General features: G+C 68.8%; 53 protein-coding genes, 1 pseudogene and 1 riboswitch (2 of these 55 only partly in view). Of the genes and pseudogenes, 18 read left to right on the top strand and 36 right to left on the bottom strand.

The features are described from left to right. The 3 genes from IE075_RS00740 to IE075_RS00730 all read right to left on the bottom strand — a co-directional run. A protein-coding gene (locus IE075_RS00740; protein WP_189452369.1) for a polyketide cyclase crosses the window boundary here: on the bottom strand, positions 1-416 show its 5' portion. It extends 721 nt beyond the left edge of the window; only the first 416 of its 1137 coding nucleotides appear in the window; its start codon is at positions 414-416; its stop codon lies beyond the left edge, outside the window. A gap of 444 nt (positions 417-860) precedes the next feature. Continuing rightward, positions 861-1529, bottom strand: coding sequence for a response regulator (locus IE075_RS00735; protein WP_189452368.1), 669 nt, complete (start codon positions 1527-1529; stop codon positions 861-863). After that, positions 1526-2719, bottom strand: coding sequence for a sensor histidine kinase (locus IE075_RS00730; protein ID WP_189452366.1), 1194 nt, complete (start codon positions 2717-2719; stop codon positions 1526-1528). The genes IE075_RS00735 and IE075_RS00730 overlap by 4 nt, the downstream gene beginning before the upstream one ends. Before the next feature lie 137 nt (positions 2720-2856). Between IE075_RS00730 and IE075_RS00725 the strand changes: the two genes are divergently transcribed. From IE075_RS00725 to IE075_RS00695, 7 genes are all read left to right on the top strand, one after another. Continuing rightward, positions 2857-3468: a GNAT family N-acetyltransferase gene (locus IE075_RS00725; RefSeq protein WP_189452364.1), complete on the top strand. Its 612-nt coding sequence runs from the start codon at positions 2857-2859 to the stop codon at positions 3466-3468. After that, on the top strand, positions 3465-4250 hold the full coding sequence (gene minC, locus IE075_RS00720; RefSeq protein ID WP_189452362.1) for a septum site-determining protein MinC: 786 nt from the start codon (positions 3465-3467) through the stop codon (positions 4248-4250). Before IE075_RS00725 ends, minC begins: the two co-directional genes overlap by 4 nt. A 53-nt stretch (positions 4251-4303) precedes the next feature. Further along, on the top strand, positions 4304-5113 hold the full coding sequence (minD, locus tag IE075_RS00715; protein ID WP_189452360.1) for a septum site-determining protein MinD: 810 nt from the start codon (positions 4304-4306) through the stop codon (positions 5111-5113). Positions 5114-5116: 3 nt separating this feature from the next. Beyond that, positions 5117-5368 carry a cell division topological specificity factor MinE gene (gene minE / locus IE075_RS00710; protein ID WP_189452359.1) on the top strand — a complete coding sequence of 84 codons (252 nt, stop codon included), beginning with the start codon at positions 5117-5119 and terminating at the stop codon, positions 5366-5368. 89 nt (positions 5369-5457) lie between these two features. Beyond that, complete coding sequence (locus IE075_RS00705) at positions 5458-5955, top strand: hypothetical protein (protein ID WP_189452357.1); 498 nt, start codon at positions 5458-5460, stop codon at positions 5953-5955. A 95-nt stretch (positions 5956-6050) separates the two neighbouring features. After that, positions 6051-8090, top strand: a complete 2040-nt coding sequence (locus IE075_RS00700; protein ID WP_189452355.1) for a M2 family metallopeptidase — start codon at positions 6051-6053, stop codon at positions 8088-8090. Positions 8091-8562: 472 nt separating this feature from the next. After that, complete coding sequence (locus tag IE075_RS00695; RefSeq protein ID WP_229792245.1) at positions 8563-9849, top strand: trypsin-like serine peptidase; 1287 nt, start codon at positions 8563-8565, stop codon at positions 9847-9849. 40 nt (positions 9850-9889) lie between these two features. Here IE075_RS00695 and IE075_RS00690 read toward each other — a convergent pair whose 3' ends face one another. After that, the gene (locus tag IE075_RS00690) at positions 9890-11146 is read right to left on the bottom strand and encodes a multidrug effflux MFS transporter (RefSeq protein WP_189452351.1); all 1257 of its coding nucleotides are present in this window, start codon (positions 11144-11146) and stop codon (positions 9890-9892) included. A 294-nt stretch (positions 11147-11440) separates the two neighbouring features. Then, positions 11441-11557: riboswitch (glycine riboswitch) on the top strand. Positions 11558-11743: 186 nt separating this feature from the next. Between IE075_RS00690 and gcvP the strand changes: the two genes are divergently transcribed. Next, positions 11744-14647, top strand: a complete 2904-nt coding sequence (gene gcvP, locus IE075_RS00685) for an aminomethyl-transferring glycine dehydrogenase (RefSeq protein ID WP_189452349.1) — start codon at positions 11744-11746, stop codon at positions 14645-14647. Positions 14648-14743: 96 nt separating this feature from the next. On the opposite strand, the gene IE075_RS00680 is transcribed toward gcvP, so the two are convergent. Beyond that, positions 14744-18661, bottom strand: a complete 3918-nt coding sequence (locus tag IE075_RS00680; RefSeq protein WP_189452347.1) for a beta strand repeat-containing protein — start codon at positions 18659-18661, stop codon at positions 14744-14746. Between the two features lie 10 nt (positions 18662-18671). Then, positions 18672-20435, bottom strand: a complete 1764-nt coding sequence (locus IE075_RS00675) for a ShlB/FhaC/HecB family hemolysin secretion/activation protein (RefSeq protein WP_189452345.1) — start codon at positions 20433-20435, stop codon at positions 18672-18674. Positions 20436-20717: 282 nt separating this feature from the next. On the opposite strand from IE075_RS00675, the gene IE075_RS00670 reads away from it, so the two are divergent. Next, the gene (locus IE075_RS00670) at positions 20718-21269 is read left to right on the top strand and encodes an NADPH-dependent FMN reductase (protein ID WP_189452343.1); all 552 of its coding nucleotides are present in this window, start codon (positions 20718-20720) and stop codon (positions 21267-21269) included. 12 nt (positions 21270-21281) lie between these two features. Here IE075_RS00670 and IE075_RS00665 read toward each other — a convergent pair whose 3' ends face one another. The 5 genes from IE075_RS00665 to IE075_RS00645 form a co-directional block, all read right to left on the bottom strand. Continuing rightward, positions 21282-22484, bottom strand: coding sequence for a PAS domain-containing sensor histidine kinase (locus IE075_RS00665; protein ID WP_189452341.1), 1203 nt, complete (start codon positions 22482-22484; stop codon positions 21282-21284). 110 nt (positions 22485-22594) lie between these two features. Further along, the gene (locus IE075_RS00660; protein ID WP_189452339.1) at positions 22595-23482 is read right to left on the bottom strand and encodes an SDR family oxidoreductase; all 888 of its coding nucleotides are present in this window, start codon (positions 23480-23482) and stop codon (positions 22595-22597) included. A gap of 82 nt (positions 23483-23564) precedes the next feature. Further along, positions 23565-24572 (bottom strand): AI-2E family transporter, encoded by a 1008-nt coding sequence (locus IE075_RS00655; RefSeq protein ID WP_189452337.1) that lies wholly within the window; start codon positions 24570-24572, stop codon positions 23565-23567. A 21-nt stretch (positions 24573-24593) separates the two neighbouring features. Beyond that, entirely contained in the window at positions 24594-24782 is a 189-nt protein-coding gene (locus tag IE075_RS00650; RefSeq protein WP_189452335.1) for a hypothetical protein, read from the bottom strand. A gap of 187 nt (positions 24783-24969) precedes the next feature. Continuing rightward, on the bottom strand, positions 24970-25833 hold the full coding sequence (locus IE075_RS00645; protein ID WP_189452333.1) for an HAD family hydrolase: 864 nt from the start codon (positions 25831-25833) through the stop codon (positions 24970-24972). Positions 25834-26397: 564 nt separating this feature from the next. Between IE075_RS00645 and IE075_RS00640 the strand changes: the two are divergent. From IE075_RS00640 to IE075_RS00635, 3 genes and pseudogenes are all read left to right on the top strand, one after another. Beyond that, positions 26398-28098 (top strand): annotated as a pseudogene (locus IE075_RS00640) (S8 family peptidase); the annotation flags it as partial. Further along, the gene (locus IE075_RS15525) at positions 28078-28458 is read left to right on the top strand and encodes a proprotein convertase P-domain-containing protein (protein WP_229792355.1); all 381 of its coding nucleotides are present in this window, start codon (positions 28078-28080) and stop codon (positions 28456-28458) included. The pseudogene IE075_RS00640 and the gene IE075_RS15525, both read left to right, overlap by 21 nt. Positions 28459-28629: 171 nt before the next feature. After that, positions 28630-29553 carry a hypothetical protein gene (locus IE075_RS00635; RefSeq protein ID WP_189452329.1) on the top strand — a complete coding sequence of 308 codons (924 nt, stop codon included), beginning with the start codon at positions 28630-28632 and terminating at the stop codon, positions 29551-29553. Between the two features lie 137 nt (positions 29554-29690). Here IE075_RS00635 and IE075_RS00630 read toward each other — a convergent pair whose 3' ends face one another. Both IE075_RS00630 and IE075_RS00625 read right to left on the bottom strand, forming a co-directional pair. After that, positions 29691-30518 (bottom strand): anti-sigma factor family protein, encoded by an 828-nt coding sequence (locus IE075_RS00630; RefSeq protein ID WP_189452327.1) that lies wholly within the window; start codon positions 30516-30518, stop codon positions 29691-29693. Beyond that, positions 30515-31006, bottom strand: coding sequence for an RNA polymerase sigma factor (locus tag IE075_RS00625; protein WP_229792244.1), 492 nt, complete (start codon positions 31004-31006; stop codon positions 30515-30517). Before IE075_RS00625 ends, IE075_RS00630 begins: the two co-directional genes overlap by 4 nt. Positions 31007-31128: 122 nt before the next feature. On the opposite strand from IE075_RS00625, the gene IE075_RS00620 reads away from it, so the two are divergent. From IE075_RS00620 to IE075_RS00610, 3 genes are all read left to right on the top strand, one after another. Beyond that, positions 31129-32409, top strand: a complete 1281-nt coding sequence (locus IE075_RS00620) for a S8 family serine peptidase (protein WP_229792243.1) — start codon at positions 31129-31131, stop codon at positions 32407-32409. A 116-nt stretch (positions 32410-32525) separates the two neighbouring features. Beyond that, positions 32526-33383 (top strand): hypothetical protein, encoded by an 858-nt coding sequence (locus IE075_RS00615; RefSeq protein WP_189452320.1) that lies wholly within the window; start codon positions 32526-32528, stop codon positions 33381-33383. A 96-nt stretch (positions 33384-33479) separates the two neighbouring features. Beyond that, positions 33480-34292, top strand: coding sequence for a transporter (locus IE075_RS00610; RefSeq protein ID WP_189452318.1), 813 nt, complete (start codon positions 33480-33482; stop codon positions 34290-34292). A 155-nt stretch (positions 34293-34447) separates the two neighbouring features. On the opposite strand, the gene IE075_RS00605 is transcribed toward IE075_RS00610, so the two are convergent. From IE075_RS00605 to rlmE, 11 genes are all read right to left on the bottom strand, one after another. After that, entirely contained in the window at positions 34448-35740 is a 1293-nt protein-coding gene (locus IE075_RS00605) for an adenylosuccinate synthase (RefSeq protein ID WP_189452316.1), read from the bottom strand. Between the two features lie 203 nt (positions 35741-35943). Next, a complete protein-coding gene (locus IE075_RS00600) occupies positions 35944-36129 on the bottom strand; it encodes a DUF2065 domain-containing protein (protein WP_189452314.1) in 186 nt (61 codons plus the stop codon). Beyond that, positions 36129-36992 carry a protease modulator HflC gene (gene hflC / locus IE075_RS00595; RefSeq protein WP_189452312.1) on the bottom strand — a complete coding sequence of 288 codons (864 nt, stop codon included), beginning with the start codon at positions 36990-36992 and terminating at the stop codon, positions 36129-36131. Before hflC ends, IE075_RS00600 begins: the two co-directional genes overlap by 1 nt. Next, complete coding sequence (gene hflK, locus IE075_RS00590; RefSeq protein ID WP_189452310.1) at positions 36989-38104, bottom strand: FtsH protease activity modulator HflK; 1116 nt, start codon at positions 38102-38104, stop codon at positions 36989-36991. Before hflK ends, hflC begins: the two co-directional genes overlap by 4 nt. A gap of 132 nt (positions 38105-38236) precedes the next feature. Continuing rightward, positions 38237-39604 carry a ribosome rescue GTPase HflX gene (gene hflX, locus IE075_RS00585; protein ID WP_189452308.1) on the bottom strand — a complete coding sequence of 456 codons (1368 nt, stop codon included), beginning with the start codon at positions 39602-39604 and terminating at the stop codon, positions 38237-38239. A 91-nt stretch (positions 39605-39695) separates the two neighbouring features. Further along, a complete protein-coding gene (gene hfq, locus IE075_RS00580; protein ID WP_189452305.1) occupies positions 39696-39983 on the bottom strand; it encodes an RNA chaperone Hfq in 288 nt (95 codons plus the stop codon). Between the two features lie 159 nt (positions 39984-40142). Further along, positions 40143-41102, bottom strand: coding sequence for a tRNA (adenosine(37)-N6)-dimethylallyltransferase MiaA (gene miaA, locus IE075_RS00575; protein WP_189452303.1), 960 nt, complete (start codon positions 41100-41102; stop codon positions 40143-40145). 13 nt (positions 41103-41115) lie between these two features. Then, positions 41116-42609, bottom strand: a complete 1494-nt coding sequence (putP, locus tag IE075_RS00570; protein ID WP_189452301.1) for a sodium/proline symporter PutP — start codon at positions 42607-42609, stop codon at positions 41116-41118. A 404-nt stretch (positions 42610-43013) separates the two neighbouring features. After that, on the bottom strand, positions 43014-43910 hold the full coding sequence (folP, locus tag IE075_RS00565) for a dihydropteroate synthase (RefSeq protein ID WP_189452299.1): 897 nt from the start codon (positions 43908-43910) through the stop codon (positions 43014-43016). A gap of 223 nt (positions 43911-44133) precedes the next feature. Then, positions 44134-46026 carry an ATP-dependent zinc metalloprotease FtsH gene (gene ftsH, locus IE075_RS00560; RefSeq protein ID WP_189452297.1) on the bottom strand — a complete coding sequence of 631 codons (1893 nt, stop codon included), beginning with the start codon at positions 46024-46026 and terminating at the stop codon, positions 44134-44136. Between the two features lie 82 nt (positions 46027-46108). Continuing rightward, a complete protein-coding gene (gene rlmE, locus IE075_RS00555; RefSeq protein WP_189452295.1) occupies positions 46109-46738 on the bottom strand; it encodes a 23S rRNA (uridine(2552)-2'-O)-methyltransferase RlmE in 630 nt (209 codons plus the stop codon). A 77-nt stretch (positions 46739-46815) separates the two neighbouring features. Between rlmE and yhbY the strand changes: the two genes are divergently transcribed. Both yhbY and IE075_RS00545 read left to right on the top strand, forming a co-directional pair. Next, positions 46816-47184 carry a ribosome assembly RNA-binding protein YhbY gene (gene yhbY, locus IE075_RS00550; protein WP_189452292.1) on the top strand — a complete coding sequence of 123 codons (369 nt, stop codon included), beginning with the start codon at positions 46816-46818 and terminating at the stop codon, positions 47182-47184. 4 nt (positions 47185-47188) lie between these two features. Beyond that, positions 47189-47569, top strand: a complete 381-nt coding sequence (locus tag IE075_RS00545) for an Mth938-like domain-containing protein (protein ID WP_189452290.1) — start codon at positions 47189-47191, stop codon at positions 47567-47569. Between the two features lie 114 nt (positions 47570-47683). On the opposite strand, the gene IE075_RS00540 is transcribed toward IE075_RS00545, so the two are convergent. From IE075_RS00540 to surE, 4 genes are read right to left on the bottom strand one after another with little or no spacing between them, the layout of a single operon-like run. Then, entirely contained in the window at positions 47684-48475 is a 792-nt protein-coding gene (locus tag IE075_RS00540) for a peptidoglycan DD-metalloendopeptidase family protein (RefSeq protein WP_189452289.1), read from the bottom strand. Between the two features lie 42 nt (positions 48476-48517). Next, complete coding sequence (locus IE075_RS00535; RefSeq protein ID WP_189452287.1) at positions 48518-49180, bottom strand: exopolysaccharide biosynthesis protein; 663 nt, start codon at positions 49178-49180, stop codon at positions 48518-48520. 4 nt (positions 49181-49184) lie between these two features. Continuing rightward, complete coding sequence (locus IE075_RS00530) at positions 49185-49862, bottom strand: protein-L-isoaspartate(D-aspartate) O-methyltransferase (protein WP_189452285.1); 678 nt, start codon at positions 49860-49862, stop codon at positions 49185-49187. Further along, positions 49859-50647, bottom strand: a complete 789-nt coding sequence (gene surE, locus IE075_RS00525; RefSeq protein ID WP_189452283.1) for a 5'/3'-nucleotidase SurE — start codon at positions 50645-50647, stop codon at positions 49859-49861. The genes IE075_RS00530 and surE overlap by 4 nt, the downstream gene beginning before the upstream one ends. A 146-nt stretch (positions 50648-50793) precedes the next feature. On the opposite strand from surE, the gene IE075_RS00520 reads away from it, so the two are divergent. Continuing rightward, entirely contained in the window at positions 50794-51372 is a 579-nt protein-coding gene (locus IE075_RS00520) for a Smr/MutS family protein (RefSeq protein ID WP_189452281.1), read from the top strand. A 9-nt stretch (positions 51373-51381) separates the two neighbouring features. On the opposite strand, the gene IE075_RS00515 is transcribed toward IE075_RS00520, so the two are convergent. The 8 genes from IE075_RS00515 to pyrG all read right to left on the bottom strand — a co-directional run. Further along, positions 51382-51603, bottom strand: coding sequence for a hypothetical protein (locus IE075_RS00515; RefSeq protein WP_189452279.1), 222 nt, complete (start codon positions 51601-51603; stop codon positions 51382-51384). Positions 51604-51740: 137 nt separating this feature from the next. Next, the gene (gene truD, locus IE075_RS00510; protein ID WP_425489325.1) at positions 51741-52784 is read right to left on the bottom strand and encodes a tRNA pseudouridine(13) synthase TruD; all 1044 of its coding nucleotides are present in this window, start codon (positions 52782-52784) and stop codon (positions 51741-51743) included. A 2-nt stretch (positions 52785-52786) separates the two neighbouring features. Continuing rightward, entirely contained in the window at positions 52787-53266 is a 480-nt protein-coding gene (gene ispF / locus IE075_RS00505; protein WP_189452274.1) for a 2-C-methyl-D-erythritol 2,4-cyclodiphosphate synthase, read from the bottom strand. Further along, on the bottom strand, positions 53263-53994 hold the full coding sequence (ispD, locus tag IE075_RS00500) for a 2-C-methyl-D-erythritol 4-phosphate cytidylyltransferase (protein WP_425489324.1): 732 nt from the start codon (positions 53992-53994) through the stop codon (positions 53263-53265). The genes ispF and ispD overlap by 4 nt, the downstream gene beginning before the upstream one ends. After that, a complete protein-coding gene (gene ftsB / locus IE075_RS00495) occupies positions 53994-54350 on the bottom strand; it encodes a cell division protein FtsB (RefSeq protein WP_189452271.1) in 357 nt (118 codons plus the stop codon). The genes ispD and ftsB overlap by 1 nt, the downstream gene beginning before the upstream one ends. A 4-nt stretch (positions 54351-54354) precedes the next feature. Beyond that, entirely contained in the window at positions 54355-55641 is a 1287-nt protein-coding gene (gene eno, locus IE075_RS00490; RefSeq protein WP_189452269.1) for a phosphopyruvate hydratase, read from the bottom strand. A gap of 34 nt (positions 55642-55675) precedes the next feature. Then, on the bottom strand, positions 55676-56509 hold the full coding sequence (gene kdsA, locus IE075_RS00485; RefSeq protein ID WP_189452268.1) for a 3-deoxy-8-phosphooctulonate synthase: 834 nt from the start codon (positions 56507-56509) through the stop codon (positions 55676-55678). A 76-nt stretch (positions 56510-56585) separates the two neighbouring features. Beyond that, a protein-coding gene (pyrG, locus tag IE075_RS00480) for a CTP synthase (protein WP_189452266.1) crosses the window boundary here: on the bottom strand, positions 56586-56752 show its 3' end. It continues 1504 nt past the right edge of the window; the window shows 167 of its 1671 coding nt (coding positions 1505-1671); its start codon lies off the right edge, out of view; its stop codon occupies positions 56586-56588.

Below are 56752 nucleotides of genomic sequence, written 5' to 3'. Positions count from 1 at the left end.
GTGATTTCGACGTTGCGGCCGTTGCGGCCGGTCGGCTCGAGGATGAACTTGGTGCGCTTGTTCTCGCCGCGCTCCGGGTTCTCGATCGCGTAGGTCACGCTCTTGCGCGGTTCCGTCTCGACGATTTCCCAGCTGCCTTCACCGAGACCGTCTTCCTTAGACACGTAGTCCAGGCGCGCGCCCTTGCCGGACTCCGGACCCGACAGCTTGATCTGCATCGCGGGGTCGCGCAGGACAAGCGGGTTCCACTCGTCGAACCGGCCGAGGCTGTTGAGCGTGTCGTACACGATCGTCAGCTTGCGGTTGGTCTCCACGGAGTGGGAGATGTGACGGCTCGACGGCAGCACCAGGCCCACGGCGAGGAACAGCACGGCGACGATCGCCACCGAGATCAAAATTTCGAGCAGACGGGTCATTCTTGGGTTCTCCAGGGCCGGCTCTTGGGGCCGGAGGCGCAGACCGGCAATCCTAACAAGGTTGAGCTGCAGCGCGCAGCCGCGGATTGTGCGAAGTCAGTCCGGGAGCGTATCCCGACCCGACTCCGACCCGCATCGACGGGCATGCCCTGCCGCGCCGCAGGACTGCCTGTCGATTGGATCTCGATTGAAGCGACAAGCCTCGAGCGAGATATCACGCTTGGGCGTGTGCGCGGCGTCGCGATCGGAACGACAGCGAAGATCGCGTGTGCCTGCACCTGCCGAACGATGATCGAGCGTGACGCCTAAGCCCGACGCGCGCTCCTCCAACACACGTCGCGCGCGGCGGAATTGGGCCACGCGCAAGCCCGACTCGCCGCGCCATCGCCATCGCCATCGCCATCGCCATCGCCATCGACGGTCGACGGTCGACGGTCGACGCGATCAGACGAGCTGCAGCTCGAAGGCCTTGAGCACCGCGCGCGTGCGATCGCGCACACCAAGCTTGCTGAGGATATTCGAGACGTGGTTCTTGATCGTGCCTTCCGCGACGCCGAGCGAGTTCGCGATTTCCTTGTTCGAGAATCCGCCGGCCATCAGGCGAAGGATCTCCGTCTCGCGCTCGGTCAACGGATCCGGGCGATCGAGGCTCACGAAGTCGTTGCGCATGTGCTCCAGGCCGGACAGAAGCCGCTGCGTCATCGCCGGCTGCACGAGCGAGCCGCCGGCCGCGACGGTCTGGATCGCGCCGACGAGCTGGTCGAGCGAGACGTCCTTGAGCAGGTAACCCTTCGCACCGGCCTTGAGCCCGGCGAGCACGAGCTGGTCGTCGTCGAACGTGGTGAGGATGATCGTAGGCGGCAACGTGCCGAGGCGCGCGAGCGCCTGCAGCGCCTCCAGGCCCGACATCACGGGCATGCGCATGTCCATCAGCACGACGTCGGGGCGGACCTGCGGAATCATCTCGACGGCCTGGCGGCCGTCCCCGGCTTCGGCGATCACCTCGATGCCTTCGGCGAGCGAAAGCAGCGAACGCACGCCCTGTCGAACGAGGGTCTGGTCGTCGACGAGCAGCACCCGGATCGGCGCCCTCGAAGCAGGATGGTCGGTCATGCGGTCACTCCTTCGCAGGCGGCGGTGGCGGCCGAAACGGGCAAGGTCAGCGTCAGGCTGAACCCCGCGTCGGGCCGTGTGTCGATCTGGAGCGCGCCGCCATGCTGGGCGAGTCGCTCGCGCATACCGCGCAAGCCGTTGCCCGCGACGAGCTGGTCGGCGCCACGGCCGTCGTCGCGCGCGCTGACCACGATGCAATCGCGCACCCGTTCGGCGTGGATCCAGAGGTGGTGCGCCCCGGAATGGCGCACCGTGTTGGTGATGATTTCTTGCGTGCACCGCAGCAGCACGTGCGCGCGCTCCGGGTCGTCCAGCGTGAGTGGCGCTTCGATCTCCATACGGATGTCGAGCGAGGGCACGTTCTCGGCCAGCGGGCGCAGCGCAGCGGCCAGGTCGATCGCGCCGCCCTCGCGCAGGTGGCTCACCGCCTCGCGCACGTCGGTGAGCAGCAGCCGCGCGAGCGTGTGCGCCTGCTGGACGTGATCCTTGACGCGCCCTTCCGCAAGGTGGCCGGCGACTTCAAGATTCAGACTCAGCGCCGTCAGATGGTGGCCCAGCAAGTCGTGCAACTCGCGCGAGATCCGCGTGCGCTCGTTGACGCGCACGCTTTCGCCAAGCAATGCACGCGTTGCGCGCAACTCGGCGTTGAGCCGCCGCTGCTCGTCACGCGCCTGTGCCTGCTGACGGGCGACGAGGCTGGTCAGGAACACGAACAGCGAGAAGCCCGCGTAGAGCACGGACTGCATCATCGCCTCGGGCAGCGTGAAGTCGAACCCGCGCACGAACACCGGCACCATCGCGAACTGGCTCCCCGCCAGCCAGGCGATCCCGAGCGGCAACGGGAGCAGCCACGGGAGCAGGCAGGCCGCCAGCATGAGCAGCACACTCCCGAGGCCGTTCTCGGCGTAGTAGCTCACCGAGATCGCCGCGACGGTCAGCACGAGCAGCAGCGCGTAATCGCCAACCGTGCGGCGCCTGACATCGAGGCCGCGCGTCAACCAGGCGTAACTGATGCCGAACGCGGCATACGCCGCCCACCCCTGCCACGGACGCGGCCGGAGCCCAGCGGCCGCCTCGTCGACCCCGGCCAGCGGCAGCATCCACAGGTACAGCAGCGGCACGCCGACGACGGCCCACGTGAACAGGCCCGAGTAGCGCAGCAGTTGGATATGGTTCAGGCGTGCCAGCATCGCCGCATCCTACCGGCGCGGCGCGCAAGCGGAGCCGTCCGAAAGTCATGCTTGCGGTCGCGGTCGCTCCAACGGGGGTCGCGTGCGATAATCGACGCCGGCCGCGGCCGTCCCGGGCGCGCAGCAGGGAGCATGGGATGTCGATAGTCGTCCGCGATGTGCGTGAGCACGAGCTGGATTCCGTACTCGCCCTCAACAACGCCGCCGGACCCGCCATCCTGCCGCTCGACCTGACGCGCCTGCGCGCGTTCTACGAGTCTGCCGAGTACTTCCGCGTCGCCGAGCGCGACGGCAACCTGACCGGCTTCCTGATCGGCGTGGGCCATGCCTCGCAGCACGACAGCAGCAACTTCAGCTGGTTCCGCGAGCGGTACTCGAACTTCTTCTACATCGACCGCATCGTGGTCGCGAGCCGCCGCCGGGGTGGCGGTGTCGGCCGGGCGTTCTACGCCGATGCCCAGAGCTACGCCGAGCTGCGCTACTCGCAGATGGCGTGCGAGGTGTTCCTGGATGGTGCAAACGATCCCGTCCTGCTGTTCCACGGCACGTTCGGTTTCCACGAGGTCGGGCAGAACGTGATGCCCGAGACCGGCACGCGAGCGGCGATGCTCATGAAGGACCTGGAAAGCTACGCGTGGATCAACGAGACCTACGGGGATGCGTTGCCGCGACTGCCGTGGGTGCGGCGTCCGCGGACCGTGGCTGGATCGGCGTCCTACCTCGAGAAACAGACGGGAACCGCACCATGAATGTCGTCGGGATGGATTTCGAGCCGGCGGGCGAGCTCAAGATCGGCCAGGTCGGCATCGCGAACCTGCGCATTCGAACGCTCGACGTGGCCCGCCTCGTCGAGGAGATGCGCAGCCGGGTGCAGCGTGCGCCGAACCTGTTCGACCGCGCCGCGGTCGTGATCGACTTCGGAGGCTTGGCGCACACGCCTGACGCCGCAACCGCCCGCAGCCTCATCGACGGCCTGCGCGCCGCCGGCGTGCTGCCCGTCGCCCTCGCCTACGGCACGAGCGAGATCGAGCAGCTCTCGATCCAGCTCGGCCTGCCGTTGCTCGCGAAGTTCCGGGCGCAGTACGAACGTGTCGACGGCGCGCCGCAGGCGGCCCCCGCACCGGCGCCCACTCCGGCTCGCCGCGAGCTCGAACCGGCCCGCCCGGCTGCACCGACGCCCGCACCGGCCGCGCCGCAGTCGCAGCCCGGCCTGATTCAGGTGGCTCCGGTGCGGTCGGGCCAGCAGATTTACGCCGACCACCGCGACCTCACGGTGCTCACGACCGTCGGCGCCGGCGCCGAGGTCATCGCCGACGGATCGGTCCACATTTACGGTGCGCTGCGCGGCCGCGCGCTCGCCGGCGCGCAGGGCAACGCGCAGGCGCGTATCTTCTGCCGCGAGTTCCATGCCGAACTCGTCGCCGTCGCGGGCCACTACAAGGTGCTCGAAGACATCCCCCGTGACCTGATCGGCAAGCCCGTCCAGGTCTGGCTCGACGACGACCAGTTGCGGATCGCGGCGCTGGACTGAAGTCCCGGTCGCGCGATCCATCCCCCAGTAGCAAACTTCAGGAGAATTCCACTTTGGCCGAGATTATCGTTGTCACGTCCGGCAAGGGCGGCGTCGGCAAGACGACCACCAGCGCCAGCCTCGCCTGCGGACTCGCCCGCCGCGGCCACAAGGTGGCGGTCATCGACTTCGACGTCGGCCTGCGCAACCTGGACCTGATCATGGGCTGCGAGCGGCGCGTCGTGTACGACTTCGTCAACGTCGTCAACGGCGAAGCCACGCTCAAGCAGTCCCTGATCAAGGACAAGCGCTTCGACAATCTCTACGTGCTCGCCGCGTCCCAGACGCGTGACAAGGACGCGCTGACGAAGGAAGGCGTGCAGAAGGTGCTCGACGATCTTGCGCACGACGGCTTCGATTACATCGTCTGTGACTCGCCGGCCGGCATCGAGAAGGGCGCGTTCCTCGCGATGTACTTCGCCGACCAGGCCGTCGTTGTCGTGAACCCGGAGGTCTCCTCGGTACGCGACTCGGACCGCATCCTCGGCCTGCTCGCGAGCAAGACGCGCCGCGCCGAGAACGGCGAGCGCATCAAGGAATTCCTGCTGCTCACCCGCTACAGCCCGAAGCGCGTCGAAACCGGCGAGATGCTCAGCATCGGCGACGTCGAGGAGATCCTGGGCCTCAAGACGATCGGCGTGATTCCCGAGTCCCCGGACGTGCTCAATGCGTCGAACAAGGGTGAGCCGGTGATCCTCGAATCGCAGTCCGATGCCGCGCAGGCTTACGACGATGCCGTCGCCCGCCTGCTCGGCGACACGCGGCCGATGCGCTTTACCACGGCGGAAAAGAAGGGCTTCTTCAGCAAGCTCTTCGGAGGTTGATCGATGGGGATGTTCGATTTCCTGACGGCGAAGAAGCAGACGGCGAACCTCGCGAAGGACCGTCTGCGCATCATCGTCGCGCACGAGCGGGCAGGCCGCGGGGGACCGGAGTACCTTCCGATGCTCCAGCGCGAGCTGCTCGAGGTGATCCGCAAGTACGTCAACGTCGACGCCGAGTCGGTCAAGGTCGACCTCATCGGCGACGGTGACAACAAGGTGCTCGACATCTCCGTGGCGCTCCCCGAGCGCACCTGAGCGCGCGCAGCGAACGGCAGGAGCGAAGCGGGAAATCCCGCGATCGCGCCGCGCCGCTCGTTGTTGCTGCCCACCGCGATCCGTTAACCATGCAGACCCTCGCCGACATCGCATTCCACGATGCCGCCGCTTTGCTTGCGCGCTATGGCCTGAGTCTGCACCTCGTCCCGGACGGGGCGACGATCCCCGGCAGTTACTGGGGCGACAGCGAGGCCGGAATCATCGCCTCGAGCGTGTACGTGCGGTGCGACACGCCTGTGCACTCGATGCTGCACGAGGCCTGCCACCTCATCGTGTTGCCGCCCGAGCGGCGTGCCGCGGTGCACACCGATGCGACCGACTCGGTGGAGGAAGAGGATGCCGTCTGCGTCCTGCAGATCCTGCTCGCAGGTGAGCTGCCCGGCGTCGGCCGCGACCGCGCACTTGCGGACATGGACGCGTGGGGCTACAGCTTCCGCCTCGGGTCGGCCCGGGCGTATTTCGAGCGCGACGCCGAAACGTCGTGGGCTTGGCTCGAACGCCACGGCCTCGCCGACGCCACGTCGCGCATGCCGACCCTGCCGGCCTTCCCCGCTGCCGCAGCCTGACGCCTCACGCCCGCCGCGCCTTGCGCGGTCGTGCTTCGGACTCTAGCCTTCGGGCGCGGGCGCGATCGCGCCCGGACGCCTCCTGGAGATCCGCCATGACCCCCACCCGCGCGCTGCTCGCGCTCAGCATCACTGCCCTGCTCGGCCTGACCGCATGCACGCGGCAACCCAGCCCGGACGACTCGCGGCCCGGCGCACCGGTCGCAACGGCGCCGGACGGCGAGACCGCCGATGAGTTCATCGCGCGCGTCAACCGCGAATACAAGGCGATGTACCCGGAACTCACGTCGGCCCAGTGGCTGTCGTCGACGTACATTAGCGAGGACAGCCAGCGCCTGGCGGCGAAGGCAAACGAGCGCTACCTCGGCCAGCTCAACCGCTGGATCGAGCAGGCCAAGCGCTACGAAGGCCAGCAGATGTCGCCCGAGACCGCGCGCGCGATCCGCCTGCTCAAGCTCTCCACCGCGATGCCGCCGCCGAAGGACCCGGCCAAGCTCACTGAACTCACCGAGATCGCGACGCGCATGGAAGGCATGTACGGCGCGGGTGAGGTCTGCACCGGTGAAGGCGCGGCGCGCACCTGCAAGCAGCTCGGCGACCTCGAAGACGTGCTGCGCAGCAGCCGCGACTACAACGAGCAGCTCGGCGCCTGGCGCGGCTGGCACACCATTTCGCCGCCGATGCGTCAGGATTACACGCGCTTCGTCGAGCTCGTGAACGACGGTGCGCAGAACCTCGGCTTTGCCGACGCCGGCGAAATGTGGCGTTCGGGCTACGACATGAGCCCGGCGGAAATCGCGGCCGAGACCGACCGCCTGTGGGGTCAGGTCAAGCCGCTGTACGAGCAGCTGCACTGCTACACCCGCACGCGCCTGCAGGCCGAGTACGGCGCCGACAAGGGCGCCGCGGCCGGCGGCATGCTGCCGGCGCACCTGCTCGGCAACATATGGCAGCAGGACTGGGGCAACATCTGGGACATCCTCGCGCCCTACCCGAACGCGGGCAGCCTGGACATCACCACCGCGCTGGACGCGCAGTATCAGCAGGCCTACGCGAAGCAGATCGCGCAGGCCGGCGCCGCGGTGGCCACGCCGGCGGTGCTCGTCGAAGCCGAGCAGGCCGCGAAGCTCGCGAACGCAAAGCAGATGACCGAGCGCGCACAGGACTTCTACGTCTCGCTCGGCATGCCGAAGCTGCCCGAGAGCTACTGGACGAAGACCCAGTTCATCAAGCCGCGCGACCGCGACGTGGTCTGCCACGCGAGCGCGTGGGACATGAACATGGAAGGCGACGTGCGCACGAAGATGTGCATCAAGCCGAACGAGGAAGATTTCACGACGATCTACCACGAGCTCGGCCACGTCTATTACTACCTGGCGTACAACGACAAGCCGCCGATCTTCCAGCAGGGCGCGCACGACGGCTTCCACGAAGCGATCGGCGACACGATCGTACTCGCGATGACGCCGCAGTACCTGCAGTCGATCGGGCTCGTCGGCGAGCAGCAGCAGAGCAACGAGGCGCTCATCAACGCGCAGATGCGCATGGCGCTCGCCAAGGTCTCGTTCATGCCGTTCGGTCTGATGATCGACCGCTGGCGCTGGGGTGTGTTCGACGGCTCGATCACGCCGGCGAACTACAACAAGGCATGGTGGGACCTGAAGGCGAAGTACCAGGGCGTCGCGCCGGTCGATGCGCGCGGCGAGCAGTTCTTCGACGCGGGCGCGAAGTACCACGTGCCGGGCAACACCCCGTACACGCGCTACTTCCTCTCGCACGTGCTGCAGTTCCAGTTCTACAAGGCGCTGTGCGACGCGTCGGGCTTCAAGGGCCCACTCTACGAATGCAGCTTCTACGGCAACAAGGAAGCCGGCCAGAAGTTCCAGGCGATGCTGAGCAAGGGCGCAAGCCAACCGTGGCAGCAGACGCTCAAGGAGCTGACGGGCGGCGAGAAGATGGACGCGTCGGCCGTACTCGAGTACTTCGCGCCGCTGCAAACGTGGCTCACGGAGCAGAACGAGGGCCGCACCTGCGGCTGGCAGGCAAGCGCGACGCCGGCGGCGTCGAGCGTGCCGGCGCCGGCGCCAGCGCCGGCGGCGGCCCCACCAGCCCGCTCCAAACCGGCGGCCGGCTGAGGCGAGAGGCTTAACGAACGAGGCCGGCGAAAGCCGGCCTTTTTCATGTCTGGGCGCCGCGCCCAGGACCGTACCGACAAACATCGCCGGAGCGCCCATAATCGCGGCCACGCGGAAGGGGAACCGCTGAAACGTCCAGCCCTTGGGAGGGGGCCCGGCCATGCGTCTGTTCATATCGTGCGTTACGGCCACACTGGCCCTGCTTGCGAGCGGCGTTTTGCTGCCATCCGGGGCCGTCGCTGGCGAACACGCCGTCGGGGAGTACAGCCGGACGCCGCCAACGTCGTCGCAGCGCTGGCGGATCGCGCAGTTTCCCGCTTCGCGGCTCACACGCCTGCCTTACCCCGAGGTGCCAGTGCAGGAGTTGCTGCACCTGCAAAAGCGCAACAACAGCCGCAGGGCGAAAGTTCCGCAGGTCGGGATCGCACGCGAAGCATCTCGCGCGAGCCCGCAGTCGCGTTTGCCGACCCTGGTGTGGCTCCCCGTGCGGAGCGGCGGCGCCGTGGCCCGGGTGGAGGTCTCCTCGCGTGATGCGCTCGCGCTTCGCGTGGGTCTGCGCGTCGAGGCGCTCGACAATCGCGTCGAACTGCGTTTTGCCGGCTCGGACGCGCCGTCTCACATCGTTGCCGTGATACGCGGCGATGAAGCCAAGCAACTGCGCGCCGCTGACGGCCTGTTCTGGTCACCCAGTACCGACGGCGAAGCCCAGCTGATCGAGGTGTTCCGCCCCGCCGGAGTCCCGGCAAGCGCGGCTCGCCTGCAGGCGCCCAGCCTTTCTCACCTGATCGCCAACAGCCGCAACGATTTCAAGATTATCGAGAAGATCGGCGAGTCCGGCAGCTGCAATGTCGACACCAGCTGCCGTGTGACCGAACTCGGCCCGCATTTCGTGGATGCGAAGAATGCAGTCGCGCATATGCAGTTCGTCCAGAACGGTGCGACGTACATCTGCACGGGCACGCTGCTCGCGGACACGGCAGGCGCCACCCAGGTGCCGTATTTCTATAGTGCCAACCATTGCTTTTCGGCGAGCGACGGGGCGCCCTCGCCGACTCTGATGCAGGGCGTTGCGAACACGCTGAACACGTTCTGGAGCTACGAGGCCACAGCATGCCGGAGCGGGGTGTCGACGCCACGCACGCAAATTGCCGGCGGTGCAACGTATCTGTACTCGGACGCCGATACTGACGCGATGCTGCTGCGCCTGAACAGCCCGGCGCCAGCGGGCACATTCTTCGCAGGCTGGACAGCGGCGCCCCTGGCCCCTTCCAGCCCCGTGACCGCGATCCACCATCCGCGTGGCGACGCGAAGAAGGTATCGACGGGCCAGCACGTGCTCACCGAGACCCATCTGCACCGGGTTGGTTGGCTCAGCGGTACCACCGAGGGCGGCAGCAGTGGCTCGGCGCTGTTCACCGCGGGTCGCCGTGGCTACGAGTTGCGGGGCGGGCTCTACGGCGGATCGGCCGCGTGCCCGAACTCCGGGTCGCTCGACAACCTTGCGAACCGCGACGTGTACTCGCGGTTCGATCTCGTCTTCCCACGAATTCGTGACTACCTGGCCTCGGAACCGGTTGCACTCAACGGATCAGCGCCGCTGATGCCGCCCGACAACGCGACGAGCGTGGCATCTCAGGGATCCTCAGTCTCGCCAGCGACGCTGCCCGCGGGCGACCGCGCGGTCCCGCCGCTCGACAGCCCGCGCCCATCACGCCGCACGGGTTCCCGCTTCGACGGGATGCGCTCGCCGACGCCCTGACGCCCGCCCCTGAGGTCGGCGGTCGTGGACGCGCTGGCGACTAGACGATATCGCTCGGCATCCGCGTCGCCGTGCGCTCTGCATCGAGCGCACGCTTGCGCACGTTCGACTCCCAGCGCCAGAAAACCCATCCCAGCGCGACGAATGCGATGGCGCCAAGCGCGAGCGTGCGTGCACTGCCGCTGAGCCAAGGGGAAAGCACTCCGGCCACAGCGGCGTTGAGCACCAGGCTCGTGAATGCCTGCAGCGACGAGGCCGCGCCGCGCTGGCGCGGGTACATGTCCAGGATCGAAAGCGTGATGATCGGAAACACGAGCGCGATGCCGAACGCGTTGAGGCTCATCGGCAGCACCGCCCAGGGCAACTGCGGTGCATCGACCGCGAACGAGTAGCCGACGTTGACCACGTTAGCGACCGCGCAGCACGCAAAGCCAATCCCGACCAGCCGCTCTCCGGTGATGCGCCCCGCGGCGCGACCGGAGACGAACGCGCCGAGGACCATGCCGCCGATCGTCGGAACGAAGAACCACGCGAATTGGCGCTCGTTGAGCCCGAGCAGGTCGAGCACGAACGCAGGCGCCGACGCGATGTACAGGAACAACGCGCTGAAATTGAACGCACTTGCGGCCGCCAGGCGCTGGAAGCGCGCGTTGCGGAAGATCGCCGCGTAATCGCGCACGAGGCCCGCAGGGTGCAGCGAGCGCCGCTGCTCGCGGGGGTGGGTCTCCGGCAACCAGCGAAAGGTTGCGACAACGAGCACGACGCCGAACGCGACGAGGAACCAGAAGATCGCCGGCCAGCGGCTCCATCCCAGGATCCAGCCGCCGATGATCGGGGCGATCGCAGGCGCGATGCCGAAGATCATCGACACCTGGCTCATGAGCCGTTGCGCGTCGTCGCCCTGCAACAAGTCGCGAATCACCGCGCGGCCGACGATGAGCCCGACGCCCGACGACAGGCCCTGCAGCGCGCGGAACGCGAGCAGCGTCGGCAGGTCTTGCGAAAGCGCGCAACCCACGGAGGCCAGCGTAAAGATCATCAGCCCGCCGAGGATCACCCGCCTCCGGCCAATCGCGTCCGACAGCGGCCCATGCACGACGCTCGTGAGCGCGTAGGCGATGAGGTAGACGCTGATCGTCTGCTGCATCGCGACCTTGTCGGCGCCGAGCTGTGCACCGATCTGCGGGAACGCCGGAAAGATCGTGTCGATCGAAAACGGCCCGAACATCGCGAGGCCGCCGAGCAGCAGTGCCAGGCGGCGGATCGAGATTGCGGGCGGTGGAGCGGTCTCGGACATCGAACGGCGGCGATGCGGCGGGCCAGAGTAGCGGGTCGCCCCACGGGCGGACGTCTTCGCCCTGCACTGCTGCGTTCCGTCGCGACGCCCCGCGGAAGGCGCGGCCGGGCTTGCCCGTCGGCGTGTCCGCGTGCCGAAGCGCCGGGCCAAGCCACGTGTGAACTCGACCGCGCCGCCCCCGGCGGCGGGCCCAGCGGCGCGTCTATAATCACCGGGCACACGGTGGGAGAAGCGGGCACCGCCCGCTGCCGACGGCGCAACCGCCCGTAATCGCTCAGGCCCCACGACCGCCGCGTGCATGACTCTGGAGAGACCGGTTGAATCCGGCGCCGAAGGGGCAAAAGCGCGTTCGCCGCCTCATCGGCGCGCACGTGTCTTCAAACTCTCAGGCAAAAGGACAGAGGGGCGAGCAGGGGTTTCGAGTGGCGCAAGCCACGAGCCTGCGAGCGCCGGTCGGCCGCGAGGCCGGTCGGCTGGATCGAGCCGGGAACTCTTGTGGCGCATGCCGCAAGCCGGCGAGCGCCCGGCAGCCGCAAGGCTGACGGGCTGGACCGCCCCTTTGCGTGCCGACGCACGCAGCCTTTGGATGCCTCTGCCATGAACCAGAGTTCGACCCCGATCCCCGCCGGCACGTCGCTGCGCGCGCTTGAACACCACGGCGCGTTCATCGAGCGCCACATCGGCCCGAACGACGCCGAGATCGCACACATGCTGTCGGTCGTCGGTCAACCGTCGCTCGATGCGCTGACGGACGCGATCGTGCCGGCATCGATCAAGTCCCCCACTCCGCTCGCACTGCCGGAGCCGGTGACTGAAGAAGAGGCACTCGCGAAGATCCGCGCGCTCGCCGGGCGCAACCGGGTGTTCCGCAGCTACATCGGCCAGGGCTACTACGGCACGCATACGCCGAAGGTCATCCTGCGCAACATCCTCGAGAACCCTGCGTGGTACACGGCGTACACGCCGTACCAGGCCGAGATCTCGCAGGGCCGCATGGAAGCGCTCATCAACTTCCAGACCATGTGCGCCGACCTCACCGGCATGGAGATCTCCAATGCCTCGCTGCTGGACGAGGGCACCGCGGCGGCCGAGGCGATGACGCTCGCCAAGCGCATGAGCAAGTCGAAGTCGAACGTGTTTTTCGTCTCGCGCGGCGTGCACCCGCAGACGCTTGAGGTGCTGCGCACGCGCGCGGTCGGCGTCGAGATCGAACTGCAGGTGGGCGATGACGCCGACGCGGCGAACGCCGATTGTTTCGGCGTGCTGCTGCAGTACCCGAACACGTTCGGCCAGGTCCACGATTACGCGGCGCTCGCCGATGCGGTGCATGCACGCGGCGGCCTCGTCGCTGTCGCGACCGACCTGCTCGCGCTGACGCTGATCGCCGCGCCCGGCGAATGGGGCGCAGACATCGTCGTCGGTAACACCCAGCGCTTCGGCGTGCCGTTCGGTTTCGGCGGCCCGCACGCGGCGTTCCTTGCGTGCCGCGACGCGTACAAGCGCTCGATGCCGGGCCGCCTGATCGGCGTGTCGATCGACGCCGAGGGCAAGCCGGCTTACCGCCTCACGCTGCAGACGCGCGAGCAGCACATTCGCCGTGAGAAGGCAACGTCGAACATCTGCACTGCGCAGGTGCTGCTTGCCGTGATGGCGAGCATGTACGCGGTCTACCACGGCGCCGAAGGCCTCACCCGCATTGCGCGCCGCACGCACCGCCTCGCCGCGATTCTCGCAGCGTCACTGCGTCAGGCGGGTCTGACTGTGGGTCCGGACTTCTTCGACACCTTGCACGTCGTCGATGTCGACACGGCCGCGATCCACGCGAAGGCGCGCGAGGCCGGCATCAACCTGCGCGAGATCGACGGTCGCAGCCTTGGCATCAGCCTCGACGAGACCACGACGCGTCAGGACGTGGTCGACCTCGCCGCGCTGTTCGGCGCGCAGATCACCGACATCGACGCACTCGATTCGAGCGTGGCCGATTCGCTGCCCCCGGGTCTGCTGCGCACGAGCGGGTTCCTGCAGCATCCGGTGTTCAACACGCACCACAGCGAGCACGAGCTGCTGCGCTACATGCGCTCGCTGTCGGACAAGGACCTCGCGCTTGACCGCACGATGATTCCCCTCGGCAGCTGCACCATGAAGCTCAACGCGACCGCCGAGATGATCCCGGTCACGTGGCCGGAGTTCGCGAACATCCACCCGCTCGCCCCGGCCGAACAGACCGGCGGCTACCACCAGCTGATCGCGGAGCTCGAGGCGATGCTGGTCGAGTGCACCGGCTACGACGCGGTGAGCCTGCAGCCGAACTCCGGCGCGCAGGGCGAGTTCGCGGGCCTGCTCGCGATCCAGGCCTACCACGCCTCGCGCGGCGAAGCGCACCGCGATGTGTGCCTGATCCCCGAATCCGCGCACGGCACGAATCCGGCCTCGGCGCAGATGTGCGGCATGCAGGTCGTGGTGACCAAGTGCGACGCGAACGGCAACGTCGACGTCGAGGACATGCGCGCAAAGGCGGAGAAGTATTCCGACCGGCTCGCCGCGTTGATGATCACCTACCCGTCCACGCACGGCGTGTTCGAGGAGGACATCGTCGAGATCTGCGAGATCGTCCACACGCACGGCGGCCAGGTGTACACCGACGGCGCAAACATGAACGCGCTCGTCGGTGTCGCCAAGCCCGGCAAGTGGGGTTCGGACGTGTCGCACCTCAACCTGCATAAGACGTTCTGCATCCCGCACGGCGGTGGCGGCCCGGGCGTGGGCCCGTGCGCGGTCAAGGAGCACCTCGCGCCGTTCCTGCCGCGCGCGTTCGGCAGCGATGCGCCGGTGGGCATGGTGTCGGCGGCGACGTTCGGCTCGGCGTCGATCCTGCCGATCAGCTGGATGTACGTGACGATGATGGGCGCCGAAGGCCTGCGCCGTGCGACGCAGGTCGCACTGCTCAACGCGAACTACGTCGCCAAGCGTCTCGAAGCGCACTACCCGACGCTGTACACCGGCCGCAACGACCTGGTCGCGCACGAGTGCATCCTCGACCTGCGCCCGATCAAGGACGCGACCGGCATCAGCGCCGAGGACGTGGCGAAGCGCCTGATCGACTTCGGCTTCCACGCGCCCACGCTGAGCTTCCCGGTCGCGGGAACGCTGATGGTCGAGCCGACGGAAAGCGAGTCGCTGCACGAGCTCGACCGCTTCATCGACGCGATGATCCAGATCCGCGACGAGATCCGCGCGGTCGAGGAAGGCCGGATGGACCGCGAGGACAATCCGCTCAAGCACGCGCCGCACACGGCGAATGCGGCGATGGCGGCGGAGTGGACGCACGGCTATTCGCGCGAGCTCGCGGTGTTCCCGCTGCCGACGCTGCGCCAGCAGAAGTACTGGCCACCGGTCGCACGCGTGGACAACGTCTACGGCGACAAGAACGTGTTCTGCAGCTGCGTGCCGATCAGCGAGTTCGAAGAGATCGAGGCGTTCAGCGAACCGAACGTGATGTAAGGCGGCCGCCGTCTCGACGGCGCGTCCACGCAAAAGAAAAGGCCCCGCGATGCGGGGCCTTTTTGTTGCGGCGTCCTTGCCGCTGCCTCACTCCCCTCAGTTCGGCTGTGCGCTCGGGCAACCGGCGCGCTCGGCGTTCGCGCCTTCGCAGTCTTCGCGCTCGTCGACCACCTGCAGCGCTCCGGCCTGCGACAACGAAGCCGGCGTGCGGTCGTCGATGCGATCGAGCAGGTCGATCGTCTCGCTTGCGAACGACGACGTGGCGATCGCACCCGACGGCGGCAGCGGCGGCTCCGGCATCACGGCTTCCGGCGTGATCGTCAGCGTCGAGCCGACGAACGTGAGCACGTAGTTCGTCGACGCGTTGAGCGTGCCCTGCTGGATCGCGTACTGGCCCGCGGTCTCACCCGGTGCACGGGTCAGCGAGCCGGTCAGCGAATCACCCGCAACGAGCGAGCCGTTCGTGAGCGTGTACGTGAGCGCCGGGTCGGGGTTGCCGACCTGCTTGGTCTTCGGATCCGCCGTCACGGTGATCGCACGCGCAAAGATGTCCGCGAGTGCCTGGCCGCTCAGCGTGACCGTGTAGTTGCCGGCCGCGGCGCCGGTCAGCGACAGACCGTTGACGTTGACCTGCTTCTGCACGCCGGTGTTGGGATCGACGAACGTGAAGGTCGCGGTCGCGCCGACGTCGTCACCGGCCAGCACGCCGTTGAGCGTGAAGCGGCCCGTCGTCGCCGTGGTGCCGTCATAGGTCTTGTCGTCCGCGTCCGGCGTTGCCGTGATGCCGAGCGGCGTCACCGTAACGGTGCCGGCGCCCGCGACGTCGACGCCGTAGCCGCTGTTGGTCGCCAGCGAGTTCGGGTCGACCGTGATGCCGTACGGGCCGCCGTTGACCGACGCGCGCGGTGCGAAGCCGTCCGACGTGACCCGCGGGGTGCCGTTGAACACGGTGGCCTGCGAGTCGCCGAGGAACGCACCGGCGACGCCGGGCTGGTAGCCGGTGATCGTGAAGCCGACGCCCGGGTTCGCGGTGAGGTCGGTGCCGTAGACCTTGGTGACGCTGTCGGTCGTCAGCGTGAGCCGCGGCTGGAACGCGAACACATAGCGGTTTGCGTTGACGGCGCTCGGGGCGAGCGTCGCGCGGGTGGCATTCCAGATCGCGGTGTTGTTGCTGTTGAGGTTGTCGAACACGTTGCCGGCCGGGGCCTGCGAGTAGATCACCCAGCGGTTCGAGGCGACGACCGCGTCCGAACCCGATGCGTTGATGAAGTTCGCATCCGTCGACAGATCGACGCCTGCACCGCGGACCTGGCCGCCCGCGGCGATGTCGAGGTTGCCGCCGGTGACGGCGATCGAGGCATCGCCTGCGTTGGCGTTGACAACGCCCGAGATGGAAAGCGCACGGGCGTTGCTGAGCGTCAGGCTCGACGCCGTGAACGCGCCCAGCTCGACGATCTGATTCGCACCGGCGAGCGTGGCACCCGCGCCGGCGGTGCCGGTGAGCAGGTTCGTCGTGAGCGGGCCGGTGACATTGAGCGCGGCGGTCGTGTCGAGCGCAGTCGTGGTCGCATTAGCCGTGCCGAGCGCGATTCCGCCGGCACCGCCGGTCAGCGCGAGGCCTGCGTTTGCACCGGCAAAGGAAGCGACATTGACGGTCGCGCCCGCGCCGGCGAACGTGCCGCTGTGGTTGGCAGTCACCGCGCCCAAGGTGAGCGTCCCGTTTGCCGCCGCGACGGACGCCGTGCCGGCCACACCCGCGCCGACCGTCAGGTCGTCCAGGTCGATCGTGTTCGTCGCGTTGATGGCGTTGGCATTGAGCGTGGTGGCACCGTTGACCGTCAGGTCGGACAGTGCGTTCGTCGCGCCGACGTTGCCATTGAAAGCTGCGCCGTTGGCGTTGACGACGAGTGCGCCGGTACCCGCGGCCGAACCGTCGATCGTGCCGTTGAACGTCGCGGTGCCGCCGGTTGCCGTGAACGTCGTGGCGCCGGTTGCGAGCGTGGTGGCACCGTCAACAACGATGTTGCCGGCGCCCGTCGTTACGGGACCGGTGTTCACGACCACGTTGGCGCCCGCGAGGCGGATGTCGCCCGTGCCGGTGCTGACGGGGACTGCAGCCACGGTCATCCCGTTCGCGGCCTGGAGGTCGACGTTGCCGCTGCCCGTCGTCGCACCCGCGATGGTCGGATTGAACGCGTCGGGTGTGAGCGTCGTCAGCGTGAAGCTGCCGGCATTGCGGACGAGGATCCCGCCGGCGCCGGTGTTCCGAAACGCGGCCGTTGCGAACTGGTTGCCCTGCGATAGCGAGATGCCGTTCGCCGCGCTCGCGTACAGGCTGCCGCTGGTGCTGAGCGTGGTGTTGATGATGCCGGCGGTCTGGTTGATCGCGCCGGTGGACCGCAGCGAGACGTACTCGTTGACCGAACCGGCGCGCGCGCCCGAGGTCACGTTGCCACCGATGTTGATGTCGCCGCCGCCGGTCGTGATCAGCTGGACGTCACCGTTCGTCGAGGTCAGCGATCCCGTGACGTCGAGGTTGCCGTTCTGCGCTTCGATCCACAGGCGGCCCGGGCTGCTGAGGTTGCCGGTCGTGAAGCCGCCCGCCGTGTCGGTGATGACGAACGTGTTCTCGCTGCCCTGGGTGAAGTTAGGCGTGAACACGCCTGCGCCCGCGAAGTCCGATGCGCGGATGCGGTACCCGTCGCCCACCGACGCCGCGGTGTTGACCGTCAGCACGCCGGTTTCGGCATAGAGCGACATGTCGTTGCCGGACATCGTCGTGGTCTGCAGAAAATCTGCGGCGCCGGAGAAGTCGGTATCCACTGCGTTGTTGCTGGCGCCCGAAGTCAGCACGCCGTTTACGGTGATGCCCTGCGAGCGGATGACCAGGTCGTCCTGCGCCGTGGCCGCGCCGACCGTGACGGAACTGCTCGAGCCGATCGCAACGTCGCGGCCCTGCAGCACGTTTGCGGAGTAATCGACGGCGCCGGCGGAGCGGATGTCGAGGTCCTGCGTCGTGCTGCCCACGTTGCCGTTGATCCGCACGCTCGCGGCGCCGGCAGTGGCCGTGCCGGTCTGCTGGGTGCGGCCGCCGGCGGCGAGCACGTTGCGGTTCGTGCTGCCGCCCGCGTTGGCACCCGCGAACAGCACGATGTCGCCCGAGTTGAACGCAACGGCGTTCGCGCCGCCGCTGTTGTCGAGCAGCACGTTACCGGCGCCGTCCATCATGCCCGCCGCCGCGATCACGGTCTTCGTGCCGCTGAACGCGCTCGCGCCGCCGACGGTCACCGCAGTCGCACTGCCGCTGCCCTGGGTGATCGTGAGGGTGGTGAAGGCATCGAGGTTGGCATCGAAGGTGACCGAGACACCGCGAGCACCGACGAGCGCGGTCTGGCCCGTGGTGCCGGCGTTGGCGGTGCCGCCGAAGTTGATCGCATCGGCGATCAGTGCAATCGCGCCGGGGCCGCTGCTCGCATTGAGGCTGGCGCCGTTCGCGACCGTAATGGCGCCGTTGGCGCCGCCAAACGTGAACGTGTTGGTGGCGTCCGCAAGGAACGCCGCGCCGTTCAGTGTTTCATCCTGACCGTTGAGCGTCGTCGCGGTCGACAACAGCAACCCACCGACGTTGAACACGCCGCTGCCGCTGACCGCAATGCCGGCCGGGTTGATCAGCCAGAAGTTGCCGCCTGCAGTCACCGTGCCGTCGATCGCGGAAACCGGGCCGCCCACGACGCGGTTCACCAGGATGTAGTTGTTACCGACCCCGGCGTCGCTGGTCACATTGAAGAACGTGGCGGCGGGCACGTCGAACGTGCCCCACTCCGCGTACGCGCGTGGACCGGTCACGTTCACCGTCATCGTGGTGCCGTCGGACGTCGGGGCGGTGACATTCGTCGCATCGACGAAACCGGTCGGCAGGCTCTGCGCAGACACCTGCGGCGCTGCGAGCGCCGCGGCGATGCCAATCGAAAGTGCACGAAGCGCGAGGCCGCGGGAAGAAGTCTTGTGGGTCATGTGCGTGTCCTCAGCGGATCGAGAAGGCGTGGGAGAACGTGAGCAGCAGGCTGTTGCCCGGCTCGGGTGCGCCCGGGAACGGCTCGCTCTGTGGCGCGGCCCAGATCAGTGCGAATTCGCTGCTGCGGGTGCGCAGGCGGGTGCCGATGCCGGCCGACCACGGCTCGGCGTCGTAGCCGGCCCGGTCTTCCGAGAACAGCCGCGCACCGTCGGCAAAGCCGAATACGCCCAGCTGCGCGGCGCCGCCAAGCGAGAACTCGACGCCGAGCTCGGTGCGCAACGCGATCGCGCGGTCGCCGGACGCGGCGCCCGGGTCGAAGCCGCGGCCGATCGTGTAGTTGCCGAACTGGAACTCTTCGTACGCCGGCAACGAGTCGTCGGTCCACTGCGCTGCTGCGTTGACGGCGGCATACGGGGCAACCGTCTGGCTTGCACCAAAGCGCGTCCGCGCGCCGGCGCCGAGGCGTACCGAAGTGAAGTCCATCTGCGCATCAGGGCGCGAGAGCAGCGCATCGCCGGTCTCGCTGGCACCCAGCGCTTCGAGGCCCTGGCGGAACTCGATGCTCGCGTGCGTTGCAAATCCGCGGCTCGCGCCGTGCATCCAACGGCCTTCGGCGCCAATCGAGAGCACGCGGAGGCTTTCTTCGAACAGCGGGATGACTGGGCCGCCAATCGAGTTCAGGAAGCCCAGCGCGTTGTCCTGCTCGACCGCCTCGAGCCGCACGGCCGCGTCCACCATTGCGTTGCGCTGGCGAACGACGGGGTAGCGGGCGCCGACGCGCGCGACCAGCGACTCGCCGTCGAGCTCGAGCGCTTCAAGTGCGCCGCCCGGCTCGGTGCGGGCGTAGGCAACGTCGCCGGTCAGCACCAGGCCCGACGGGCCGACGCGGATCTCTTCCATCAGCTGAGCCACCTGCTGCTCGCCGCCCGTGCTCGAGTACAGCACCAGGCTGGTGCGGTCGCCCCACGGGGTGAAGCCGTTCGCATCGATCCGCGCGGACACGCCGTTGCTGCCCAGCACTTCCGAACCGAGGTTCTGCGCGCCGAGCGTGATGTCGACCTTGCGGCGCGGCGCGAACGTCGCGGTCGCGGCGAGGCCGTCGGCGCTGCCGTCGTTCGCGCGCTGCATCGAAAAGCCCACGTCGGCACCGGGAATTTCGCGCACGAGCATGAAGGCGCGCTCGACGTCGGACCAGCGCGTGGCGCCTTCGGTCTTCAGGTTATCGAGGTAGGACTGCGCCAGTGCGGCGGACGGGCCCATCGCTTCGGCATTGACGAGCTTCACGTCGGCGATGCGGCCCTCGTTGACGCGCAGCGTGAGCACGCCGTCGGTGATGCGCTGTTCGGGCAGTTCGACGCGCGCGAGCGCCTCGCCGTTGGCCGCGTAAACCTGTGCCACGCGGTCACGGGCGTCGCACAGCAGCTGCGTGTCGCCGGTGCGGCCGACGAGGTCGGCGACGGCGGCATCGAGCTCCGCTTGCGGGACCAGCGTGGCGCCGGTGACCTGGATGCTCGAGAGCGTCACTTGGCCCTGGCCCGCGAACGGGCAGGCGCCCGGGGTGGCGAGCGTCTGGGTGTCGATCGTGCGCGCCTGAAGGGCCGGTGCGCGGGTCGCAGGCTCGATGTCCTGGGGGGTGTGGCCTGCGAGCTGCGCCGGCGGGGCCTGCGCGGTGGGCGGCGTCTGCGCGAACGCCGGGAGCGCTGCAAAGCACGCAAGCGTCAGCAGCGAGCGGCAGAAGGTCGGAACGTGGCGCGGCTTGGATGTCGGGGTCATGGGCTTCCCTGTAGAAGGCACGCAGCCGACGACGGCAATCGGCCGTCGCCGACACGTCAATGCGTGCCAAGCGGTGGTCTTGTTGTGTTCGAACGCGGATGAGTCAAAGCTCCGGCCGCGGCAGGACACGTCCCCTCCCCCGCGGCGGGCGTGACGCAGCCTCGACCATTGGCGCGCGACACCGTGTGAAGACCGGGGCGCAGCGCGCACCTGGCAAGGGCGGGTACGGCCGGTTCACGCCCGGCGGGCCACCCTGCAGGCCCCGTCCCGTGGAGGTCCGCCATGCCTGAGCACGTCATTGCCGTGGTCGTCGGCAGCCTGCGACGCGAGTCGTTCAACCGCCGTCTGGCCGATGCCCTGCCCGCCCTGTTTCCCGAAGGTTTCGAGCTGCGCCAGGTGCGCATCGACGACCTGCCGCTCTACAACCAGGACGACGATGCGAACCCGCCCGAGTCCGCGCTGCGCCTCAAACGCGAGATCCGCGAGGCGAGCGGCGTGATCTTCGCGACGCCGGAATACAACCGCTCGATCTCGGGGGTGCTGAAGAACGCGCTCGACCACGCCTCGCGCCCGTATGGCGACAGTGCATGGGCCGGCAAGCCCGCCGGCATCGTCGGCGTTTCCGTCGGGCAATCCGGCACCGCGTGCGCGCAGCAGCACTTGCGCCCGATCCTCGGCTACCTCGACATGCCCACACTCGGCCAGCCGGAGGTCTACATCCAGGTCAAGGACGACACCTTCGACGCGGACGGCAGCCTCGGCGAGTCCACACGCACGTTCATGCAGGGATGGGTGAACCGGTACGTGGACTGGGTGCAGCGACACGCGGGCTGAGCCCGTCGATGCCTAAGGCGCGAGTGTCGGCCTGGCTGCCGACGCCGCGTTCGCCAGCACGGCGGCGTCGTCGTATACGCCGCCCGGCTCGCATCGGGGCAGGCGCACCGTAAAGATCGCGCCCTGTCCGACGCCTTCGCTCTGCGCGAGTACGCTCCCGCCGTAAAGCGAGACCAGCTCGCGCACCACCGCGAGGCCCACACCGGAGCCCGGCATCTCGCGCACGTCGGACGCGCGCGTGAACAGGTCGAAGATGCGCGAGAGCGCTTCGGGCGCGATGCCGGCCCCACGGTCTTCAATGCGCACCACTGCGTCCTGCGCCTCGGTCGATAAGCGCACCCACACGGGCTCCCCGTCGGGCGTGTACTTGAGCGCGTTGCCGAGAAGGTTGACCAGAATCTGCTGAAGATGAGCGGGGTCGATGTCGACCACGACCGGCGCCGCTTGCATCAGGCAGGACACGCGGGCGCGGCGCCCCTCTGAAGGCTCGACGGCCTCGAGCGCGGCCGCGATCGCGTCCTGCACCACGACCGGCTCCCGCTCGACGCGCTGGGCGACCTGGCTGCCCTCCGCAGTGGCCATCAGCCCGTCAATCAGGCGCACCAGTTGCCCAATCTGCCGCTGCACGCGCTCGGCGGCCGCCGACGCGCGCGGGTCCTCGTCACCCGCAAGCCGCCGCAGCACTTCCGTGGCACTGGCGATCACGGACAAAGGGTTGCGCAGCTCATGCACGTTCTTGGCGATGCGCTCGACGGCCGCATCGCGCTCGTCGGCCAGCGCGTCACGCTCGTTGCGCAGTGCAACCGTGTGCTCGCGCAGGTCAGTGCGGTTGCGCAGGATCTTGTGATACGCGCACGCAGTGCCGTCGGCCGCGCGGATCGCCGTGGTGACGCCCGTGGCCCAGAACGCAGACCCATCGGAGCGCCGCATCCAACGGTCGTTCTCGCAGTGCCCGCGCGTGCGGGCCGTCTCCAATTCCAGCGCGACCGTGCCGCGCTCGATGTCGTCGTCGCGGAACAGCAGCGCCAGCGGCTGTCCCACCAGCGCAGCGGGCTCGAGATGAAACAGCTGCGCAGCCGTGTCGTTGACCCAGCGGATCATGCCGTCCGCGTCGAGCAGCACGTGCGCGTGCATCGTGTCCTGCACGACGCCGGCGTGCAGCAACTGCGCAACGTCGGCGGCGTCATGCGGATCATCGATCGACTGGGACGACACGGCTATCGGATCTCACGCACAGCGGGTCGTCGAGTCTGCGCCTGCCACGTCAACGCACCGTCTAAGCACGAGCATCCAACGCGGCGCGTCAGGCGGACGCCTGCCATCGCTCAGCCTCCGCGGCCGTGTACCTCGCCGCCCTCGCCGGGCCGGTACAGCGTGCCACGGCGGTCGCCTGCGGGCTCGTCGCGCTGCTGCCGGTCCGCCTGCATCTTGGCCATGCGATCGCCGACCGAGGGCATGAGCTTGCTGACCGTCGTGTCGATTTTCGCCATCGCGCCGACCGTAATGTCACGACCGCCTTCTTCCGCCGCCTTTAGGATCGCCTCGGCGACGTCCTCGGGTTCGATCATCGGCGTCGGCAGCTTCGGTGCCTCGGCCATGTAGTTCGCTGCATGCTCGGGGTAAGGCGTATCGACAGCGGTCGGCTGGATGAGAACGACCTCGACCGGCGCCTTGTCGAGAAGCTCGACCTCGATGCGCAGAGCATCGGTGAACCCCTTCACCGCGTGCTTGCTTGCCGAGTACATGCCTTGATACGGAATCACTGCATCGGAGACTTCGCTGCCCACGTTGATGAGCGCGCCGCCCTGCCGCTTGAGATAAGGCAACGCGGTGAGCGCGCCGTTCACCGTGCCCCAGAAGTTCGTTTCGAACAGCCGGCGGCTGTCCTCGTTGGACACTTCGTCGAGCCGTCCATAGACGGACACGCCCGCATCGTTGACCCAGGTGTCGATGCGGCCGAAACGCTCGATCGCCATGCGCGCGGCGTCCTCGAGTGCGCCGCGATCAGCGACGTCGGCGATCGCGATGATCGCGTCGCCTCCGGAGTCGCGAATGCGCCGCTGCACATCGCCAAGTGTGTCGGCGCTGCGTGCGACGAGCACCACCTTTGCGCCGCGCTTCGCTGCGCCCAGCACCGTTGCAAGCCCGATGCCGCTGCTCGCACCGGTGACGACGATGACCTGCTCCTCGATGGGCTTGAGATCGTGGCTCATGCGGCTGCACTCCGGACGGGCCGACGACGCTAACCCCGTCGCCGTTACCGCGATGCAAACCGGAGCGTGTCTCGCCGCGAGCTTACGGCGTGGGCAGCGGAGGCTGCTTGTCGAGCCAGTAGCGGTGCACGAGCACCTTGAGCACGACGACCAGCGGCACACCGAACAGCACGCCGGGCAGGCCGAATACCGCGCCCGACACCACAATCGCGAGCAGCCCGATCACGGGCGGAAGGTCGACGGCCCACCGCTGCGCGAGCGGCTGGATCACCATCGCCTCCACCTGCTGCACGGCGGTGTAGACCGCGATTGCGTAGAGCGCCGTCACCGGGCTGGCGAGGTAGGCAAGCACCACCCCGGGGACCGCGCCGAGCAGCGGACCGATCACCGGAACGAAGTCGAGCAGTCCGACCAGTATTCCGAGTGCAAGCGCATGCGGCACGCCGACGAGCCACAGCCCCAGCGCCGTCAGCGCACCGACGAACGTCATCGCGACGAGCTGCCCGAGCAACCACGAACGCAGCGACGAGCCGCACGCACGCAGCGTCGCCTGCGTGTGCATGCGGTGCGGCGGCGGAATCAGTGCGAGCGTGGCGCGCATGTACGGACGCGGGCTGATGCCGAGGTACACGGCGATGAACATGACGATCGCGAGGTCGGCCAGCACGTCGAGCAGCAGCGTCGCGGTGTCGACGACCCACGTCATGCTCAGCGTGTCGCCGACGCTGCTTCCTACCGTGGACAGGATCGCGCGGCCGATCTGACTGGCCGCCAGGCGGTCCCGGATCTGCTGCACCGTGCCGGGCAACGACGAGCGGAACTCGCTCACCTGTCGCGTGACTTCGTCGCCCAGCAATGCGGCCGCGAGCGCGATCGCACCGATCACCGTGAGCACGACGAGCGCGCTTGCGATCGGCTTGGAGATCGGCAGATGCCGGGCCACCGCGCTGCCCGCTGAGCGGATGACGACCGCAAACACGATGCCGCCGAACCCCAGCAGCAGGTACTCCGCGATGTGCCACAGCGCCAGCACGGACACGACGAGCGCGATGACGATGACGACCCGTTGCGCAAACCATGCGTGACTCATGCCTGCACCTCCGCCCTGAGATCAGCGCCGCATGCGCGAGACGATGAACCCCACGAGCGCAAGCACCACGACCACGATCGCGAGCCAGGCCCACGGCCCGTGATGGGCCAGCTCGCCCATCGCGACACAGCCCGGCAGGCCCATTGCGGAAGCAAGGGCGAGTAGCACGGCCGCCGGATGTCGGGTGCAGTGGCGGGTGGAGTCAGGCATTCGTGATCCAGCGAGGTAACAAGGTTTGGTGCAGTTCGGCACGTGGCGGCTGCAACGCGCCACCCGCGTCGCCACGCGAGCGCGGATCGCACGCTATCGCTGTACGGCGCGGTCGCATGCGTGCACGGGAAAAGCCGCGGCGAATCGACTATCCGCGCGCATGCGTGATGGGTGGGTGTCGCGGGGCTCACTCGCCGCAACCCAACCGGCGCAGGGCCACGAGCTTGGCAATGCTTTCGACCGCGAGGCACAACGAGCGCATCAGCTCGGCATCTTCCCGGTAGTCCGCGCACGCGAGGTTGTGCACGCGCCGGCCGCGGTGCACGTCGTGCCCCTTGCTCCAGCCCGATGCGCTCTCGCCCGGACCGAAGACACCGATCGCGATTCCCCCGCGGCTTTCGACGAGGTCGAATGCCGGCAGGTCGCTCGCGCCATCGCCGACGTACACCATCTGGTCGAACGGCACGTGCCAGCGCTCCTGGGGCACGTCCCGATAAACGTCGGCGGGCGCATCGGCGCCATCGACCGACAGTCCCTTCGCGAGCTGCAGCAGGTACCGCACCTTTTCCGGATAGGTCACCACGCGCCGCGGGAACACGAGGCGTCCGTCATCGGCGTAATGGCCCGCACTGCCCCAGATCGCCTTGAACTCGTGCGCGATCGGCGTCCCGCACGGCACTTCGACGAAGCCCGCCGTCAGCACGTAGAACTCGACCTCCAAGCCCTCGGCCACGGCCTGCGCGGTGTTGCGGATGCGGTCGAACATGCGCTCCACCTCCGGATACAGCGGCGTGTCTCGTCCGACCTGTTCGAGCTTTTCGCGGGTGACTGCGCCATCGAGCCGCTCGGACAGATCGACGAGCGCCTTGAAGCGTGCCAACGCGTGGTCCCAGCCGGCCGCGTCGAGCGGATCGACCCACTCGCTCCGGAACTCATCGGGGTCAACATCGAGCGTGCGCAACAGCACGTCGATCGAGCCCTCGCCTAGGGTGAGGTCGAAATCGAAGACGACTGCAATGCGGTCGTGCAACACATTCGTTGCGTGCGGCATGGCGCGGGCTCCAGAGGGCGACCGACCGCACGCTACGCGGCCGCTTGACCAAGCTTGGTCAACGCGTGTTGCCCCAAGGGCGGCGATGGCTTGTACTCCGTGCGTTCGCTTGCCTTCAATGACAGTTGCTGCATTGCAGCAGCCGTATGCGCAGGCCACGCCCTTTTTGTCTCCGAGCCTGCAGCAGCAGGGGCTCGCGGCGGTTCGGCATCGCTTAGGCGAGCCTGCAGCGCCCAGAACGCAGCTCGAGCGCGTCAAACGGCGTGCCGATCAGCCCGCATTCAGGTTGCGATGACAGTACGGTTCCAGCGCTGTCGCGTATGGAAAGACCAAAACCGCTCCCTGTTCACCTTCTTAGCTTGACCTGGACGGCGATTTTTAACAGATCGATAACGAAAATTTCCCGGAAACGGAGCATTCAGCTCGTTTAGCGTCGGGTCAGCGCCCAAGGATGGGCCACCTGCTCGTCCCCCGGTCCGGCCGGCCTGGAAGCCACGAATTCACTGCCGGATCTCGCGCACCGCATCTCGCGGTCAACGATCGACCACTCTTCGGGAGCTCACGATGTCCGATCGACTTACGCGCCGTACCCGCCGCCATGCCCTCGCCGCCGCCACTGCCATCGCGCTTGCCGCCATGGTGTCCGGCCCCGCGCTGGCCGGCTCCGTCAATGCCACCGGCCTGACCGCCGACGGCACCGACCGCTTCATCGTCAAGTACCGTGAAGGCAGCGCCGAGCGCGCGAGCGTCGCGAACGTGCGTGCCGCGACCAGCCGCGTGGCGCGTGTCGGCGGCAAGGCCGTCGCGCTCGGTCACGTGCGCCGCATGGCGATTGGCGCCGACGTGCTCACCACCGATCGCAGGCTCGATCGCGCCGAGGCCGAGGCGCTGATGCGCCAGATTGCCGCCGATCCGGCCGTCGAATACATCGAAGTCGACAAGCTCAACAAGCCGGTGTTCACGCCGAACGACACGCGCTTCTCCGAGCAGTTCGGCTTCGGCACCGGAGCGGGCGGCACGTACGCCACGCAGGCGTGGGACGTCACGAACGGCACCGGCGCCGTCGTCGCGGTGCTCGACACGGGCATCACGAACCACAGCGACCTCAACGCGAACATGCTGCCGGGTTACGACTTCATCATCGACACGGCGGTGGCCGCCGACGGCAACGGGCGCGACAGCGATCCGTCCGACCCGGGCGATGCATCGGGCGGCCAGTCTTCGAGTTGGCACGGCACGCACGTGGCCGGCACCGTCGCCGCAGTGACGAACAACGGCAAGGGCGTGGCCGGCATGGCGTGGGGCGCGAAGGTCGTGCCGGTGCGCGTGCTCGGCAAGGGCGGCGGCTACGACTCCGACATCGCCGACGCGATCATCTGGTCCTCCGGCGGCAGCGTGTCGGGCGTGCCCGCCAATCCGAACCCCGCCGAGGCGATCAACCTCTCGCTCGGCGGCACGGGCACCTGCGGCAGCGCGATGCAGAGCGCGATCAACGGTGCGGTCTCGCGCGGTTCAACGCTCGTCATCGCGGCGGGCAACAGCAACGCGAACGTCTCGAACTTCTCGCCGGCGAACTGCAACAACGTCATCGCCGTCGCGTCGGTGACGAGCACGGGCGCGCGTTCGAGCTTCTCGAACTACGGCTCGCTGATCGACATCGCCGCGCCGGGCTCGGCGATCCTCTCGACGCTCAACTCGGGCACGTCGGGTCCGTCGACCGAGAGCTACGCGTCCTACAGCGGCACGTCGATGGCGGCGCCGCACGTCGCGGGCATCGTCGCGCTGATGCAGTCCGCGGCCACCACGCCGAAGACGCCGGCCGAGATCGAGTCGATCCTCAAGAGCACGGCACGTGCATTCCCGTCCACGCCGTCGCAGCCGATCGGCCCGGGCATCGCGCAGGCCCGCGCTGCTGTCGATGCGGTCAACGGCGGCACCCCGCCTCCGCCGCCGCCGACCGGTGGCACGCTGACCAAGGGCACGCCGGTGACCAACCTCTCGGCGAGCACCGGCAACTCGCTCGAGTACACGATGACCGTGCCCTCGGGCGCGAGCAACCTGACGTTCTCGATGTCCGGCGGCACCGGCGACGCGGACCTCTACGTGCGCTACGGCAGCGCGCCGACCGACAGCGCATACGACTGCCGTCCGTATCGCAGCGGGAACACCGAGACCTGCACGTTCTCGGCCCCGGCCGCGGGCACGTACTACGTGCGCGTCAAGGCGTACTCGTCGTTCTCGGGCGTGAGCCTGGTCGGCGACTACTCCACGGGCGGCGGCAGCCGGCAGACGTACACCAACGGCACGGACTACTCGATCCGCGACAACAGCACGGTCGAAAGCCCGATCTCGGTGTCCGGTCGCAGCGGCAACGCACCGAGCGATGCGTCGGTGAGCGTGTCGATCCTCCACTCGTACAAGGGCGACCTGAAGGTCGATCTCGTCGCACCGGACGGCTCGGTCTACAACCTGCACAACCGCTCCGGCGGCAGCGCCGACAACGTCATCGGCACGTTCACGCGCAACCTGTCGACCGAGGTGCTCAACGGCACCTGGAAGCTGCGCGTCAACGACAACTACAGCGGCGATACGGGCCGCATCGACACCTGGAGCATCAACTTCTGATAGCTCGACCGTTTCGATGACCAGCACAGCCCCGGCCTCGGCCGGGGCTTTTTTATGTGCGCGCCGTCGAGGTTTTGCGTGAATCTATTCAGCGCCGCGTGCCCGGTCGCGTTTGCACGTTGCGTTTACAAGTGGACGATTCGTGAAACCGGTCACACGAGGAGGGGAGCCATGGACAAGCACCACACAGGGATCCGCACCGCCGCGCTCGCATTGGCGCTGGCAGCCACTTCACAGGCAGATGCCCAGTCGGCGTTCACCGTGCGCGACGAAGCCAGCGGCCAGAGGCAGATCATGACCTCGGCCAATGCACGGTTCTTCCTCAACACGGCCGGGAACCGCGTGATCTTCGCTGCACGCGACACCTCAGGCGCCGCTCCGCCGTCGTTCGGCTCCAACCAGTGGACGGTCACGCTCGTCGCGCCTCCGGGCGAGAAGCTCCGCCCGGGCCTGTATCCCAACGTCGGGTGCCCCGGCGCCACGTTCGGCCGCGTGGCGGGTCTCGAAGTCACCGAGAACAACCCGAAGTGCTTTGGCGAAGACAACATCTGGGGTTGGCTCACGATCCGACAGATCGAATACAACGACGCGGGCCAGGTCATCCGCCTCGAGGCGTCGTACAGCCAGCGCGTGGGCTCGGCGACCGCGCCGGCGTGGACCGGGCTGATCCGCTATGAGGCCACGCCGCAGTTATTGCGCATGAAGGCGCCCAGCACCTCCTCATGGGGCCCGGTGAGCGGCGACCACCACTCCGACTCGAGCCTGTTCTCCCTGAGCGGCAATGCCTCCGGCGCGTACTTCGAAGCCTCGGTACGCAAGGACTACTGGAACGTCGCACTGTTCCCGCCGAGCGGGCAGACGTTGCGCAAGGGGCGCTTTACCACGCGCAGCGAGGCCACCGCCCAGCACGCGGGCTTCAACGCGATCCGCGGTCTCGAGTCGCCGAAGTATTGCCCGCAGGGCACGGGGGTCGTCGACGTGCTGAACACCGCGTTCGATAACGCCGGCACGATTACCGGCCTGCACGCGCGCTTCGAATATCGCTGCGCGCCCGGCACGGCCGCGATGCGCGGCGAAGTGCGCTACGGCCTTTGAGTCATGCCCGAGCCCGTGCGATCACCGCGCACCGGCTGCGGCTTTCAACGGGGTCCTGCGTCCACTGTCGTGACCGCAGGACGGCCTAGCGCGTCAACTGGGCCCCCCGCCGGTTGCCACTGGTCCGCCAGCTTTAGTTAGCGCCAGCCCGCGTCACGCGCCGCGCGCTCCTGGGCGGCATCGAACACGTCCCCCTGAAGCCGCGCATCGATCGCGGCTTGCACTTCTGGTGTCACCGCGCTGGACGCCTGGCGCACTTCGCCTGCCGCCACAGCCTCGGCCGCGCTCAGCACCGGCAGCGCCCAGCGATCGCCGTCGCGGCACGCGAGGCCGGCGATTGCGCGTTCGCCTCGCTGCACGAAGCTGCGACACACCCGGCCGTCGGCGTCGCGGAAGCTCAGGCCGATCGCAAGGGCCCCTGCTTCCGACGGAGCGCTCGCGAGCGTTGTGTCGAGTTCTTCTGCAAGCGCACCGCGCGCGACCAGCATGCCGTCATCGACATAGACGGAGCCCGGCGCGGGTCGCAGCCACAAGCTCACCGCGAGCGCAGCAACCGACGCCGCGAGCGCGTAGCTCGCCCAGCCGCCCCGCGCACGCGCGCGGATCGGCGGCGGGACGCGACGCGCGGCATCCGGCGCAGGCGGCGCTGCCGTCGCGACCGTGGGCCCGGCCGGGGTGTCTGCCGCTCGCCGACCGGTGTCGCGGCGCGCGAGCGGAATCACGTCGGCCGATGACGACGCAGCGTCGCCCGCCGCATTGCGCAGCAAGGCGGTGAGGCGATCGGGTACGGGCTCCTCGAGCACGTCGTCGAACGCACCTCGCACGCGTTCACGCAGCCGCTGCTCGCGCGCAAGCCGCGCGGCGAGTTCCGGGTCGGCCGCGCACGCCGCATCGATGCGCGCGACGTCCTCGGGCGCGAGCTCGCGGTCGACGTAGGCCTGCAGTTCGTGGTCGGTGATCGTCATGCGGGTTCGCCCAGCAGGTTCTGCAACGTGGATCGTGCGCGCGCCAGGCGGCTGGTGACCGTGCCGATCGGGAGATCGAGCAGGTCGGCGGTCTCCCGGTACGACAGCCCTTCGACCAGCACCAGCGCCACCACCTCGCGCTGCTCGTCGGGCAGCCGCGCCATCGCTGCGGCGACCGACATCGCGTCGGACTGCCGCTCGATCGCCGGCTCGCCCACGTGCTCGCCCGCTTCCTCCGGCGCGAACACGCGTAACCGCCGAGTGCGCGATCGCAGTTCGTCGAGCCAGGCGTTGCGGAGGATTCCGAACACCCAGGTGTCGAGCCGCGCATCGGGGCGCCACTGGTCGCTGCGCGCGAGCGCACGCTCCAGGGCGACCTGCACCAGGTCGTCGGCGTCGAAGGCATTGCCCGACAGCGTCCGCGCGAGGCGTCGCAGGCGCGGCAGCAGGTCGGTCAGGCCTTGGATGTAGTCGGCGTTCTGGCTCACTCGTAATGGCCCTACGTCCCAGCGCGGCGTTTTATTCCCGGCCACTGTACGGCGGCGGGCATTCGTACATTCGCGTGACGCTAGCATCGCGCCCTGCCCCACCCAAGCCGCGCCGACGCCCCGTGATCCGACTGCTGACCCTTGCATGCCTCCTGTGCCTCGCAGGCGCCGCGCAGCCACAGGTGCACGGCTCCAGTGCAGGTGCTCCGACGCTGGTGCTCGGCGGGCTGCCCGGTGTCGGCCCCGGCCTGCCCGGCGCGGCATCCCCGGTGCTCGATCGTGTGTCCGACGCCGCGCGCGCTGGTGGCGCCGTAACCGAGCGAATGATCGAACGCGCGAGCCCGCTCGACGTGCGCAAGCTGCGCATCCGGCAGCTCGTGCAGCAGTTGCCCGAACGCATCGATCTCGACCCGGCCGGTGAGCCGGTGCTGCGCGGCGAGTTCCTTGCGATCTCGCCCGATGCCGCCGGACTGCAGGGAATCGAGGCGGCGGGCTTCGAGGTCATGCCGCGCGAGGCATCGCTGCACGGTCTGGATCTGGACATGCGCCGGATCCGCGACACCCGGCGGCGCTCCGCTGCGCGCGCCATGCGTGCTCTGCGTGATGCAGCGCCGTCGGTGGAGTTCGCGTACCAGCACGTATTCCTGACGTCGTCCGCCTCTGCGACGGTTGCCGCAGGATCGGCGGCAAGTCCGGTCGGCACCGCGCCGGCGACGTTGCGGGTCGGTCTGATCGACAGCGGCGTGGACCCGCGCCGGCCCGAACTCGCGCAACTTCGCGTGCAGGCCCACGGCTGTAACGGGCGACCGGTGCCGCATGCGCACGGGACTGCCGTCGCTGCACGCTTGGCCGGCGGTGCGCAGGGTCATCTTTATGCGGCCGACGTGTACTGCGGCGACCCGGCTGGACGCGCGACGCTCGGCCTGCTCGAAGCCCTCGCGTGGATGGCCCGCGAGCGCGTGCCAGTGATCAACGTCAGCCTCGTCGGCCCCGCGAACGCGGCGATCGCGCGCGCGATCGCTGCGCTGCACGCGCGCGGTCATGTGATCGTCGCGGCGGTCGGCAACGACGGGCCGGCGGCTCCGCCGCTCTATCCGGCCGCATACCCCGGCGTCGTGGGCGTCGGCGCGGTCGATCCGCAGTTGCGCGTGCTGCCCGAATCCGGCAGTGGCCCGCACGTCGATTTCGTCGCATCCGGCGTCGTGCCCGGTCGCGGACGTCCGACGCGCGGCACCTCGTTCGCGGCGCCGATCGTCGCTCGCGCCGCAGCCTTGCGCATTGCCGAGCCCGACGCCGCCGCAGCCGAGCGCCTTCGAAAGACGCTGAGCGCCGACGCCCGCGACCTCGGCGCACCCGGCCGCGATCCGCGCTACGGCGACGGGCTCATCGCCTTCAGCCCATAACCGGCGCCTAGCTGAACCATTCGCAACGGTTCCGCCAACGGGGGAAGAAGCGGGCCCCTCCGCTCGTAGGTCACTTCAAGAGCCGCGGATGGTCCGCGGCGTTGGAGGTCCTTCCCATGCGCAAGTCCATTCTCGTCGCCACCCTGCTCGCTTCGTCGGTCGCCATCGCTCTGCCCGTCCAGGCGCAAAGCCTCGGCGGCATGCTCGGCGGCGGTGCCAATGTCGGCGGTGCGGGCCGCCTCGGTGCCCCGGTCGGTCTGCCGGCCGCCACGGGCCGCGTCGGAGGTCTGATCGGCGGCGCTGCCGATGCGTCGGCCCGCGGCCGGATCGGTGCACGCGGCGCCCTCGATGCGACCCGCGCCGTCGACGCCGCAGCGCGCCGCGGCACCGATGCAGTGCGCGGCGTCGAGTCCACGGTCTCGGGGGCGGTCTCGCGTACCGGTCGCGGCCTCGGCCAGGCCTCGGCGGCCGCCCAGGGCGCGGCTGCCGCCGGCGCCGCGGTTGCAGCTGATGGCCTCGCCGCACGTGCCGGCGGCAACGCCGGTGCACTGAACGCACTAGACGATGCCGCGCAGAACGCGTCGACCCAGGCTCAGGGCGGGCTGCGCACCGCCACCGACGTGGTCGGCCGCGCACGCGTTGATGCGGACGCATCGGTCGAAGCCAACGCCGACGTCGGTGCGGCCGCACGCGCCGGCAGCGACGCCGCATCGCGTGGTGTCGACGCCGCGGCCCGCGGCGCCGCTGACGCCACTGCCGCGGTCGAGAGCGCAGCGGGCCGCGCGGCCGGCCGCGCGCAGTCGGCACTGGGCACTGCAACGGGTGCGCTCGACGGTGGCGTCGGCGTCTCGACATCGGGCGAAGCAAACGGCTCCGCGCGGGGCAACGCAAACGGCAGTGCCCGTGCAAGCGCGAACGGCCGCGCACGCGCCGAAGCCAACGGCGCGCGCCGCAACGACGCTCCGCGTCGCTGATCGCAGCCCCAGCCTCCGCGCCCTAGTGGCGCGGAGGCGTCCCGGCGGCGACCTACGTCCGCCGCCGGCCCGGCCCCGTCGCTCTCCGAGGTTTCCATGCGCAAGACCCTGCTCCTCACCGCCCTGCTCGTCGCTGCCACGGGCGCACACGCCGAAGACGGCACGCGTGTCGGCGTCGGCGTCGACTATGCGTCTGGAACATTCGGCACCGGCATCGACACGCGCATCCTGCAGATTCCGCTCACTGCGTCCGTGCAACGGGGCGCGTGGTCGTTCAAGGCGAGCGTGCCGTGGATGCGCGTCGACGGCGCGTCGAACGTCGTGCCTGGTCTGGGCCCGGTGCCCAATTCCGGCCTCATCGGTCGTGGCGGCCTGCTGCCGATCGGCGGCGGCATGCCGGGCGCGGGCGGTGACGCCGTTGCGCAGGACAGCTCCGCATCGGGCATTGGCGACCTCACGCTCGCCGCGACCTATGCCGTGCCGATCGGCGGTGCCGCCGGCGTGAATCTGAGCGGCAACGCAAAGATCGCGACTGCCGACGAATCCAAGGGCCTCGGCACCGGCGCGAACGACGTCGGCGTCGCGGTCGATGCCTGGCGCAACGTCGGCCGCGCGACCTTGTTCGGTGGCGCCGGCTACACGCACCTCGGCGAATCGCCCTACATCGACGTCGACGCAGTCGCGAACGCGAGTGCGGGCATGAGCGTCGCAGCCGGCCCGGCGCGCCTCGGCGCCGCGTATGCATGGCGCGAGTCGGCCTCGTCGCTGAGCGAAGAACGCAGCGAGATCACTGGCTTCGTCGCGCTGCCCGGCGGCACGCACAACGAAGTGCAGCTCTACGCGACGAAAGGTCTCAGCGACGGCAGCGCCAACTGGGGCGCCGGCGTGTCGTTCACCGCGGGGTTCTGAGCGAATCCGACGCGACGAGTGCTCGAGATGCGCCGACTGAGCCGCTGACGCCGATGCCAATTCCGAGAGAAAGTTCAGCGGAACATCGCATCAATGCTGCCGGAACAAAAAAGCCCCGCATTGCGGGGCTTTTTCTTCATTCGATCAACGACGGATCAAGCAAACGGATCGCGCAGCACCATCGTGTGCGCACGGTCCGGACCGGTCGACACGATCGCAAGCGGGCAGCCCGCCAGCTCCTCGAGCGCGCGCAGGTACGCACGCGCGGCCGCCGGCAGCTTGTCCCACTCGGTGATGCCGTGGGTGTTCTCGTCCCAGCCCGGGAACTCGAGGTACACCGGCGTGCACTCTTCCCAGCCGGCCGCGTCGAGCGGCGCGTATTCGGTGCGCTTGCCGCGGTACTCGTACGCGATGCAGATCTTGAGCTTCTCCATGCCGTCGAGCACGTCGAGCTTGGTGATGCACAGTCCGGTGATGCCGTTGATCGCCACTGCGCGCTTGAGCGCAACGATGTCCATCCAGCCACAGCGACGCGGACGGCCGGTCGTAGCGCCGTACTCCTGGCCGCGATCGCGCAGGCCCTGGCCGACCTCGTCGTCGAGTTCGGTCGGGAACGGGCCGCCGCCGACGCGCGTCGCGTATGCCTTCGCGATACCGAGCACGTAGTCGATCGCGTTCGCACCCACGCCCGAGCCGGCCATCGCGCCGCCGATCGTCGTGTTGCTCGAGGTCACGTACGGGTACGTGCCGTGGTCGATGTCGAGCAGCGAGCCCTGCGCGCCTTCGAACATCACGCGCTTACCCTGCTTGCGCAGCTCGTGGAGGATGCCGGCGACGTCGGCCTTCATCGGCTCGACGTACTCGCCGAACGCGAGCGCCTCGTCGTAGGTCTTCTCGAAGTCGACCGCCTCGACGCCGAGGTACTTCGTGAGCACGAAGTTGTGGTAATCGAGCGCCGTGCGCAGCTTCTCCGCGAGCTGGTCGGGGTAATGCAGGTCAGCCACGCGGATGCCGCGACGCGCAACCTTGTCTTCATAGGCCGGGCCAATGCCGCGGCCGGTCGTGCCGATCGCCTTGCCGCCGGCCGCCTTCTCGCGGGCCTGATCGAGTGCGATGTGGTACGGCATGATCAGCGGCGTGGCCGGGCTGATCTTCAGGCGCGAACGCACCTCGACGCCGTTGCCCTCGAGCTCGGCGATTTCCTTCTGCAGCGCGCCCGGGTGCAGCACCACGCCATTGCCGATCAGGCACAGCGCATCAGGGCGCAGGATGCCGGAGGGAATGAGGTGCAGCACGGTCTTCTTGCCGCCGATTACGAGCGTATGGCCCGCGTTGTGACCGCCCTGGAAGCGAACGACCGCGCCGATGTTCTCGGTCAGCAGATCAACGATCTTGCCCTTGCCTTCGTCGCCCCACTGGGCGCCCAACACCACGACTGACTGACCCATCTTTTCGCTGCTCCGGAACTTGGTGGCGACGCAGGCAGCGCGAACGGCCTGGCGACGGCCATGGCGGCGGTCGGTGCAAGCACACCTGACCCCAGACATGGAAAAAGCCGGACGGATCACCCGGCCGGCTTTTGCGCATTATCCGGGTTTTGTACCGGCGTGGCCACCGCGGCGAACGCTGGTGTCCCGCGAGAGAGCGTGGCTCACCCGCGAATCAGAAACAACGCGAGCAGTCCGAGCACGACCACGATCAGCCCCACCACCCGCAAACGCGCGTTCGGCATCGCGTAGAGCTGCTCGGCGGCGCGCTTCCAGCCGCCAGGCGCGACGAACAGGAACAACCCTTCAAGCACCGCGACGAGCGCGAGTGCCGACCACAACTCGCTCATCAGCGATCGGACTTGAGGTACTGCAGGAACGGGTCGTCGCGGTCGAGCACGATGACCGCCTCGCCGTCACTGAACGCCTGCCGGTAGGCCTCGAGGCTGCGCTGAAACGTGAAGAAGCTCGGGTCGCGATTCGCGGCCGTCGCGTAGAGCTTCGCCGCGCGCGCGTCGCCTTCACCGCGCAGCCGCTGCGCGTCGCGCTCGGCCTCGGCCAACAGCACCGCCCGCGCGCGATCGGCTTCGGCGCGGATGGTCTGCGCCTGCTCCACGCCCTCGGCGCGCAGCTGGCTCGCAACCTGCAGGCGCTGGCTGCGCATCTGGTCGTACACCGACTTCAACACGTTGCTGTCCTGCGGCAGCTCGATGCGCTTGATGCGGATGTCGGCAATCTGCACGCCGAGCGTCGCCGCGCCGCGGTTGATCGCAGCAAGCTGCTTGCCAACCACCTGCGAGCGATCACCCGAGACCACCTCGCGCAGCGTGAGCGCGTTGATCTCGTTGCGCAGCGAATCCTTGATGATCGGCGCGAGCCGCTGCACCGCGACGCTCTCGTCGCCGCCGGTCGCACGATAGAACGCGCGCAGATCTTCGACGCGACCGATCGCGAAGAAGTCCACGCTCACGTCCTGCTTGTCGGCGCTGAGGTAGCGCTCGGGCTCCGACTCGAGCACCTGCAGTCGGCGGTCGAATACGCGCGCGGTTTCGACGAGCGGCCACTTGAAGTGCAGGCCGGGCGACGTCTCGATGCGTACGAGGCGGCCGAGGTTGAGCACGATCGCGCCCTGTCCCGCGCCGACGACGTACATCGATCCCATCAGCGCGAACAACGCGGCGACCGCCAGGGCGATCCACATCTGGACTCTCATCGGGTCGACTCCTCGCGGCCGCGCGGACGTGCAGTCCGACCGGTGCGCGTGACAGGCTCGTCGGCGGTCACCGGATCGAGCAATTGGGGGTTCGTCAGCGGCGCTGTCTCCGCGCGACGGCTCGCCGCGTCATCCTGCGGATCGGGCATCGGCACGTAGATCAGCTGGCGCGAATCGCCCCCGACGACCTTGCGGTTCTCGGAGAGCACCTGGCCGACGGTCTCAAGCCACAGCCGCTTGCGGGTGACCTCGGGCGCGTCCTTGTACTGCTCGACGAGCAACGAGAAGCGCTCGGCGTCGCCTTCGGCCCGCGCGACCGTCGTCGTGCGGTAGCCCTCGGCCGCGGCGCGGATGCGCGCGGCTTCACCGCGAGCCTCGGGGACGACCTGCTTTGCGTAGGCCTGGGCTTGGTTGATTGCAGTGTTCTTGTCTTGGCTCGCGCGCTGCGCTTCGTCGAACGCGTCCTTGACCTCTTCCGGCGGACGGGCGTTCGGGAGGTTGAACTCGGTGATGACCAGTCCGGTGCGGTACGCCTGCAGCAGGCGCTGCACCCGCTCACGCACAGCAACGGTGAGTGTGCTGCGCGCGCCCAGCACGGCGTCGAGGTCGGAGCGGCCGACGAGTTCACGCACGGCGCTCTGCGTCGCCTGCTGCAGCACGGAGTCGGCATTGCGCGAGCCGAACAGGTAGCCGACCGGATCGCCGATGCGGTACTGCACGTTGACTTCGACGTCGACCATGTTGCCGTCGCGCGTAAGCACCGGCACGTTGTCGCTGTAGGCCTTGCTCTGCGTCGCGTTGACCTTGATCACGCGCTCGATCGGCCACGGCGCCTTGAGGTGCGGACCTGGCTGCAGCACGCGCGCAATCTGGCCGAAACGCAGCACCACGCCGCGCTCCTGTTCGGTCACGAGCACGAAGCTGTTGAACAGCAGCCACAACCCGAGCGCGATGCCGACCCAGCGGACGATGTTCGTCGCGCCGCCGTCGTTGTCCCCGCCATCGCCGCCGAAGCGGTCCCGCAGCGAATCGAGCCAACCGGCGAATCCTTCGCGCGTACGCCGCGGCGGGCGTGCGCCGGATTTGTCACTGCCGGGGGTGTTCCAGGCCATGCCTGCTCCTCGTCGTGTAACCGGCGGACATGCGTGTCGCACCGGGCGGAACCGTGCACTCGCAGGTTCGCAGGGCACGCTGTCGACTCAAGCCGCAGCGTGCCGTGATTCTAGGTGGGGGGTGACAGTGCCTCAAGCAAGGCGCGTGTCGACGGTGCGCTCGGGCAGCAGCGGACGCAGCACGTCGCCGTGCGCCTGCGTGTACAGGCGCTCCGCGTCGGCCTCGGCGATGTCGAGTTCGACGAGCCAGCCGTCGTCATCGGCCTGCTCCGCGCGGACCGCCCCGAGTTCGTGCAGTTGCGCGCGCAAGCGCGCCGCCTGGGGCGGCAGCCGGACTTCACCGGTCACATGACGCAGGTCCAGTGCCTCACCGACCGCATTGCGCAGCAGGTCGAGACCGGCACCGTCACGCGCCGACACCCACACGCGGCCGCGTCCCTCTGCAGGCCGGTCGTGGCGCGGCTGCATCGGCACAGCCTCGACCGCCTCGTCCGCGCCGTCGACCTCTTCGCCAGGGACCTGCGCATTGTCGCCAAGACGATCAATCTTGTTGAACACTAGCAGCTGCGGGATCTCCCCCGCGCCGATCTCGGCCAGCACCTCGTCCACCTGCGCGATCCGCTCGTTGCGCAGCGGATCGGCCGCATCGACGATATGCAGCAGCAGGTCGGCTTCACGCGCCTCGGACAACGTCGAGCGGAATGCGGCGACGAGCTCATGCGGAAGGTCGCGCACGAAACCCACGGTGTCGGCGAGCACGACGCCTCCGCCGGGCAGCTCGATGCGGCGCACGGTCGGATCCAGCGTTGCGAACAGTTGATCGGCCGCGTATGCCTCGGCCCCAGTCAGTGCATTGAAGAGCGTCGACTTGCCGGCGTTCGTGTAGCCGACAAGCGCCACACGCGGGAGTTCGCTGCGCACCCGGGCACGACGCATCTGCGTACGCTGCACTTCGACTTTTTCGAGGCGACGCTGCAGTTGTTCGACTCGCTTTTGCAGCAGTCGACGGTCGGTCTCGAGCTGGGTTTCACCCGGACCACGCAGACCGATCGAACCGCCGCGCTGACGCTCAAGGTGGGTCCAGCCGCGGATGAGGCGCGTCGCCATGTGACGCAGCTGCGCGAGTTCGACCTGCAGCTTGCCCTCATGGCTGCGCGCGCGCTGCGCGAAGATGTCGAGGATGAGACCGGTTCGGTCGACAACGCGACGCTTGAGCGTGCGTTCGAGGTTGCGCTCCTGGCCGGGCGTCAGCGGATGGTTGACGAGGATCAGGTCGGCGCCGGTCGCCTCGGCGGCGGCCTGCACCTCCTCGAGCTTGCCGCTGCCGATCAGCGTCGCCGAATTCGGACGATCAATGCGGGCGGTCAGCGTGGCAGCGACCGTCGCGCCGGCTGAGCGCGCGAGATCGCCGAACTCTTCGAGCGCATCTTCGTCTGGCGGACCGCCGGCGTGCGGCTGGATCAGCAGTGCGGTTTCACCCTTGCGGGAACGTTCGAACAAGACCCCGTCGCTCCGGCCTATGCGGCCCTTTCATCGTTGCACGCAGAATGCGGGCGCGCAGCGCGGAATCAAGTGAACGCGACCGCGCCGCTCAGCTTTCAGTCGGCGCGTCGGACGAGTCGTCGTCGCCTTCACCGTGCGCGGCCTGCACGTAGCCGCCGCCCGGTCCCACGCGCACGTTGCGCGCCGGCACCACGGTCGAGATGGCGTGCTTGTAGACCATCTGGCTCACTGTATTGCGGAGCAGCACCACGAACTGGTCGAACGATTCGATCGTGCCCTGGAGCTTGATTCCGTTGACGAGGTACACCGACACCGGCACGCGCTCGCGCCGCAGTGCATTCAGGAACGGGTCCTGCAACGATTGACCTTTCGACATTCCAATTCCCCGCTGATTCTAGTTATGAGCGTGCCGGGCATGCCGCGCCCGGCTCGCGAAGCACGGCCCCGCTGTCGCGGTCCGGCCGATGTTAACGCAATCCTTACTCAATCAACCGCCACGACGCCGCGGTCCGACGACGGTCACGAAATGCCGGCGTCAGAGCCGGCCGACGAAGAGCTCGAGCGCGGCATCGAGCTCGACACGGTCGTGGCTGGGGTCGAGCCAGCGCAGGTCCAGTCGGCCGCGCAGCCAGGTCAGCTGCCGCTTCGCGAGTTGGCGGGTCGCGTGGATGCCGCGGGCGCGGAAAGTGCCCGCGTCGGTGAGGCCGTCGAGGTGTTCCCACGCCTGCCGGTAGCCGACCGCCCGCAACGCCGGCAGGTCAAGCGGTGCCGGGTGCGCGGCCAGCTCGGGCCGCGCGCGAAGGGCGCGCACCTCGTCGAGGAAGCCGGCCTCGAGCATTGCGTCGAACCGCCGCTCGATGCGGTCGTGCAGCACCGCGCGGTCTCGCGGCGCGAGCGCGAGTTGCAGTACGCGCACGGGCAAACGGGCCTGTGCGGGAGCCGCCGCCCGCCATTCGGTCATCGTGCGGCCCGACAGCCGGTACACCTCGAGCGCGCGCTGGATGCGCTGCGCGTCGGTTGCGTGCACACGCGCGGCAGTGACCGGGTCGATGAGCGCGAGCTCGGCATGCAGCGCGCCCCAGCCGCGCGCTTGGGCATCGCGCTCGATCGCGGCGCGGGTATCAGGGTCGGCCTGCGGCATGTCCGACAGCCCGTGCAGCAGGGCGTGGAAATACAGCCCAGTGCCGCCAGCGAGGATTGGCCACCGCCCGCGAGCGACGATGTCATCGATCGCGACTCGCGCATCCGCAGCGAACTCCGCGGCGGAGTACGGCTGCCACGGTTCGCGGATGTCGATGAGGTGGTGCGGCACCGCCGCGCGCTCGTCGGCCGTCGGCTTCGCCGCGCCGATATTGAGGCCCCGGTAGACGAGCGCCGAGTCGACGCTGACGATCTCCCCGCCGAGGCGCTGCGCCCACTCGATCGCCAGTGCGGTCTTGCCTGACGCGGTGGGGCCCATGAGCGCGATCGCGCGCGGGCGGCGGTCAGCGCTCATGCGACGCGCGTGCTCAGTAGCCGGTCTCGCGAAGCGACGCACGCACTTGCATGTGCGTGGCCTGCACATCGTCCGGCGGTGGGCGATCGAGCAGGCTCGCCACCACGATCGCGACCGTTGCGAGCGCGAAGCCGGGCACGATCTCGTACAGCGCGCTGCCGGTCTGCTTCCACAGGATCACCGTGAGCGCGCCGACCACGACGCCAGCGAGCGCGCCGTTGCGCGTCATGCGCTGCCAGAACAGCGACAGCAGCACGACCGGCCCGAACGCGGCGCCGAAACCGGCCCACGCGTAGCCCACCAGCGCGAGCACGCGGCTCTCGGGATCACGCGCAATCGCGATCGCGACAAGGGCGATCGCGAGCACCATGGCGCGACCGACCCACACGAGCTCGCGCTGGCCGGCATGGGGCCGCACGAACCCTTTGTAGAGGTCTTCGGTCAGCACGCTCGAGCACACGAGCAGCTGGCACGACAGCGTGCTCATGACCGCCGCAAGGATCGCGGACAGCAGTACGCCCGCGATCCACGGGTTGAACAGCTGCTCGGCGAGCACGATGAACACGCGCTCGGGATTGGCCTGCACCGGCGCCGCGGCGGCCGGGTTCTGCGCAAAGTACGCGATGCCGAAGAAGCCCACGGCCATCGTGCCGAACAGGCACAGGATCATCCAGATCATGCCGATCCGGCGCGCCTTCGGGATCGTCGCCACGTGGTCCGCCGCCATGAAGCGCGCAAGGATGTGCGGCTGGCCGAAGTAGCCCAGGCCCCACGCGAGCAGCGACACGATGCCGACCGCGCCCAGCGCGCCGCCGTTGAACCAGTCCAGGCGCTGCGGATCGAACTCGCCGATGAGCGCAATGCCCGGTTGGAAGCCGCCGACGCCGACGAGCACGACGATCGGCGTCAGGATCAGCGCGAAGATCATCAGAGTCGCCTGCACGGTGTCGGTCCAGCTCACCGCGAGGAAGCCACCGACCAGCGTGTAGAGGATCGTCGCCGCCGCGCCCCACCAGATCGCCTCCGCGTACGGCAGCCCGAACACGCTTTCGAACAGTCGCGCGCCCGCGACCACGCCTGATGCGCAATACACGGCGAAGAAAATCAGAATGACCAGCGCGCTCAGCACCCGCAGCACGCGCTGGGTGTCGGCAAAGCGGTGGGTGAAGTAATCGGGCAGCGTGAGCGCATTGCGCGTGCGCTCGGTGTACACGCGCAGAGGGCCGGCCACGAAACGCCAGTTCGCCCACGCGCCGGCGATGAGCCCGAACGCGATCCACGACTCGGACACGCCGCTGGCGAACAGGGCGCCCGGCAGGCCCATCAGCAGCCAGCCGCTCATGTCGGACGCGCCGGCCGACAACGCGGTCACATAACCGCCGAGCGAGCGGCCGCCCAGGATGTAATCGTCGAAGCTGCGCGTGGCGCGCCACGCGATGAAGCCGATCAGCACCATTGCTGCGAGGTAGATCGAAAACGTGACGAGCAACGGCGTGCTGGCGGTCATGACGGTCCCCGGGCCCTCGACCGGGCCGACGGCGGAAGCTTAGCGTGCGCGCCGCGCGTCGATCGCGGCGTCGGGCACGACGCGACGGATTCGGGCAACGGCCGACCCGGGCCGCGCTGCACGCGAGTTCCGCGATGCGCTGGGACCGCACACGAAGCACCCCGCGTCAAGTCTTTGATGTGGCTAAGAATTCACCAGAGAAGCGACACGCCACGCGGGGCGGGCCTCACCGCCGCTTATCCACATCACTGCTCAACCACTTGTCCACAGCCCCTGTGGACGACGCGCTCCGGGCTGGTCAAATTTTCGCCATCCCTCTTGCAATGCTGGCGCTGCAACGGCTGCAGCACGCGGTCCACAGTTTGGCGCACCGGTTGTCCACAGCCGCTGTGCACAACCGCTGCTCAGTTCTCGTCAGGCCAGCGGATCGCCGGCGCCGCGTCGCGGCGGGGCGGTTTCACCTGCCCGACCGCGTGCCAAACCTTGAGCGCATCGACCGTTGCCGCGACGTCGTGCACGCGCAGCAACACAGCGCCTCGCTGCGCCGCAATCAGATGTGCTGCCACCGACCCGTGCACGCGCGCCTCGGGCGCATCGCGGCCCGTGAGCTCGCCAATCGTGCGCTTGCGTGACAGCCCGGCGAGCAACGGCACGCCGAGGTTCGTGAACGCGTCGAGCCGCGCGAGCAGCGCGAGGTTGTGCTCGATCGTCTTGCCGAAGCCGAAGCCCGGATCGATAACGAGCCGCGACTTCGGAATGCCGGCCATTTCGGCCGCGAAGATGCGCTCGGCCAGGAATCGGTGCACGTCGGCCACCACGTCGTCGTAGTCGGGCGCCGCCTGCATTGAGCCGGGCTCGCCTTGCATGTGCATCAGCACCACCGGAACCGCGAGTTCCGCGGCAGCCTCCAGCGCACCGTTCATGCGCAGCGCGCGCACGTCGTTGATCAGGCCCGCGCCAGCCTGGACCGCGGCCCGCATCACCTCGGGTTTCGACGTGTCGATACTGATCGGCAGCGTCGTCTCGCGCGCGAGACGCTCGATCACCGGCAGCACGCGGCGCAGCTCCTCGTCGACGCTGACTTCGTCCGCGCCCGGCCGCGTCGACTCCCCGCCGACATCGAGCACGTCTGCGCCTTCCTGCGCGAGCCTCACGCCGTGCGCGATTGCGCGGTCGGCAGTGTCGTGGCGACCGCCGTCCGAGAACGAGTCCGGCGTGACGTTGATGATCCCCATCACGCGGGGGCGATCGAGGATGAGCGGACGACCGTTGCAGTCGAGCCGGGGAGAGAGGTCGAACATCGGCGAGCTCCGCGTGGGAAACCGGCATCATCGCTGATCGTCGGCCGTTCTCGACCTCACAGCGCCCCACGGCCGCTCGCGCGCAAAGGTCGCACCAACTGCCGCGTCGCCGTGCTCGCGGCCGCGCGGTGCGCACGACCGACTGCGGAAGGCGCCAGCCCAGCCCACCATAGAAAAAGGCCGGGGAGATCCCCGGCCTTTTCGTCGTACATACCCGCGTCCGTCAGGCCGTCGGCTGCGGCCCACCGAGCGTGAGCGTCTTCGGCTCCTCGTGAGCCGGACCGCCGCGCGACCAATCCGACGGCGGGCCGGGACGACGCCCGGACATGATGTCGTCGATCTGCTTCGCGTCGATCGTCTCGTACTGCAGCAGCGTCTCGGCCATCAGGTGCAGCTTGTCCAGGTTCTCGCGGAGGATCTGCGTGGACCGGCCGTAGGCCTTGTCGAGGATCGCGCGGATGACCTCGTCGATCTTACGCGCGGTCTCGTCCGAGACGTTCTTGTGCTGGGTCACGGAGCGACCCAGGAACACCTCGTCCTCTTCTTCCGAGTAGGCAATCGGACCCATTTCGTCCGACAGACCCCACTTGGTGACCATGTTGCGAGCCATCTTCGTCGCGCGCTCGATGTCGTTCGACGCGCCGGTCGTGACCTTGTCGGCACCGAAAATCAGTTCCTCGGCAACGCGACCGCCGTACAGCGAGCACAGCTGCGACTCGATCGCGACCTTGTTGTAGCTGTACTTGTCGCCTTCGGGCAGGTACATGGTCACGCCCAGCGCGCGACCGCGCGGAATGATCGTGACCTTGTAGACCGGGTCATGCTCGGGCACGAGGCGACCGACGATCGCATGGCCTGCCTCGTGGTACGCGGTCAGGCGCTTCTCGTCCTCGCTCATCGCCATCGAGCGGCGCTCGGCACCCATGAGGATCTTGTCGCGCGCCCGGTCGAAGTGGTCCATGCGGACCTCCTTGCCGTTGTCGCGTGCGGCGAACAGCGCGGCCTCGTTGCAGAGGTTTGCGAGGTCTGCGCCCGAGAAGCCCGGCGTACCGCGCGCGATCGTCATCGGCTCGACATCGTCGGCAAGCGGCAGCTTGCGCATGTGGACACGCAGGATCGCCTCGCGGCCCTTCACGTCCGGCAGGCCGACCGTGACCTGGCGGTCGAAGCGGCCCGGGCGTAGCAGCGCGGGGTCCAGCACGTCCGGACGGTTCGTCGCGGCAATGATGATCACGCCCTCACCGCCCTCGAAGCCGTCCATCTCGACGAGCAGCTGGTTCAGCGTCTGCTCGCGCTCGTCATGACCGCCGCCGAGACCGGCGCCGCGATGACGACCGACGGCGTCGATCTCGTCGATGAAGATGATGCACGGCGCGTGCTTCTTCGCCTGCTCGAACATGTCGCGCACGCGGCTCGCGCCCACGCCGACGAACATCTCGACGAAGTCCGAACCGGAGATCGAGAAGAACGGCACCTTGGCCTCGCCGGCGATCGCACGGGCAAGCAGCGTCTTGCCGGTGCCCGGAGGACCGACCATGAGCACGCCGCGCGGAATCTTGCCGCCGAGCTTCTGGAACTTGGACGGGTCGCGCAAGAACTCGACGAGCTCGCCGACCTCCTCCTTCGCCTCGTCGCAGCCAGCGACGTCGGCCAGCGTCACCTTGACCTGGTCCTCGCCCTGCATCTTCGCGCGAGACTTGCCGAAGCTCATCGCGCCCTTGCTGCCGCCCTGCTGCATCTGGCGCATGAAGTAGATCCAGATGCCGATGAACAGCAACCATGGAGCCACGTTGATAAGGATGTAGACCAGCGACGGGCCGTTCGCCGGCGGCGTCTGCTGGATCGCGACGTCATGCTCGAGCAACTCGTTCACGAGGTCCTTGTCGCCGGGGCTGAAGGTCGTGAACTTCGTGCCGTCCTTGCGCTCGCCCGTGATCGTCGTCCGGTCTTCGCCGATCGTGACTTTCTCGACGCGATCGCCCTGCACCTGCTGCACGAATTGGTCGTACGCAAGCGTCTCGGCCCCCGCTGAGCGCGGCCCGAACGCCTGGAATACCACCATCAGCACGACGGCGACGACCACCCACAACAACAGATTCTTGGCCAAATCGTTCACTTCACCCTGCCTGTTCGCCCGTAGGCGCGAAACCTCTGACTTCCGACCGCCACCGCGGCCCTATGAACCGGCCGATCCGTCGCTACGTTGCCGCCCGCTTGCCCTGCGCGAGGGCGTAAACCTCGGGCGAACGCTTGCGGGATGCGGCGGGTTTGCGAATCGACACCTTGGCGTACCGCTTGCGCAGTTCACGCACGTAATCGTCGAAACCCACGCCCTGGAATAACTTGATCAGGAACGTGCCCTCGACGCGCAGATGGCGGTCGGCGAAGTCCATCGCCAGTTCCGCCAGATGCATCGTGCGGGCCATATCGACCGCATCCACACCGCTCATATTGGGGGCCATGTCGGACAGCACAAGATCCACCTGTGTGCCGTTCAACGTCGCTTCCAATTCGGATAGGACCGCATCCTCCCTGAAATCCCCATGAAGGAATTCCACGCCCGCGAGCGTGGGCATGTCGAGGATGTCCAGCGCGATCACCCGGCCACTGTCCCCCAGGGCCTGCCGCACCCACTGTGACCAGCCTCCCGGAGCGGCGCCGAGATCGACGACGACCATGCCCGGCTTGAGCAACCGGTCACGCTCCACGAGTTCTTCGAGCTTGTACGCGGCGCGCGAACGCAGCCCTTCGGCCTTGGCCTTCTTAACGAAGGGATCGGAGAAATGCTCCTGCAACCAGCGGTGGCTGCTCTTGCTGCGCGTGGCCATCAGGGAGTCCAACTTCGAGGGAGCAACGGGGCCCATGATACCCTTCGACCCCATTCAACCCGTGGTTTCGCTCCCGCATGGCGCAGTCTTCCTCTCCTTCGGATCCCTCGGCAGGCAACGCTTCGCGTGCCGACGCGGCCGCTGCGCGCCCACTGACGGCGGCGCAGGTGCGCTTTCTGCGCGGCCAGGCGCACGATCTCAAGGCAATGCTGCAGATCGGCGGCAAAGGCCTGACCGACGCCGTGATCGCGGAAGTCGAGCTTGCGCTCGAGCATCACGAGCTGATCAAAGTGAAGGTTGCCGCAGAGGACCGCGAGGCTCGCGACGCGATGATCACCGCGCTTGCGGAGCGATCCGGCGCCGCGCTCGTCCAGCGCATCGGGCACACCGCCGTTCTGTATCGGCAGAGCCGCGAGAAGCGCCAGATCGTGCTGCCCCGCGCCTGAGCCGATGCAGCTCACGCTCGAGCCAAGCGACCAGCAGTTCGTGCTTCGCAGCGCGGACGGAACGTCCGCCCTCGTCAATGAGCGCCGTCTGACCACGAGTTTTGCGATCTCGCCCGACGCGCTCGTCGAGGACTGGCCAGTAACGGATGTGCGCGAACTCGGTACCGCCGAACTCGACGCTCTGCTCGCGCTTGGGCCCGAGGTCATCGTGCTCGGCAGCGGTGCGCGCCAGGCATTCCCCCCGGCGGCGACGATGGCCGCCTGTCTGGGTCGTGGCGTCGGTCTGGAATCGATGTCGAACGACGCAGCCGCTCGCACCTACGCAGTGCTCGCCAGCGAAGGCCGCCGCGTGGTGGCGGGTTTCGTGCTGGGCTCAACCGGCTGATCGGTTTTCGCATCCAACGGCGGCGCGTCGCGCGGGCTTGCGCCTCGACTCCGACGTTGGCCCCGATCACGCGCCCTGCCCGACCGGCGGCCGGGCCCGACCCGCGCCGCCGGTTTAACGCGGCGGCAAATAGGTGAGCGGGTCGACTGGCTTGCCGTTGTAGCGCACCTCGAAATGCAGCATGTCGCGCGAAGCGCCGCTGCGGCCCATCTCGGCGATCTGCTCGCCCGCTTTCACCAACTGGCCCTCGTTGACGAGGCGTTTGCGGTTGTGGCCGTACGCCGACAGCCATGCATCGGTGTGCTTGATGATCACGAGCTCGCCGTAGCCGACCAACCCTGAGCCCGAGTACACGACGGTACCGTCGGCTGCCGCGCGCACCGGGGCGCCGCCGGCGCCGGCAATGTCGATGCCCTGCCGAGTGGGGTCGCCCGTTACGAAGCGATTGAGGAGGCCACCGTCAGCGGGCCAGCGCCAGGCGATGCCGCTCTGGATTGGGGGTGCGGCGGGCGCTGCGGGCTTTGGCGCCGGCGCCGCGGTGTCGCGCGGGCGCGTCGGGCTGGCCGGCGCCCGGGACACGGGCTTCGCGGGCCCTGCGGCGACGGTGCGCTTCCCCGGCGCAGCGGCAGGCCCAGAGGACGGGTGGAGCCGCAGGCGCTGGCCTGGGTAGATCGTGTACGGCGGCGCGATGCCGTTCCATGCCGCCAGATCGCGCACCGACACGCCGTTCCGTGTGGCGACGCCGTACAAGGTGTCGCCGCGCTGGACCGTCGCGGACTCACCGTACCGCGGCGTCGAAGCGCTTGCCCCGCCGTTTTGAACGGGCTCGCGCACGACCGTCGTGGAACACGCCGCGAGCCCCAGTGCGCCTGCCAGCGCGAGCGTCCATTGCCTTGTCATGCCCATGCGTATTGCGAGCCCTCTGTTCGTGTTCGGCCGAGTGGGCAATCAGCCCGACAGGCGCTGCCACAGCCCGTGCAGGGCCACACCGCCTCCGCCGATCAATGCGCCGAAGTAGACGATCGTTCCGATGTTCGCGAGATGGCCGAGCAGGACCGCGCCACCGTCGCGCTGGATCATGCCGATCGCATAGAGCAGCAATGCGAGCGCCGGCAGCGTGTTGCTGAAGGGCACGAAGCCGAACGGCGCCATCAGCAGCACCGCCGCGAGGATGAAGGCCAGGTTGGTGACGAGCGTCTGCGCACGGCCGTCCGTCACCGCGTTGAGGCGGTGCGGGCGGCTGATCCGCTCGAGCCGACGCACCCAGACCATCCCGTGCTCGAGCGCTGGGCGCAGCCGACCGGCCGGCAGCGCGCGCGTGCGGATGCGTTCGGGCAACCACAGCGGTCGTTCGAACACGCGGCTGATCCCGACCAACAGGATGGCGGCGCCGAACACGGTGCTGACGCCGGGGATCGACACGGGGATCAGGAACACGACGGTCAGCAGCGCGCTCAGCAGCAGCAGGCCCTCGTCGCCGAAGACGTCGAGCAGCTCGCCCAGCGTCAACGAATCGGACGGAAGCTCGCGGATGATTGCGGCGAGCTGTTCGCCCAGGGACACGTCGTCGGACGCGCGGGTGCCAGGGAGTCTGGAGTCGTGGTCAGTCATGGGCTCAGTCGATGGTGCCGGGCAGGAGGGGCACGAACACGACAGGCGCGAGCATCTGCCGCTCGACGCGTCCATCCTCATGTTTGACGAGCCGCAGCAGTTCCTGCGACGTCGCCGAGCCGACCGGTGCGATGAGCGCGCCGCCTGGGGACAGCTGATCGAGCAAGGCGTCGACGACGGCAGCGCCGCCGGCGGTCACCATGATCGCGTCGAACGGCGCGTTCTCGGCCCAGCCGACGTAGCCGTCGTCGTGCTTGCTGCGCACCTCCAGGCCGATCTGTCGGAAGCGCTTGCGCGCCGACCGCAGCAGCTCGCCAATACGCTCGACCGTGTGCACTTCCAGCCCGAGCGCAGCCAGCACCGCAGCCTGGTACCCCGAGCCCGTGCCGATCTCGAGCACCTTGCGCGGCGCGGTCTGCAGCAGCGCCTCGGTCATCTTCGCGACGACCCACGGCTGCGAAATCGTCTGCCCGTGACCGATCGGCAGCGCGGTGTCCTCGTAGGCGCGCATCGCCAGCGCCTCGTCGACGAACAGATGGCGCGGCACGGTGCCGATCGCGCGCAGCACGCGCTCGTCCTCAATGCCGCTGGCGCGCAGCCGCTCGACGAGCCGGTCGCGCACGCGCTGCGACGTCAGCCCGGAGCCGATCGCCTCCGCGTCGAGCCGCATGCCACGGTTCACGCCGACGGCTCCGGTCGCTCGAGGGACGCGGCGAGCCCGCCGACCCACGTGGCCACCTGCTCGAGCGCCTGATAGCGCGTGAGGTCGACCTGGATCGGCGTGATCGAGATGCAGCCGCGGCGCACCGCGTCGAAATCGGTGCCCGGGCCCGCGTCCTGCTCGGGGCCAGCCGGGCCGAGCCACCACCACTGCCGGCCGCGCGGGTCCGTCTGCGATGTGCAGCCCTCGGCGCGGTGGCGGTTGCCGAGCCGCGTGACCTCGAAACCTTCGAGCGCCGCCCAGGGCACGTCGGGCACGTTGACGTTGAGGATCGTGTCGGCCGGCAACGGGTCGGTGTGCAGCCGCGCGATGATTTCCACCGCCGCGCGCGCCGCCGTTTCGTAGTTGCGCCCCACGCCGTCGGCCGTCGCGAGCGACACCGCCACCGCGGGCAGCCCGAGGAACCGGCCTTCGGTCGCGGCCGCCACAGTGCCGGAATAGATGACGTCGTCGCCGAGGTTGGCGACGTTGTTGATGCCCGAAACCACCAGGTCCGGTTCGCGCTCGAGCATGCCGGTCAGCGCGATGTGCACGCAGTCGGTCGGCGTGCCGTGCACGCGCCAGGTCGACTCGTCCTGCTGGACGACGCGCACCGGCATGTCGAGCGTCAGCGAGTTGCTCGCGCCGGAGCGGTCGCGGTCGGGCGCGACGAGCAGCACGTCGTGACCCGCCTCGCGCAGTGTCTGCGCAAGCGTGCGGATACCGGGGGCGTCGACGCCGTCGTCATTGCTGACCAGGACTCGCATGGGCTCCAGAGAAAAGCGCGGCGCGGACACACAGGGCCCGCAGCCATCGGGCGGCCATGATATCCGATGGCATCCGCGCGCCTTGTCGAAACGCGGTCACCTAAACATGCATTGGCCTGCAACGTGACCGCGGTTAGGCTCGGGGCATGGCTGCGCACGACCCGCCCGACCACGACGACGACGCGGACCTGTTCCGCGACGCGATCGGCCCTGTGCGCCGCCTGCCCGACGCCACTCCGCCTCCGACGCCGCCCAAGCCGCGTCCGCGCGCGCGCATGGCCGAGCTCGACGAGGCCGACGCACGTCGCAGCTTCCGGTTCGCGCTCGACGAATCACTGCTGGAAGCGGCCGACGCGCTGAGCTACCGCAGTGACGCGCTGCCGGTAACGGTGTTCTCTCGGCTCAAACGCGGCGAGATCGCAGTGCAGGAGGAGCTCGACCTGCACGGCGCCGACGTGCACACCGCCGAACAGTTGCTGCGCGCGTTCCTCAACGACGCGCGGCGGCACGGGGTCGGCTGCGTCGGGGTGATCCACGGCAAGGGCCTGCACGGGGGGGCGCTCGAAGGGCGCCCGGTCGACAGCCGCGGCGCGCCAGTGCTCAAGAACCTCGTCGACCGGATGCTGCGCCAGCGCGCGGACGTGCTCGGCTTCCACTCCGCGCCCGCCCCCCGCGGCGGCACGGGCGCGGTCGTGGTGTTGCTCGCGCCGACGCGGTTGCGCTGACCGCGCCGATCAGTCGTCGCGCGGGGCGCGCTTGACCGGCGCGTTGACCCACTGCACATCGATGCCGCGCCGCCGGGCAATCGACTCGACGTGCGCCACGTATTCGTGGTGCGTGTCCAGGGTGCCCGCCCGTTGCGGTGCGACGCGGGCGGCGGCGCGGTCGTCGGTGGTGGCGCAGGCCGTCAGCGAAACCGCGACGGCAACGATCAGAAGAAGGCGACGTGTGGACATGGCGGTTCCTCGAAGCGCCGTGCCGGGCGAACACCCGCAGGCGCGGGGCGCCCGACCCGATGCCGGGCGTCGATTCGGTTATACGCCTGCCTCGCGCGCACACCAGTGCGCTGGCGCCGAGTCCGACGGACGGCGCTTCAGTCGCGCCCGGCGGCTGCGACGTCGCCGAGTTCGGCGAGCACCGAGGTCGCATAGGTGCCCGGCGGCAGCGCAAACGACAGCTCGAGCGATGTCTCGTCGGGCCAGCGCCACTGCAGCGCCTCGGGGCGGAGCCGCAGCGCACGTCGCTCCTGACGAAGCCCGGCGCGCTCGAGCCCAGCGCGCAGCGCAACGGCGTCCGCGTCGGCAAGCGCGTCCAGTTCGAGCGCGGCAGCAGCCTCCTGGGTGCGCAGCGCGCCCTCGCCCCATAATGGGCCGGTGGGATGAATATCGAACGTGGCGAGCCGCTCGGCGAGCGCCTCATCGAGCGGCTGCGGCCCGAACACGCTGCGGGTGCCGTCGAGCATCCACACCTCGCCTTCGAGCGCGGTGTCCCAGCAGGCGCTGCGGATGCGCGCGGCGAGCACGCGGTTGAACAGCTCTGAGCGCGCCGCAGACAGCAACACGCTGCGCTGGTCACGTCGCACCCGCCGCCCGGCGAACATCGCGAGCGCCGAGCCTACGTTGTTGCCGCCGCGACCGAAGCGCTGCTCGCCGAAGTAATTCGGCACGCCGCGCGCGGCAATCGCCGACAAGCGTGCATCGATGGCCGCGCGGTCGCCCTCCACGTCGCGCAGCACCAGTACGAACCGATTGCCCGCAAGCGCGCCGCGCGGCAGTTTTTTCGCGTGCCACGTGTGGTCGAGCACCTCGAGCCGCTCACCCAAGGCGTCGTCGATCGTCAGGGTTTCGACCGCGGGCGCGTTGCGCTTGGGAAGGTGCACGGTGAAGCGCTGTGTGGTCACCGCATGCCGGTCCTTCAGCCCGGCGTAGCCGATCGCCACGTCGCCAACGCCCGCCCATTGCGCGATGCAACGCGCCGCGTGCGCGGTGTTCATGCCGCGCTTGCGGACGGTCAGCAGCAGGTGCTCGCCCTGCCCGGTCGGCTCGAAGCCGGGCAATTCATCAACGACAAAATCCTCGGGCGCCGCGCGCAGCCGGGCCTGCAGCACCGCTTCGCCATGCGCGTGGGGAAGATCCACGCTCATGCGCGCACGAGCAGGCACACGGCCATTGCCGCAATGCCTTCGCTGCGACCGGTGAAACCGAGTTTTTCGCTCGTCGTCGCCTTGACGCTGATGGCGTCGATGTCGACGCCGAGATCCTCCGCGATGCGTTCGCGCATCGCCGGTGCGTGCGGGCCGACCTTCGGCCGCTCGCACACGACGGTCACGTCCGCATTGCCGACGCGCCAGCCGCGCGCACGGATCAACCTGTCGCAATGCCGCACGAGTGCGCGCGAGTCCGCGCCGCGCCACTGCGGATCGCTCGGCGGGAAATGCACGCCGATATCGCCGAGCGCGAGCGCGCCGAGCATCGCGTCACACAGCGCATGCAGCACGACGTCGCCGTCCGAATGCGCGAGCACGCCGCGCTCATGCGGCACGCACACGCCGCCGAGCATCACGTGGTCGCCGTCGCCGAACGCATGCACGTCGTAGCCCTGTCCGATGCGGATGTTCATGCTGTGGCACCCGTGGCATTGGCGTAGGAAGCGTCTGCATCCCGGCGCGCGAGCAGAAATTCGACGAGCGCCAGGTCCGCTGGCGTCGTCACCTTGAGGTTGTCTTCGCGACCCTCGACGAGTCGCACCTGCGCACCGGCGCGCTCCATCGCCATCGCCTCGTCCGTGACCACGATGCCGTCGCCGGCGGCTGCAGCGAGCGCCGCCGCGAGCGCATCGCGGCGAAACAGTTGCGGCGTCAGCGCGCGCCAGAGCTGTTCGCGCGGCTGCGTAGCGGCGATGCCGCCCGCGGCGTTGGCGCGCTTGAGCGTGTCGCGAACGGGCGCTGCGAGAATCGCGCCGTCGCCCTGGGCGAATGCAACGGCCAGCAGGCGATCCAGATCAGCAAGCGCGAGGTTCGGGCGCGCAGCGTCGTGCACGAGCGCCCACGCGTCCTGGGGTGCGATGCCGTCGAGCGCGCGCAGGCCGGCGAGAACGGAGTCGGCGCGTTCGGCGCCACCGACACAGGTGTGCACGGGCTTACCTCGGCGCTCGGTCCAGCCCGGCCAGTCCGCGTCGTCCGGCGCGATCGCCACCATCGCGCCGCGCACGGCGTCGTGCGCCAGCAGCGCATCGAGCGCATGCGCGAGCACCGGCCGTCCGTTGATTTCGAGGTATTGCTTCGGCCGTGGCCCACCGAAGCGGCGGCCGCGCCCGGCAGCGGGCACGACCGCCCAGACCTCGGGCATCACGGCCTGACGTCCGCGCTCGCGTCGGGGACGCGGGTTTCGCGCACCGGCGCGCCGTCGGATTCGACGACGCGATAGAACACCTCACCCGGCTTGATCATCCCGAGTTCGCTGCGGGCACGCTCCTCGGCGGCGGCTTCGCCCGACTTCAAGTCCTCGACCTCGGCAGCGAGCGCGTCGTTGCGCTCGCCCAGGCCCGCGTTCTCGCGGGTCTGCGCCTGCACCTGCTGCTCGAGCGCGGCGACGGCCTGGTAGCCGCCGGTGCCGAGCCACAGCCGCGCCTGCAGCAGCGCGAGCAACGCCGCCAGCGCAAGCAGCGCCACGAGCAGCCGGCGGTCGCCCGAGGTATGGACCATTGACTCAGCGCTTCAGCGACACAAACGCGTCGCGACCGGCGTAACGCGCGGCCGAACCGAGCTGCTCTTCGATGCGCAGCAGCTGGTTGTACTTCGCGACGCGATCGCTGCGGCACAGCGAGCCGGTCTTGATCTGCGTCGCCGTGGTCGCGACGGCGATGTCGGCGATCGTCGTGTCCTCGGTTTCGCCCGAACGGTGCGAGACGACGGCCGCGTAGCCGTTCGCGTCGGCCATCGCGATCGCTTCGAGTGTCTCCGTCAAAGTGCCGATCTGGTTGACCTTGATGAGGATCGCGTTCGCGACCTGCTGGTCGATGCCGTCGCGGAAGATGCGCGGATTGGTCACGAACAGGTCGTCACCGACGAGCTGCACCTTGTTGCCGATGCGCTGGGTCAGCAGCTTCCAGCCGTCCCAGTCGTGCTCGCCCATGCCGTCCTCGATCGTGATGATCGGGTACTGCTGGGCCCAGTTCGCGAGGAAATCGACGAACTGCTCGCTGGTCAGGCGCTTGCCTTCGCCGGTGAGGTGGTACTTGCCGTTGTCGAAGAACTCGCTCGACGCGACGTCGAGGCCGAGCAGGATGTCCTCGCCCGCCTTGTAACCGGCCTTGCCGATGGCCTCGAGGATGGTCTCCAGCGCTTCCTCGTTGCTGCGCAGGTCCGGCGCGAAGCCACCCTCGTCGCCCACCGCCGTGCTCAGGCCGCGGCCCTTGAGCACGGACTTGAGCGCGTGGAACACCTCGGTGCCCGCGCGCAGGCTCTCGGCGAAGCTGTCGAAACCGACCGGCAGCACCATGAATTCCTGCAGGTCGACGTTGTTATCGGCATGCGCGCCGCCGTTGATGATGTTCATCATCGGCACCGGCAGCACGGCCTCGCGGCCGTTCGCGAGGTGCTGCCACAGCGGCATCTTCTTCGACGCGGCGACCGCGTGCGCATTCGCCATCGAAACGCCGAGCAGCGCGTTCGCGCCGAGGCGGCCCTTGTTGTCGGTGCCGTCGAGGTCGATGAGGCGGCGATCGAGGCCGGCCTGGTCGCTTGCATCGATCCCGTCGAGCGCCTTCGCGATCGCACCGTTGACGTTCTCGACCGCCTGCTTCACGCCCTTGCCGAGGTAGCGCGTCTTGTCGCCGTCGCGCAGCTCGACCGCTTCCTTGGTGCCGGTCGAAGCGCCGGAAGGCACCATCGCGCGGCCGAAGCTGCCGTCGCTGAGCGTGACTTCGGCTTCGAGCGTGGGGTTGCCGCGGCTGTCGAGGATTTCGCGGGCGTGGACTTTGGCGATCGTGGTCATCGGGGTGTTGACACTCCGTATCAGGTAGGGGGAATCAGGCTTGTGATTCGATGAAGCCGCTGCGCTTGGTGACCTCATCGATCGCCATCAGCGTTTCGAGCAGCGCGCGCATCTTCGGCAGCGGCCACGCGTTCGGGCCGTCCGACAGCGCCTCTTCGGGCTTCGGGTGGGTTTCCATGAAGATGCCGCTGATGCCGACCGCCATCGCGGCGCGCGACAGCACCGGCACGAACTCGCGCTGGCCGCCGCTCTTGCCGCCGGCGCCGCCGGGCAGCTGCACCGAGTGCGTGGCGTCGAACACGACCGGGCAGCCGCTCTCACGCATCACGCTCAGCGAGCGCATATCGGACACGAGGTTGTTGTAGCCGAAGCTCGCCCCGCGCTCGCACAGCATGATGTCGCGATTGCCGGTGGCGAGCGCCTTTTCGGCGACGTGCTTCATCTCCCAGGGCGAGAGGAACTGGCCCTTCTTGATGTTCACGGGCTTGCCGGCGCGCGCGACGTTCTGGATGAAGTCGGTCTGCCGGCACAGGAACGCCGGCGTCTGCAGCACGTCGACGACCGAGTTGACCTCGTCGAGCGGCGTGTACTCGTGCACGTCAGTGAGCACCGACACGCCGAGCTGGCGCTTCACTTCCGACAGCACCTTCAGCCCTTCCTCCATGCCGGGCCCGCGAAAACCGGACACCGAGGTGCGGTTCGCCTTGTCGAAGCTCGACTTGAAGATGAAGGGGATGCCGAGCTCGGACGTGATCTCCTTGAGCTGGCCGGCGGTGTCGAGCTGCAGCTGCATCGACTCGATGACGCACGGGCCGGCGATCAGGAAGAACGGCTTGTCGAGGCCGACCTCGAATCCACACAGGTTCATCGCACACTCCAGAAAACAGGTGCCGGACGGGCCGGGAAAACGCGATTGCGCGCGATCGCAGGACGCGCCGCGCGCATTAAGCGTGCGCGCCTTCGAGCGGCTTCGCCGCGGCCGCGCGGCGCGCCTTGTGCTCGCGCGCGGCGCGGATGAAGCCGATGAACAGCGGATGCCCGTCGCGCGGCGTCGACAGGAACTCGGGATGCGCCTGGCACGCGAGGAACCAGGGGTGCTCGTCGCGCGGCA

It is taken from the genome of Cognatilysobacter bugurensis, assembly GCF_014652095.1.
GTDB classification, from domain to species: domain Bacteria; phylum Pseudomonadota; class Gammaproteobacteria; order Xanthomonadales; family Xanthomonadaceae; genus Cognatilysobacter; species Cognatilysobacter bugurensis.
This window is presented reverse-complemented; position numbering and strand designations above follow the sequence as displayed.

Coding starts and splice junctions, on each gene's coding strand:
- IE075_RS00735 (WP_189452368.1), bottom strand. CDS start 1,529: ATGACCGACCATCCTGCTTCGAGGGCGCCGATCCGGGTGCTGCTCGTC.
- IE075_RS00730 (WP_189452366.1), bottom strand. CDS start 2,719: ATGCTGGCACGCCTGAACCATATCCAACTGCTGCGCTACTCGGGCCTG.
- IE075_RS00725 (WP_189452364.1), top strand. CDS start 2,857: ATGTCGATAGTCGTCCGCGATGTGCGTGAGCACGAGCTGGATTCCGTA.
- minC (WP_189452362.1), top strand. CDS start 3,465: ATGAATGTCGTCGGGATGGATTTCGAGCCGGCGGGCGAGCTCAAGATC.
- minE (WP_189452359.1), top strand. CDS start 5,117: ATGGGGATGTTCGATTTCCTGACGGCGAAGAAGCAGACGGCGAACCTC.
- IE075_RS00705 (WP_189452357.1), top strand. CDS start 5,458: ATGCAGACCCTCGCCGACATCGCATTCCACGATGCCGCCGCTTTGCTT.
- IE075_RS00700 (WP_189452355.1), top strand. CDS start 6,051: ATGACCCCCACCCGCGCGCTGCTCGCGCTCAGCATCACTGCCCTGCTC.
- IE075_RS00690 (WP_189452351.1), bottom strand. CDS start 11,146: ATGTCCGAGACCGCTCCACCGCCCGCAATCTCGATCCGCCGCCTGGCA.
- gcvP (WP_189452349.1), top strand. CDS start 11,744: ATGAACCAGAGTTCGACCCCGATCCCCGCCGGCACGTCGCTGCGCGCG.
- IE075_RS00680 (WP_189452347.1), bottom strand. CDS start 18,661: ATGACCCACAAGACTTCTTCCCGCGGCCTCGCGCTTCGTGCACTTTCG.
- IE075_RS00675 (WP_189452345.1), bottom strand. CDS start 20,435: ATGACCCCGACATCCAAGCCGCGCCACGTTCCGACCTTCTGCCGCTCG.
- IE075_RS00670 (WP_189452343.1), top strand. CDS start 20,718: ATGCCTGAGCACGTCATTGCCGTGGTCGTCGGCAGCCTGCGACGCGAG.
- IE075_RS00660 (WP_189452339.1), bottom strand. CDS start 23,482: ATGAGCCACGATCTCAAGCCCATCGAGGAGCAGGTCATCGTCGTCACC.
- IE075_RS00655 (WP_189452337.1), bottom strand. CDS start 24,572: ATGAGTCACGCATGGTTTGCGCAACGGGTCGTCATCGTCATCGCGCTC.
- IE075_RS00650 (WP_189452335.1), bottom strand. CDS start 24,782: ATGCCTGACTCCACCCGCCACTGCACCCGACATCCGGCGGCCGTGCTA.
- IE075_RS00645 (WP_189452333.1), bottom strand. CDS start 25,833: ATGCCGCACGCAACGAATGTGTTGCACGACCGCATTGCAGTCGTCTTC.
- IE075_RS00635 (WP_189452329.1), top strand. CDS start 28,630: ATGGACAAGCACCACACAGGGATCCGCACCGCCGCGCTCGCATTGGCG.
- IE075_RS00630 (WP_189452327.1), bottom strand. CDS start 30,518: ATGACGATCACCGACCACGAACTGCAGGCCTACGTCGACCGCGAGCTC.
- IE075_RS00615 (WP_189452320.1), top strand. CDS start 32,526: ATGCGCAAGTCCATTCTCGTCGCCACCCTGCTCGCTTCGTCGGTCGCC.
- IE075_RS00610 (WP_189452318.1), top strand. CDS start 33,480: ATGCGCAAGACCCTGCTCCTCACCGCCCTGCTCGTCGCTGCCACGGGC.
- IE075_RS00605 (WP_189452316.1), bottom strand. CDS start 35,740: ATGGGTCAGTCAGTCGTGGTGTTGGGCGCCCAGTGGGGCGACGAAGGC.
- IE075_RS00600 (WP_189452314.1), bottom strand. CDS start 36,129: ATGAGCGAGTTGTGGTCGGCACTCGCGCTCGTCGCGGTGCTTGAAGGG.
- hflC (WP_189452312.1), bottom strand. CDS start 36,992: ATGAGAGTCCAGATGTGGATCGCCCTGGCGGTCGCCGCGTTGTTCGCG.
- hflK (WP_189452310.1), bottom strand. CDS start 38,104: ATGGCCTGGAACACCCCCGGCAGTGACAAATCCGGCGCACGCCCGCCG.
- hfq (WP_189452305.1), bottom strand. CDS start 39,983: ATGTCGAAAGGTCAATCGTTGCAGGACCCGTTCCTGAATGCACTGCGG.
- miaA (WP_189452303.1), bottom strand. CDS start 41,102: ATGAGCGCTGACCGCCGCCCGCGCGCGATCGCGCTCATGGGCCCCACC.
- putP (WP_189452301.1), bottom strand. CDS start 42,609: ATGACCGCCAGCACGCCGTTGCTCGTCACGTTTTCGATCTACCTCGCA.
- folP (WP_189452299.1), bottom strand. CDS start 43,910: ATGTTCGACCTCTCTCCCCGGCTCGACTGCAACGGTCGTCCGCTCATC.
- rlmE (WP_189452295.1), bottom strand. CDS start 46,738: ATGGCCACGCGCAGCAAGAGCAGCCACCGCTGGTTGCAGGAGCATTTC.
- yhbY (WP_189452292.1), top strand. CDS start 46,816: ATGGCGCAGTCTTCCTCTCCTTCGGATCCCTCGGCAGGCAACGCTTCG.
- IE075_RS00545 (WP_189452290.1), top strand. CDS start 47,189: ATGCAGCTCACGCTCGAGCCAAGCGACCAGCAGTTCGTGCTTCGCAGC.
- IE075_RS00540 (WP_189452289.1), bottom strand. CDS start 48,475: ATGGGCATGACAAGGCAATGGACGCTCGCGCTGGCAGGCGCACTGGGG.
- IE075_RS00535 (WP_189452287.1), bottom strand. CDS start 49,180: ATGACTGACCACGACTCCAGACTCCCTGGCACCCGCGCGTCCGACGAC.
- surE (WP_189452283.1), bottom strand. CDS start 50,647: ATGCGAGTCCTGGTCAGCAATGACGACGGCGTCGACGCCCCCGGTATC.
- IE075_RS00520 (WP_189452281.1), top strand. CDS start 50,794: ATGGCTGCGCACGACCCGCCCGACCACGACGACGACGCGGACCTGTTC.
- IE075_RS00515 (WP_189452279.1), bottom strand. CDS start 51,603: ATGTCCACACGTCGCCTTCTTCTGATCGTTGCCGTCGCGGTTTCGCTG.
- ispF (WP_189452274.1), bottom strand. CDS start 53,266: ATGAACATCCGCATCGGACAGGGCTACGACGTGCATGCGTTCGGCGAC.
- ispD (WP_425489324.1), bottom strand. CDS start 53,994: ATGCCCGAGGTCTGGGCGGTCGTGCCCGCTGCCGGGCGCGGCCGCCGC.
- ftsB (WP_189452271.1), bottom strand. CDS start 54,350: ATGGTCCATACCTCGGGCGACCGCCGGCTGCTCGTGGCGCTGCTTGCG.
- eno (WP_189452269.1), bottom strand. CDS start 55,641: ATGACCACGATCGCCAAAGTCCACGCCCGCGAAATCCTCGACAGCCGC.
- kdsA (WP_189452268.1), bottom strand. CDS start 56,509: ATGAACCTGTGTGGATTCGAGGTCGGCCTCGACAAGCCGTTCTTCCTG.